The sequence below is a fragment of the Yoonia sp. 72 genome (genome assembly GCF_034652275.1).
Classification (GTDB): domain Bacteria; phylum Pseudomonadota; class Alphaproteobacteria; order Rhodobacterales; family Rhodobacteraceae; genus Yoonia.
Genome location: NZ_JAXIWG010000001.1, coordinates 504,357 through 560,701 on the forward strand (window position 1 = coordinate 504,357; position 56,345 = coordinate 560,701).

Sequence of the window (56,345 nt, forward strand, 5' to 3'; positions counted from 1 at the left end):
GCTGCGCGATCCGCCACAGCTCAAACATGCGCCCTGCTATCGCTACAAACGATTCCTGCGGCCGTTTTTCGTGCAGGCGGGCGGGCAGACCCCCGAATTGATGGCGATCGTGCGCCATCCGGTGTCGTGGCTTGGCAGCTGGTACCGGTACCGCACGCGCGACGATCTGGCGGGCCATGAAAACAGCACGCGCGGGATCAGTTTCGACGATTTCGTGGTGGAATACTGCAAGCCTGATCCCGCGCCATTTGCCGCAGTCGGGTCGCAGAACAAATTCCTGCGCATCAATGACGGCGAGATCGGCGTGCAACATCTCTTCCGTTATGAAGCCTGGGACAAGGTGACAGCCTTCCTCGAACACCGGCTCGCACTGACCCTTGCGCTGAAACAAAAGAACGTCTCGCCACAAATGCAGCTGACGCTGTCGGACGACGTGCTGGCGCATCTGCAAGAAAAGCGCACGGCAGAATTCGGCATCTGGGAAGCAGGACAGGCCTGACCGCACGCGGCCCCTACTTCTTTTTTCCAAAAATACTCAAAAAACCGGCGTCAGCCGGCGCTTTCACGGCCTTTGAACCCGGTCGCCACGACGAATTTCTCCGAGCTGTCCGACCGCGACGCAGGCGGTTTGACATTGGCGACCTTCTCGAACCGCGCCTTGAGCAGTTTTTGCAGATCACCCTCTGCGCCACCGGCCAGCACCTTGGCGACAAAGGTGCCGCCTTCGTTCAGCACGTCGAACGCGAAATGCGCCGCCGCTTCACACAGCGCGATGATGCGGTTGTGATCGGTCTGCTTATGCCCCGACGCAGAGGCCGCCATATCCGACATCACCACATCCGCATTGCCGCCCAGCCACTCGCGTACCTGTTGATCGGCATCATCGGCCATGAAATCCAGCTGGTAAATCTCGGCCCCGGGGATCGGGTCCACCTCCTGCAGGTCGATGCCCAGCACATAGCCCTGCGCCTTGGAGGTCCGCTCGCCAAGGGCATTGGCGCGCTTTACGGCCACCTGCAGCCAGCCACCGGGCGCACAGCCCAGATCGACGATCCGCGCCCCCGGCACCAGAAAGCGGTATTTGTCGTCAAGTTCGAGGATCTTGTACGCCGCCCTGCCCCGATACCCGTCCGCCTTTGCGCGTTTGACGTAAGGGTCGTTCAACTGCCGCTGCAGCCACTGGGTCGAGGACAGCTTGCGCCCGCGCGCCGTCTTGACCTTGACATGCAGGTCACGCTGTCCGCGTCCGGAGGTGTTCTTGGTGGTGGGTTTTTTGGCCATGACGCGCTTTACCCTTAAAACGGGGCGTCTTCCAAGACCCCATCGGCGGACATCTGGGCATAAAGCAACCCTTCACGCAAGCCACGGTCCGCCACCGACAGCCGGTCGGTCGGCCAAAGCCGCATCAATGTCTGCAAAATCGCGGCCCCTGACATGATCAGCGCCTGCCGGTCGCGCCCGATCCGCGGGTCGGCGCGGCGCCCGTCAGGCCCCAGCGTCAGGTAATCGCGGATCACGGCGTCGATCTGGTCGGATGTCATGCGCAGCCCATCCACCTTGGTCCGGTCATAGCGTTTCAGCCCCAGATAGCTGGCCGCAACGGTCGTGACCGTGCCGCTCGTCCCGATGATCTGGAACCCTTCGCGCGCTTGGGCGGCGGCCGATGGCGCAAAAGCCTCGAGGTTCTCCTCGAAAAACCAGCTCATCAGCGCGAACCGCGCGGCATCGTCCTCCACATCGCCGAACTGGTCGCGCAAGGTCGCCACGCCAAGCGGCACCGAAATCCAGTCCACCACCTTGGCGGCGGCAAAGGGACCGGGGTCGGATTTGAACCCCGCATGCAACCGCATGATCGCGCGGGGGCGTTCGCGTTTGGGCACATTGCTGAGGTCAATCCAGACAAGCTCAGTCGACCCGCCGCCGATGTCCACGACCAGCAGTTGTTCAGTGTTCACGCTGACCAATGGCGCGCAGGAGATCACGGCCAGACGCGCTTCTTCCTCGGGGCGGATGATCTCGAGGTTCAGGCCGGTCTCCCGCCGCACCTGGGCCACGAAATGTTGGCCGTTCAAGGCACGCCGGCAGGCCTCGGTCGCGACAAGCCGCATCCGAGTAACACCGTGGCGATGCAGTTTCTCGCGGCAGATGCGCATGGCCGAAATCGTGCGGTTCATCGAAGCACGCGACAAACGTCCTGTGCTTTCAAGGCCTTGGCCAAGCTGGACAGATTTTGAAAAACTGTCCACGACATGGAACTGGCTGCCCTTCGGCTGGGCAATCAGCATCCGGCAAGAATTTGTGCCAAGGTCCAGCGCCGCATAAAGCGTGGCCGGATCGGCTTGTTGTGGCGCGGGGCTATCGACCGCTTTCGGGAACGCGCCCGCACCTTTGGGACGCTTGGGCGTCATATTGTGCGCCCTCCATTTCGAGTTAACCCAAACGTATGCTGCCCATGGTCACAAGACAAGCCCAACTGCCCGCGCAGCGCGGCTTGTGCGAAAATATCGCAGGACGCCGTCGCCCGTCGCGGACCGCGTGCGTGATGTCGAAATCCGACCCCGCATGTCGCCGCGCGATGCTAGAAACGCTACAGAGGCTCTTGGGGGAATCACATGGCTGACGTCACCATCGTTTACTGGCGCGACATTCCCGCGCAGGTCATTGTCGGGCGCGGACGCCGCGGCACCAAGCTGCCCCTGCCCGAACGGTTCGAACAGGCCATCGACCGCGCGGCGATGAAATCGGGGGCCGCGCAATCGGACGAATATATGTCCGGCTTCCGCAAGGCCGAACCTTTTGTGGCTGACGGCACCGATGCCGAAGCCGCCGAAGCCGCCGTTGCAAGGATCGTCGCTGATTACGATCAGGACCGGATCAAAGCGTTGATTGCAAATGACGGCTGGGCCTGATCCCGCCCGCCGCCTGAAGGAGACCCTGATGTCGCTTTTGCCATTTTTCAAATCCAAGGAACCAGAGGCACCGAAGGGCAATGCCGCCATCGCGGATTTCCTGCGCGACTATTCGATCGAGGTGATGCCCCGCACCGCTGAGAAGGTCGAGAATTTTCGCGATCTGCTGCCCGAAGGCACGCGCGTCTATATCGCCCATATCGACGGCACGCCGATTGATGACATGGTCGCCACCGCCCGCAGACTGGCCAGTGACGGCTACAAGGTCATGCCACATTTCCCTGCGCGGATCATCAAGGACCGCGCCACGCTCGCCGACTGGATCGCGCGATATCAGGGCGAGGCGGGCGTCGATCAGGCGCTGTTGCTGGCGGGCGGCGTGGCACAGCCTGCGGGCGAATTTCATTCATCCATGCAATTGATGGAAAGCGGATTGTTTCGCGATTTCAAGCGTCTGCATGTTGCAGGTCACCCCGAGGGCAACCGCGATATCGACCCCGACGGCAGCGACCGCAACGTGATGGACGCCCTGCGCTGGAAACAGCGCTTCAATGAGACCACCGATGCGCAGATGGCGCTGGCCACGCAATTCGCCTTCGAGGCGGGGCCGATCATCGCATGGGCCGATGCCTTGCGCGATGCGGGCATCACCATCCCGATCCATATCGGTATCGCGGGGCCTGCGAAATTGCAGACGCTCATTAAATTCGCCATCGCCTGCGGGGTCGGCCCGTCGCTGCGGGTCTTGCAAAAGCGGGCGATGGATGTGACCAAGCTTCTGCTGCCCTACGAGCCGACGGAGGTGGTCGCAGCCCTTGCCGCGCACAAGGCCGCCAACCCCGATTTCAACATCACCCATGTGCATTTCTTCCCGCTGGGCGGGATCAAGACCAACGCACAATGGGCCATCGACAACGGCGGGGCCTCTGCCCTGCCCGCCTCGCAACGCTAAGGACCTTTCATGACCCGCACTATCGTCGAATCCAAGACCAAGACCGCCATCATCGGCTTTGACCAGCCGTTCTGCGTGATTGGCGAACGGATCAACCCCACGGGGCGTAAAATCCTCGCCGAGGAGTTGGAACGCGGCGATTTTTCGCGGGTCGAGGCTGATGCCATCGCGCAGGTCGCCGCCGGTGCGACGGTGCTGGACATCAATTCGGGCGCTGTCTTTTCCAACAAGATGGCCGAGGACCCACGCTACGCCGACAACAATTTCGTCGAACCGCCCTTGATGACAGAACTGATCCGCCGCGTGCAGGCGGTCGTCGATGTGCCGCTGTGCATTGATTCCTCTGTGCCGGGGGCCTTGGAAAACGGGCTGGCCGCCGCCGAAGGGCGCCCCCTGCTGAACTCCGTCACCGGCGAGGAAGAGCGGATGGAACTCGTCCTGCCGCTGGTCAAGAAATACAACGTGCCGGTGGTGGCGATTTCCAATGACGACAGCGGGATTTCCGAAGACCCCGATGTGCGGTTCGCTGTCGCCAAAAAGATCGTCGAACGCGCCGCCGATTACGGCATTCCCGCGCATGATATCGTGGTCGATCCTCTGGTCATGCCGATTGGCGCGATGGGGACCGCCGGTTTGCAGGTGTTCACGCTTGTGCGCCGCTTGCGCGAGGAACTGGGCGTCAACACGACCTGCGGTGCCTCCAACATCAGTTTCGGCCTGCCCAACCGGCACGGGATCAACAATGCCTTCCTGCCGATGGCGATGACCGCCGGCATGACATCGGCGATCATGAACCCTGTCGCACTCCCCATCGGGCCCTTGAAGATCGCCGAAAAACGCGCCGAGGTGCTGGCGGCGGGGATCATCCTGCCCGAGGATCTGGATGATGAAACCTTCGTCACCCTGTTTGGCATGGGGTCCACCCTGCCGCGCGCGGGCAAGGAGATGGAGGCAATCCGTGCCGCGAATTTCCTGATGGATCAGGACCCATCGGGCGCGGAATGGATCAGGTTCAACCGCGCGCCGGTGAAAGAAGGCGAAGGCCGGGCGCGGACCGGGCGGCGGCGCAAATAACTTTTAAGCCTCCGGCGGGGATGTTTTTACTCTAACGATGAGGGTTTGAGCCTTCCTGCCAGACCGCGCAGGGCAGTGTTCAACAGCGTGACATCGCTGCTGACGCCCATGAAGGTCACGCCTTTGGCCAGTTGCGCCGCCACGCGGGTTTCATCGAAGGTGATGATGCCCGCGATCTTGCCCGCGGCCAGCGTGCGCGCGATGATATGGTCGATGGCCGCGACGACCTCCGCGTGGTCAGGCTGGCCGGGATAGCCCATGTCGGCGGACAGATCGGCGGGGCCGACAAAGACACCGTCCACCCCGTCCGTGTTTGCGATGGCGTCGACGTTGTCGCGTGCAGCGCGGCTTTCGGCCTGCACCAGCAGGCAGACCTGCGCATTGGCAGTCTTTGCGTAATCCTTGATGCTGCCATAGCCCGAGGCGCGGGCAGATGACGCGCCCATGCCGCGGATGCCGTCAGGCGGATAGCGCATGGCGCGCGCCATCAGCGCGGCGGTTGCCGCATCATCTACCATCGGGACCAGCACGGTCTGGCAGCCCTGGTCGAGCACCTGCTTGACCATCCAGACCTCGGCGCTGGCGATGCGCACGACCGGACTCGTGTCCGTGGCGGCCAGTGCCTGCAACTGCGGGATCAGGCCGGTCGACGCATTCGGCCCGTGTTCGGCGTCGATCAGGCACCAGTCAAAACCGGCCAGCCCCGCCATTTCCGCAAGCTGCGCCGATCCGGTCGAGAGCCATATGCCATATTGCACCTGTCCCGCGACAAGGGCTGTTTTCAGACGGTTTTCAGGGGTTTGCATCGCAGGCTCCGGCCAGTTTCCGCGCCGATGCGATCACATCGGCGCGACACTGGCAAGCCGTCAGCGATAGTAAAGCGACTGGCCGTTCAGAAACACCTGTACCTTGTCGGGGCTGGCGGCCATGCGCACCGATTTTCCGCGCAGATCGGCGTGGATGCCGGGCAGTTTGCCGATCACGGCGGCATTATCGCCGACCTTATCGAAGTAGAGAAGTGTCACCTCGCCCAGGGCTTCGGTGATGTTGACCTTGCCTTCAAAGGCATAATCCTCGCCCGCGGTTTCGATCATATCCTCGGGGCGGATGCCGACGTTGACCTGCAAACCCATGTCGCTGTCACGTGTGGGTGCGGCGGAAGTGACCGTACCACCGCCGTGCAGCTTGATCTTGGTGACGGCCCCCGTGCCCACAATCTCGCCTGCAAGCAGGTTCATGGCAGGACTGCCGATGAACTGGGCCACAAATTCGTTCTCTGGCCGTTCATAAAGCTCCAACGGCGTGCCGACCTGCGCGATCCCCTTGTTGGCGAGCACAACGATACGGGTCGCGAGCGTCATCGCCTCGACCTGATCATGGGTGACGTAGATCATCGTGCTGTCGGGCATCGATTCCTTGAGCTGGGCGATCTCGATCCGCGTGGCCACCCGCAAGGCGGCGTCGAGGTTCGACAGAGGTTCGTCGAAAAGATAGACCTTGGGATCGCGCACGATAGACCGCCCAATGGCAACGCGCTGGCGCTGCCCGCCGGACAGGGCCTTGGGCAGACGATCAAGATATTCGTCCAGTTGCAGGATCTTGGCTGCGCGGTTCACGGCGGCGTCGATCTCGGCTTTGGATTTCTTGGCGAGTTTCAGGGCAAAGGACATGTTTTCGCGCACCGTCATATGCGGATAAAGCGCATAGGACTGGAACACCATCGCGATGCCACGCTGTGCGGGGGGCACGTCGTTGACGACCTGCCCGTCGATCTGCAATTCGCCGCCCGTGATCTTTTCCAGACCCGCGATCATGCGCAGCAGTGTCGATTTCCCGCACCCTGACGGCCCCACAAAGACGATCAACTCGCCTTTCTTGATATCGAGGTTGATGTTCTTGAGAACATCAACAGTCCCGCCATAGGTCTTGGCGACCTCCGTCAGTTTCAGTTCAGCCATGTCTCACTCCCCTTAACTTGCCTTATCTTTTGAGCGCGAAGCACACCTGCCACGGACCAAAATGCAATTTGCCGTCTGCCGAGATATGCGCGCTGCCCAGTTCGGCCCCGATCGGAGTCCAGTCGCCCGCGGGCGGCGTGAAATCGGACGGCGTGTCGCTGACGTTGAACGCGCAGAAAATCGTCTGGTCACCCGATGTGCGGGTAAAGTAGATCACGTCACCCTGCGCCTGCAACTTGTCATGCGACCCCACGCTAAGAGCGGGGTGGCTGTGCCGGAACGCGATGGCGCGGCGGTAATGGTGCAACAGCGCGCCGGGTTCATCCTCTTGTGCGGCGACCGACAGGCCCAGATGTTCGGACGGGACAGGCAACCACGGGCGCCCGACACTGAACCCGCCGTTATGGTTGTCGCGGTCCCAGACCATCGGTGTGCGGCACCCGTCACGGCCTTTGAACTCGGGCCAGAATTCGATGCCGTAAGGATCTTGCAGGTCCTCGAAGGCGACATCGGCCTCGTGCAGGCCCAGTTCCTCGCCCTGATAGATGCAGGCCGATCCGCGCAGCGACATCAGCAAGCTGACGAACATCCGCTGGCCACCGGGTGGCAGGTCCCAACGCGTGGCATGGCGCACGACGTCGTGGTTGGAAAAGGCCCAACAGGCCCAGCCGTCGCCAGCGACCTCGTCAACCTGACGCATGACATCGACGATGCGCGCGGCGGTCGGTTTGTCCTTGGCCAGAAATTCGAAGGCATAGCACATCTGCATCAGATCGGTGCCGGCGGTATACTGGCCCATAATCTCGAGCCCGCGCTGGGCATCGCCCACCTCGCCCACGGCGGCGGCGCCGTAAGGTTCCATCAAGGCCCGCAGACGCGCCAGAAACTTGACGTTGTCGGGGTGGTTCTTGTCGTAAAGGTGTTCCTGATGGTTATAGGGGTTCACCGAAGGCGCGATATTGGCGTTGCGCTTTTCCTTGGGCAGGGGCGGATTGTCGCGCAATTCCGCGTCATGCATGTAGAAGTTGATCGTATCCAGCCGGAAGCCATCACATCCGCGGTTCAGCCAGAATAGCGCCACATCCAGCAGCGCGTCCTGCACCGCCATGTTGTGAAAGTTCAGGTCGGGCTGTGACACCAGAAAGTTGTGCAGGTAGTACTGTTCGCGCCGCGCATCCCACTGCCACGCCGATCCGCCGAAGATCGACAGCCAGTTGTTGGGCGCGGTGCCATCGGGTTTGGGATCGGCCCAGACATACCAGTCGGATTTGTCATTCGTACGGTTGGCGCGGCTTTCGGCGAACCACGGATGCTGGTCGCTGGTGTGCGACAGCACAAGGTCGATCATCACACGGATGCCAAGGCGGTGCGCGGTTTCCACCACGGCGTCAAAATCGGCAAGGCTGCCGAACATCGGATCAACGTCGCAGTAATCGCTGACGTCATAGCCGAAATCCTTCATCGGCGAGGTGAAGAAAGGCGAAATCCAGATCGCGTCCACGCCCAGAGAGGCGATGTAAGGCAGGCGCTGCACGATCCCCAGAAGGTCGCCGATGCCGTCGCCGTTGCTGTCCTGATAACTGCGCGGATAGATCTGATAGATCACCGCACCGCGCCACCAATCCTTGTTCACCGCCATTTCGGTGTTTGTGGCCAATGCCGTCATAGTGTCTTGTCCTGTTTAGAGACGGCCCGGTAACGCCGGACCGCCATACCTCGATTGATTGTTACTTCACCGATCCGGCGAGCAGTCCGCGCACCAGATAGCGTTGCATTGCGAAAAAGACTGCCAGCGGCACAGCTATCGACACGAAAGCCGCCGTGGCAAGGATTTCCCAGTTGCCGCCCCGTGTGCCGAGCAATTCGACGATCTGGTTGGTCATCACGGTGGTTTCCCCCGTCGCGTCGATCAGGAACACTTTGGCGACCAGCAGATCGTTCCATGTCCACAGGAACTGGAAGATCGCGAAACTGGCCAGTGCGGGAAACGACAGCGGCAGGATGATCTTGGTGAAGATCTGGAAATCGGTCGCGCCATCGACTTTTGCATTCTCGATAATGTCGCGCGGCAGACCGACCATGTAGTTGCGTAAGAGATATATAGCGAGCGGCAGCCCGAACCCCGTATGCGCAAGCCATGTGCCCAGATACCCCTTGCCGATCCCGATTTCGAGATGCAGGCGCAACAGCGGGATCAGCGCCAGTTGCAGCGGCACGACGAGCAGGCCGACGACCGCCGCAATCAGCAATGCGCGGCCCGGAAAATCCATCCACGCCAGCGCATAGGCGGCGAAGGCTGCGATGACGATGGGGATGATCGTCGCGGGGATCGTCACGGTCAGCGTGTTGAAGAACGCCCGCGTCATCCCGTCGGTGCGATCACCGCTGAACAGAACGCGGTTGTAGTTCTGCAAGGTGAATTCGGGCGGTGTCGTGGCGGTGGCAAAAATACGCTGGCCGCGGCCCGATAGCTCCTCTGGGCTGGTCCAGACATAGGCGCCATCGGCCTGCACGGTCAGGGTCTCTCCGTCCGAGAGTTCCGCCGTGTCGCCGGGTGCGAATTCGCTGATCCGCAGCGACGATGTGCCCCAAGCGCTGATTTCCGCCTCGGAGCCGTCACCGAAAAGCTGGCCTTGCACGGTATAGACCCCGTTTACGAGCATCTGCGCGCCGTCATCGCCGGGGTTGGCCGTGCGCAGCGTCAGGTTCTGTTCGCTGGCCGTCAGTGCCCCCCACCAGCCGGACCCTGAAATCTGGTCCGCCGTGCGGAACGACGACACCAGCAGCCCCACGGTCGGGAACAGCCACAGCGCCACAAGTGCGACGACAGAAATCTGCACGATCCAGTTCAGCGCGGATGTGCGTCCTGCAATGTTATCCATCAGCGCATCTCCTTGCGGGCGTTATAGACGTTCCAGACAAGGATCGGGCTGACCAGCAGCATGATCACCATGGCAGAGGCCGACCCCACACCCCAGTCAGAGGCGCGGAACAGTTTGTCGAACATGTAATTGGCCAGCACCTGCGTTTCCCATTGCCCGTTGGTCATGGCAAACACGATGTCAAAGACCTTGAGCACGACCAGCGTGATCGTAGTCCAGACCACAACAATTGTACCCGCGATCTGCGGCATCTTGATCTTGAAGAACACCTGAAACGGGTTCGCACCGTCAACGATGGCCGCCTCGATCGTTTCTTCGGGGATGCCGCGCAGGGCGGCGGACAGGATCACCATGGCGAACCCCGTCTGGATCCAGATCAGCACGACCATCAGCAAAAACGAATTCCACCCCGGAATGGTCAGCCAAGTCTGCGGCACGCCGTAAGGATGGACATTGGTGAAGGCGCCGTAAGCAAGCCCAAGCGCCGAATAGGCCACATAGGCCAGCACCGCGATGAACACGGCGCGCAGCGCGGCATTGGCGCTGGCCCCTTTTTCGCGGATCGCCTGCACATTGGTATAGGCCAGAAACAGCGCCAGCGCCGCCGCCGAGATCATCAGCGCACCGGGCAACAGCCGTAGGATCAGGAACGACCCGATCCCGCCGTCGAATTGCAGCCACAGCGCGTTGAGCGCGCCGATCTGGTTTTGATCCACGGGCCGCGTGTCATAGATCAGCTTGAAGATCACCGAGGCACCCACAAAGGAAATCGCCATCGGCATGAAGATCAGCGATTTGGCGATAGCGCCCCATTTGATACGGTCGGTCAGCTGGGCTGCCAGCAGACCAAAGGCGGTCGATGCGGCGGGCACGATGATCAGCCAGAGCATGTTATTGCGCAGGGCTTCCCAGAATTTGGGTTCGGCCATCATGCGCTGGTAATTGGCAAGGCCGACGAAAGCGCCGCCCTGATTGCGGTCGGTCAGCGAATACCACAGGGTCGCGACGACCGGATAGGCCAGATACAGGCCAAGCGCAAAAATTGCGGGAAACAGGAACAACCACGGCCGGATCAGGTTGGCACGGTTGATATTGCGGCCTGCGTTGGCTCCCTTCGCGGGCAGCAGCACCTTGTCCAGAAACTGGTTGGAAAAGTAAAAATAAGCGACGCAGCCACCGACACCGATGATGATCGTCACAAGACCCTGTAATGCAGGATTCATGGTCCCCTCCCCTTGGGCTGCCTGATCGTGCAGGTGACCCGGCCCACAGGCCGGATCACCCGGAATTCAAGACAGGATCAGCTTACTGGATCGCGTCCCATGATGCCTGAATGCCAGCAGCGACTGTAGCCGCATCGGCACCACCGGCATAATCGACCATGCCGGTCCAGAACGAGCCCGCACCCACAGCGCCCGGCATCAGGTCGGATGCGTCAAAGCGGAAGGTGGTCGCGCCCAACAGGATGTCGTTCATGTTGGCCAGCGTCGGGTCACCAAAAGCGGCATTGTCCACGCCGGTATGCGGTGTCAGGAAGCCACCCAGACCCATCCAGATCTCGTGTGCCTCGGGAGTCTTGAGGAACTCGATCAGGTCGTTGGCTGCATCGCTTGGGTTGGTGATGGCCCAGAGTGTGCCGGCACCCAGAACAGGCGAGCCAAGGTCTTCGGATTCATACGCGGGGAAGTAGAAGAAATCGGCATCCGCGCCCACTTCGGTCCCTTCAGGGAAGAAGGCAGGAATGAACGACGCCTGACGGTGCATGTAGCACTGGGGCGGGCTGTCGAACAGGCCGCGCGGGCTGTCGCGGAAATCGGTCGTAGCGACAGCACCGGACCCACCGGCGACCCAGGCGTCATTACGGGCAAACAAGCCGAATTGTTCGATCGCGTTGACAACTTCTGGTGCATCGAACGGCAGTTCGTTGCTGACCCATGCGTCATAGACTTCGGGCGGCTGTGTGCGCAGCATCATATCCTCGACCCAGTCGGTCGCCGGCCAGCCGGTAGCACCCCCCGACCCCAGACCGATGCACCACGGCGTGCCGCCGTCTGCGACGATCTGTTCGGACAGCGCGATCAGCTCTTCCATGGTCTGCGGCACTTCATAGCCCGCATCCTCGAAGTTCTCGGGGTTGTACCAGACCAGCGACTTCACATCGACCTTGTAGAAAAAGCCGTAAAGCTCGGGGTTGCCTTCGGGGCTGGTGTAGGTGCCCAGATCGACCCAGGACTGACCAGCAGCGTAGTTTTCCAGCAACCAGTCGCCGGTGCCTGCGGGCAGCGGTGTCAGGAAGCCGCGGCGCGCCATGTCGGCGGCCAGACCGGGCTGCGGGAACACTGCGACATTGGGGGCAGAGCCTGCCTCGGCGTCGATAACGATCTGCTGCTCGAAGCTGTCAGACCCGGTGTAGCGCACGTCATGGCCAGTCGCCTCGGCGAAGGCAGCCAGCACCTGCTCGACATTGGCCTGGTCCGGGCCAAGCCATGGACCGAAAACGGTGATTTGCTCGGCTTGCGCAGCGCTGCCCAAAGCAACCGCTGCCACGCTGGCATACAGTTTGAATTTCATAGATTCTCCTCCCAATCACGCCAACGTGGCGTGTACGTTTGTTGGCACCCGCTGTGCCGGCCTTGTCTTTCGCTCTTCCACGCCCGAGGAATCGCAATTCCCAAAGCGCTTTGGATGGTGCTACAGTCAATCAAGGTTTCGTTCTTGTCAATAACGCTGTCATTTTGGAAAAAATGACTTGGATTTAGGCAAACGCAGCGTTACTGAAACGATTACGGGTGGTGCGGCAAAAGAATGTCTTGCATAAGTCGTATCGCCGATTTGATAGCGCTTTGGAGGGCGTCAGGCCCATGAACCTCAAACAACTCTCGCAGAAACTGGGCCTGAGCCAAACCACCGTCAGCCGCGCGCTAAACGGCTACCCCGAGGTGAACGAGGCCACGCGCCTGCGTGTCGAACGCGCAGCGGCGCAATATCACTACCGCCCCAGCACCCGCGCCAAGGGGCTGGCGACCGGCAAGGCGCTGGCTATCGGCCATGTGATTCCGATTTCCAGCAAGCACGAGATGGTCAATCCGGTCTTTGGCGACTTTATTGCCGGTGCAGGCGACACCTATGCGCGGCACGGCTATGAAATGATTCTGTGCACCGCCGATGATGCGCAGGAAGAGCAGGTTTACCGCGGGCTCAAGGCGCGGCGTGCGGTGGACGGTGTCGTCGTTCATGGTCCTCGGCTGAACGACAGCCGCATCAAGCTCTTGCACGAAATCGGCCTGCCCTTTGCGGTGCATGGCCGGTCGTCGGGGGCCACCCTGCCCTATACTTGGCTTGACGTGAACAACCGGCATGCGTTCCAGCGGGCGACCGATTTCCTGCTGGATCTGGGGCATACACGGATCGGGCTGATCAACGGAATGGAATTTATGGATTTCGCCCACAGGCGGCGCGACGGTTATACCATTGCACTGCTGGAAAAAGGCATCCCCGTCGACCCCGCGATCATGCGCTCCAGCGAAATGACCGAAGTCTTCGGCTATCAGTCCACCCGCGACATGCTGGCCCTCGCCAATCCGCCAACGGCCCTGCTTTGTGCGTCGCTGATTTCTGCGCTGGGCGCGCGGCGCGCCGTGGAAGAGGCGGGGCTGGTCATGGGGCGCGATGTGTCGATCATCACCCATGACGATGATCTGTCCTATCTCAAGAATGGCGACGAAATCCCGATTTTTACAGCGACACGGTCCTCGGTCCGGGCGGCAGGCGCGCGGCTTGCGGAAATCCTGCTCGGCGCGATCACGGACCCCGACCTGCCGCACCAGAACGTGCTTCTCGAAGCTGAATTGATGGTAGGCCGCTCGACCGGACCTGCCCCCAGAAAGGACTGACATGGATTTCAAACGCAGCGATTTTCCCGACGGATTCCTGTTCGGGGCCGCCACGGCCGCCTACCAGATCGAAGGACACCAGTTCGGCGGCGCAGGCCCGACCCATTGGGATACGTTCGCCGCCACGCCGGGCAACGTGGTGCGCGCTGAAAACGGGGCATTGGCCTGCGACCATTACCACCGCTTTGCCGAAGACCTTGACCTGTTGCGCGATGCGGGCATGGATGCCTACCGCTTTTCGACATCCTGGGCGCGGGTCATGCCTGACGGGCGGACGGTGAACCCCGCAGGCCTCGATTTCTACGACAGGTTGGTCGATGCGATGCTGGAGCGGGGGCTAAAGCCGTTCCAGACGCTCTATCATTGGGAACTGCCGTCCGCGCTGGCCGATCAGGGCGGCTGGACCAACCGCGACACATGTGCCGCCTTTGCCGATTTCACCGATGTCATCACCGACCGCATCGGCGACCGCGTCCATGCCATCGCCACGATCAACGAGCCATGGTGCGTCGCCTATCTGTCGCATTTCCTTGGCCATCATGCGCCCGGCCTGCGCGACATCCGCGCCACGGCCCGCGCGATGCATCACATCAATCTGGCCCACGGCATGGCGATGACGCGGCTGCGCGCCAAGGGCATGCAGAACTGCGGCGTGGTGCTGAATTTCGATCATACCGAACCGCTCGATAACAGTGCGGATGCGGCAAAGGCCGTCGCCACATGGGACGCGATCATGAACCGCTGGTTCATCGAGGCGATCGCCAAAGGCACCTACCCTGCCGAGGCTCTGGACGGTTTCGCCGCCCATATGCCCGCAGGCTGGCAGGACGACATGGCCGAGATCAGCCAAAAAATCGACTTTCTCGGCGTCAATTACTACACCCGTCATCAGGTCACGACAGATACAGCACAGCCTTGGCCACATCTGGCCTCTTACGAAGGTCCGGGCGCCAAGACCCAGATGGGCTGGGAGATTTACCCCGACGGGCTGCAATCCTTCCTGACGCGGCTGGCGCGGGATTATGTGGGCGATCTGCCGCTGTTCGTCACCGAAAACGGGATGGCATGGGACGATCATGTCGAAAACGGCGCGGTTTACGACCCCGAACGCACGCAATTCGTGTCCGACCACATCACCGCCACGCAGCGCGCCATCGCGGCGGGGGCCAATGTCCAGGGCTTCTTTTACTGGTCACTTCTGGACAATTACGAATGGGCCTTTGGCTATGAAAAACGGTTCGGGATGGTCCATGTCGACTTCGACACCTTGAAGCGGACGCCGAAAGCGTCCTATCACGCGCTCAAATCCGCCATCGCGCGCTAGGAAGTTTTATGCCCCATCCCGCCAACAGCTATGCCCTTGTCGCCGATATTGGTGGCACCAACACGCGTGTCGCCTTGGCCGACGGGCGCAGGATCATCGAAACGACGATCAGGCGCTATGCCAATGCCGATTTTCCGGGGCTCGAATCGGTACTGCGCCGTTACATCGCGGATGAAGGCGGGGTTGATCCCATCGCTGCATGCGTCGCGGTGGCGGGTCCGGTGCGCGACGGGCGCGCGACGATGACCAACCTCGACTGGACCATCGACAAGACAACGCTTGCGCGCGCGACCAAGGCCGAAACGGTCGCCATCCTGAATGACCTGCAGGCGCAGGGCCATGCGCTGGGCCATCTGGACGCGGCCAATATCCGCACCATCCTGCCAGCGGCGGACGCAGCCCCGCAGGCGGCCAAGCTGGTGATCGGCATCGGCACAGGGTTCAACGCCGCCCCCGTCTTTGATCTGCCGGGGAGCCGGATCGTCACGCCGTCCGAAAGCGGCCATGCGAACCTGCCGATCCGCAACGAGATGGAACTCCGCCTGTGCCAGTTCGTATCGACCGCCCACGGCTTTCCTGCGGTCGAAGACGTGCTGTCGGGCCGCGGGCTGGAACGGGTCTATGCCTTTCTGGGCACCGAGGCGGGCGACCCGCGCGAGGCCGCAGCGCAAGACATCATGGCCGCCTGTGCCGATGGCAGCGATGCGCGCGCAGTAGATGCAGCACGCCTGTTCACCCGCATCCTTGGCACGGTGTGTGGCAACCTTTCGCTGATCCAGTTGCCTTTTGGCGGGGTCTATCTGGTGGGCGGTGTGGCGCGGGCCTTTGCGCCGCATCTGACACGCTTTGGCTTTGCCGAGGCGTTCCGCGACAAGGGTCGCTTTGCAGGCTTCATGAGCAATTTCGCGGTGCATGTGATCGAGGATGACTATGCCGCCCTGACCGGGTCGGCCGCACATCTGGTCGCACTGGGTCAGGCGCCGGTGGCTGCGGGCCACTAGGCGCGGATGGTCTCGTCCAGCTGGGACTGGACCGTCTGCGTCAAGTCATTGAGCGAAAACGGCTTTGGCAGGAACACTGCGTTCGGTATTTGGGACTGACCGTCACTGAACGCATCTTCGGCATAGCCTGATATGAACACGACCTTGGTGTCCGGGCGCTGCTGAAGCGCCTGGCGCACCCAGGTCGGCCCATCAAGCCCGGGCATGATGACATCGGTCACGAACAGGTCCACAAGCAAGGCAGGATCGTCGAGCATCCCTAGCGCTGCCTCCGCACAATCAGCCTCCAGAACGCTATAGCCGCGCAGGCGCAAAGCGCGCGATGCAAAGGCGCGCACAGGGGCTTCATCCTCGACCAGCAGCACGACGCCGGTCGCAGGGCTGGCCAGCGGTTCGCGGCGCGCGGGTTCCACGGGTGCAGGCGGGGCGACAGGCCGGTCATGGCCGGGAAACAGCAGCGTGAATTCCGTACCCGTGCCCAGTTCGCTGTCGGCAAAAATATAGCCACCGGTCTGTTTGACGATCCCGTAAGCGGTTGACAGGCCAAGACCCGTCCCCTCACCAGGGCGCTTGGTCGTGTAGAAGGGTTCGAAAATCTTGGGCAGTTTGTCGGGGCTGATGCCATGGCCGTGGTCAATTACCTTGACCAGCACATAATCCCCCACCGGCACAACAGCACGATCCTTGACCATCGGGTCGGTCAGCCGCAGGTTCTGCGTCACCACGCGGATTTCGCCGGCCCCCTGCATCGCATCGCGTGCGTTGACGATCAGGTTCATCAACACCTGTTCCAACTGCCGCTTGTCCGCCCGGATAGGCAACAGCGCAGGGTCATGGTCCAGCGTCAATGATACCTTTTCCCCGACCAGCCGGTTCAGCAGATGCGTCAGATCCGACAAGGTGTCGCGCAGGTCGATCACCTCCGGCTGGAGCGTCTGCTTGCGTGAAAAGGCCAGCAACTGCCTGACAAGGCTGGCGGCGCGATTGGCGTTCTGGTGAATCTGGATCAGGTCATTATAGTTCTGGTCACCTTCGTCATGGCGCAGCAACAAAAGGTCGCAATGCCCTGAAATCGCTGTCAAAAGATTGTTAAAATCATGCGCGACGCCGCCGGCAAGCTGCCCGATCGCCTGCATTTTCTGGCTTTGGACAAATTGCGCCTCGAGCGTTTTGAGTTCGGTGACGTCATCAAGCACCGCGATCAGATGCGGATCGGACGTGCCGCCCGCCGCGTTCAAGGTGACCTGGACGAATGTGTCCTGGCTTTGGCCCCGCCCCTGCAAAAACTGCGGGCTGCGGCCACTGCGCCCTTCAAAGGCCTCGCGCAGCCAGTCGTTGATCGGCCTGCCCAAGCCTTCCAGAAGATCCGTCAGCTTGAGCTTGTCGATATCGGTGATCCGTAGCAACTGCCGCGATTCGCGGTTGGTGCCCAATATCTCGCCCGAAGGCGCGATTTTCAGCAGCGGAATCGGCAGATCCTCGATCGCATGCCAACCGGCGGTAAAGAAACGCGGCCCGTCACCGCGCTGATCCGCCAGAAGATAGACGTCGCGGGCGCCCGCCCAGCCATCCGCCAGCGCCACGATCACAGGTTGCGCGCCCTTCGCCGTTTTGAGCATGTGGCGCTGGCCCGGCGCCAAGGGCAGATCGTTGAACAGATCGTCAAGCGTCCCGACTTTTTGGCCCAACAATGCGCGCAAGGCGGCATTGACATACAGCACCGCATTGTCCGGCCCCAGCGTGAGCATCGGCAAAGGCAGGTTGTCATGCTGGCGGGCCGCGCCCACAGCATGATCACCCAGATCATCCATCCGCCACAGGCGCAGCCCGGGGCCGATCACGACCACGCTTAGCCTGAAATGGCCCCGCCGGGTTACGACGTCTTCCTTGCTTGACCCCGTCAGATGCGCCGCTTGAGACAGCCGTTGCAGAAAGGGATGCGGATTGGCCAAGACACTGCCGAACAGATCCGAAAGCCTGCGCCCCGAACAATCGCCAAAGCGATGCACAGCCGCCTTGTTGGCATAGCGCACCAGCCCGACGTTATCGGTGAGAAAGGCGCTGTCGGGATCGTCCTGTACCAGCTTGAAGGCCGTGGTGTCCAGCCGCCACGATCGCCACCGTGCAAGGCCAGCCTGCCCTGCCAGTCCCATTGCCAGCAACACCAAAAGACCGCCTGCCGTGATCATCCCGATCCGTGCGGGCATTGCGGCAGTCATCTGCGCCGCAACCAGGCTCAGCACTCCCGCAACCAATACCCACGGCACCAACGCCATGCCGACAGCCGCGGAGGCAGTCGCCCTTGCGATCGTCGGATTGGATGGCACTGGTTACCTCGCTACTCGGTTACCGCAACAGATCGCCCAAAAGTCCTAAATCTTCGTAAAGATTCGTAGCACAAACCGCAGAACAACTAAAGGTTGATCAGCGCTGCAAACTGCAAAGGAAAAACCCGTCGCCGTCCGGCCCTGGCAGTGCCTGATCGCGCAAGGCGACGGACCATTCCGGATGCGCGTTCAAAAAGCGGGCGATGACGTTGTCGTTCTCGTCCCGAAGCACCGAACAGGTCGCATAAACCAGCCTGCCTTGCGGTCCGACAAGCGCCGCAGCGCGCGCAATCACATCATCCTGGATATCGGTCAGCGCGGCCAGCCTGTCACGCGTCAGCCGCCATTTCGCGTCCGGGCTGCGCCGCCAGGTGCCGCTGCCGCTACAGGGCGCGTCGCAAAACACAGTATCAAATGGTTCGATATCAGATAGTTCCGCGGTGGAAAGGATGTTGATTTTTACTCCTGCCCGCCCCGCGCGTGCTGGCAGGTCGGCCATCCGTGCAGGTGCGATGTCATGCGCGCAAACAGTCGCATCATAGCGGTCGGCGAAGGCCAGCGCCTTGCCGCCACCGCCTGCGCAATAATCCAGCACCCGCGCGCCCTGCGGGACAGGCACCAGCTGCACCGCCCGTTGCGAGGCTGCGTCCTGCAGCTCGACCAGCCCTGTTTCATAGGCCTTGGCCGTCCTGATCCGGCGGGCGTTGTCCAGCACGCGCAGGCAGCCGTCGACCGCCGGATGCGGCTTTGCCGTTATCCCGTCCTGCGCGAGTGCGGCCATGGCGGCGTCTGGCGTCGCACGTCGCTGGTTCACGCGGAGGAACACATCTGCGCGCGCCTGCTGCGCTTGCGCGGCCTGCACGGCATCTGCGCCGAGACTGGCCTGCCACACAGGCCAGAGCCAGTCCGGCAGGTCGCAGACGGCCGCGTCGGACAGTGTCAGAGGCGTGGTAAGTGCTGCGGCTTCTTCTTCCGACAGTGGCTCAGGAGCATGCCCCAAGCCATTGAAAACGGATGAAAGATCAGTTCCGTCACGCTGCAAAAGCCGCAGCATCAACGCACGCCCGTCACCATCCCCCAGCGACCGCCGGCAGCGCAGCACATCAAAGACATGGTCGCGCACGGCGGCGCGGTCTTTGGCCCCCGCAAAGCGGCTCGCGCGCGCCCATGCGGTCAGCGCCTGTTCGGCAAAGGCCCCGCCACCGATCTGGTCCAGCACGGTGATAGCGGCCGCAACGCGCGCCCCGGGGGTCATCAGCCGACCCGGTAGTTCGGGCTTTCGCGGGTAATCTGCACGTCATGGACATGGCTTTCCTTCAGCCCTGCCCCCGTGATCCGCACGAAAGTGCAGTTCTTGCGCATTTCCTCGACAGTGGCGCAGCCGGTATAACCCATCGCGGCACGCAAGCCGCCCACCAGCTGATGCACGACGGCATGGGCCGAGCCTTTGTAGGGCACCTGACCCTCGATGCCTTCGGGAACCAGCTTGTCGCTGGCGGCCTCTTTCTGGAAATAGCGGTCAGCCGATCCGCTGGCCATCGCGCCAAGGCTACCCATCCCGCGATAGGCCTTGAACGACCGCCCTTGGTACAAGATCACTTCGCCCGGGCTTTCGTCGGTGCCTGCGATCATCGAGCCGACCATGGCGCAGGATGCGCCTGCCGCAATCGCCTTAGCGAAATCGCCCGAAAACTTGATGCCGCCATCGGCGATCACCGGCACGTCGCCTGCGGCCTGCGCGCAATCCATGATCGCGGTCAGTTGCGGCACGCCGACACCTGCGACCATGCGCGTGGTGCAGATGGACCCCGGCCCAATACCGACCTTGACCGCATCGGCCCCCACGCCGATCAGCGCGCGTGCCGCCTCGCCTGTGGCGATGTTGCCCGCGACGATCTGGACCTCGTTCGACAGGGCCTTGACCCGTTCGACCGCCCGCGCCACCCCTTCGGAATGGCCATGCGCGGTATCGATCACGATCATATCGACGCCTGCATCGATCAGCGCCTGCGAACGCTCGAACCCCGCATCGCCCACGCCGGACGCAGCGGCAACCCGCAAGCGCCCCAGCGCGTCCTTGCAGGCCATCGGGTTCAGCACGGCCTGTTCGCTGTCTTTCAGCGTCAGAAGGCCGGTCAGCTTGCCTTCGCCATCGGTGATCAGCAGCTTTTCGATACGACGGGCCTGCATCAGGGACCGCGCCTCGTCGAGATCAGCGGGTTCCCGCAGGATCGCCAGATTGTCGGCGGTCATCATCACGCTGACGGGGGTCTTGTCGTCCTGCGCGAAACGCATGTCGCGGTTTGTCACGATGCCCACGACACGTCCATCGGGCCCGACGACGGGAAATCCGGTGATCCGGTAGCGGTCCATCAGGTCCTTGGCATCGGCCAGCGTCTGGTCGGGGCGCAGGGTAATCGGGTTATAGACGGTGCCCGAGACAAAGCGTTTCACGCGCCGGATTTCATCGGCCTGCTGCGCGATGTTGAGGTTCTTGTGCACGACCCCGATGCCGCCCGCCTGTGCCATGGCGATCGCCATGCGCGCCTCGGTCACGGTGTCCATGGCGCTCGATAACAGGGGGATGTTCATGGCGATGGATTTGGTGACGCGGGTGCGTGTATCCGCCGTTGATGGCAGCACGCTCGAGGCCGCAGGGACCAACAACACGTCATCAAATGTCAGGGCTTCACGAATCTCCATCAACCTGTCTCCGTTCGAGGGCTGTTGGCGCGTCCCTATCGCATGGATAGGCCACAGCCGAAAGGTCAAATCACCGCTTGAAGCGGCAAAGACGCCCGCGCATGGTGCGGCATGGCGAAGAACGACCCCTCCGACAGCATCAGCCCGCGCAACCGCCTTGTCTGGTTCGGGATCAGGTTCGCGCTGGTGCTGGTCTGCGTGGCGTTGGCCGCATTGGGGTTCGACTGGCTGAAGGCGCAGATCGCGCTTTTGGAAAGCGACGCCTCTGCACGGGCGATGACGGGGTTGATCGTGGCGGTGCTGGTTGTTTACGCCGTGCTTCTCGCGATCCCTTTTGTGCCGGGGGTGGAAATCGGCGTGGCGCTGTTGATTGTTCAAGGGGCAGCGGCCGCCCCTTTTGTCTATGGCGCAACGGTCGGCGGGCTGACGCTTGCGTTCATCGTGGGGCAAACGGTGTCGCTGCTCTGGCTGATCCGCCAGTTGCAGGACCTGCGTCTGCGCCGGATCGCGGGCTGGCTGGAACGGATAGACGCTGTGCCGCGCAACGACAGATTGACCGCGATGCAGGCCAAACTGCCGCGCTGGCTGGTGCCGTTGGTGGTGAAATACCGCTATGCGACCCTTGCCATCGCGATCAACACGCCGGGCAATATCGCGGTGGGCGGTGGCGGGGGGATCATGCTGGTCGCGGGGCTGAGCCGGCTCTTCAGCACGCCCGCCACACTCTTGGTCATTGCCCTTGCGACGGCGCCGGTACCTTTGGCAGTCTGGCTGTGGGGGACGGATATGCTGCGGTAGTGTCGGGGATCACCCCGCCACCATGACATGCCGCTCTTATCATACGGATTGACGGATACCGCCCTTCCCTGTGCTGCGGCGCGCGATATGTAGGGGCGAGGCAATAAAGGCACCCCCGATGACCACCGACCCTCTTGTGATTTTCACTCCCTCCGGCAAACGGGGGCATTTCCCTGTCGGCACGCCCGTGCTGACGGCGGCACGGCAGTTGGGGGTGGACCTTGATTCCGTCTGCGGCGGGCGCGGCATCTGTTCGAAATGCCAGATCACGCCGTCCTATGGCGAATTTTCCAAGCACGGCGTCACCGTCGCCCCCGACGCTTTGTCCGACTGGAACAGCGTCGAGGAACGCTATGACAGCATCCGTGGCCTGAAACAGGGCCGACGCCTTGGGTGTCAGGCGACGATCCAGCGCGATGTCGTCATCGACGTACCTGCCGAAAGTCAGGTGCATAAACAGGTCGTGCGCAAACGGGCCGAAGTGCGCGAGATCACGATGAACCCGTCCACGCGGCTTTATTATGTCGAGGTCGAAGAACCCGACATGCACGACCCCTCGGGCGATCTGGAACGGCTGGTGATTGCACTGCGCCGCGACTGGGACCTGCCCGCGCTCGAGGCTGACTTGGGCGTGCTGCGGACCATGCAAAAGGCGCTGCGCAAAGGCGAATGGAAAGTCACCGTCGCGGTGCATCTGGGCGATGCGGTGTTTTCGCCGCGCATCATCGCGATCTGGCCGGGGTTCTATGAAGGCACGATCTATGGCCTTGCCGTCGATCTGGGGTCCACCACCATTGCCGCACATCTGTGCGATCTGCGCTCGGGCGAGGTTGTGGCCTCATCCGGCATTATGAACCCCCAGATCCGCTTTGGCGAGGATCTGATGAGCCGTGTCAGTTACGGCATGATGAACCCAACGGGGTCGGAGGAAATGACCCGCGCCGTGCGCGAAGGCATGAACGCGCTGTTCGTGCAGATCGCGTCAGAGGCGCAGATTGACCGCGATCTGATCGTCGATGCGGTCTTTGTCTGCAATCCGGTCATGCACCACCTGTTTCTGGGCATCGACGCCTATGAACTGGGGCAAGCGCCTTTTGCGCTGGCCACGTCGGATGCTTTGTCGCTGCGCGCGCTGGAGCTGGATTTGAACCTGCATCCGGCGGCGCGGGTCTATATCCTGCCCTGCATCGCGGGCCATGTCGGCGCGGATGCGGCAGCGGTCGCCCTATCCGAAGCCCCCGACAAATCCGAGGACCTTGTGCTGATCGTCGATGTCGGGACCAATGCGGAAATCCTGCTCGGCAACCGCGAAAAGGTGCTGGCCTGTTCATCCCCCACAGGCCCCGCGTTTGAAGGCGCGCAGATCAGTTCGGGCCAGCGTGCCGCCCCCGGTGCCATCGAGCATGTGGAAATCGACCTTGTCACCAAACTGCCCCGCTTCAAGGTGATCGGCAGCGATATCTGGTCGGACGAGGACGGTTTCGCCGAGGCCATCGCCCAGACCGGCGTGACCGGCATCTGCGGGTCCGGCATCATCGAGGTGATCGCCGAAATGCGCATGACTGGCATCGTCGACGGGCCGGGGCTGATCGGGTCAGCCGACCAGACCGGATCACCCAATTGCTTTGCCGACGGGCGCACGAATTCCTATCTGCTCTATGACGGCACGGCGGCAGGTGGCCCGCTGATCACGGTGACCAACACCGACGTGCGGCAAATCCAGATGGCCAAGGCCGCCCTCTATTCCGGCGCACGGCTGCTGATGGACAAATTCGGCGTGGACAAGGTGGACCGCGTGGTGCTGGCGGGGGCTTTCGGCGCGCATATCAGCCCCAAACATGCGATGGTGCTGGGGATGATCCCGGATGCGCCTTTGGACAAGGTCACCAGCGCGGGCAATGCCGCGGGCACGGGCGCGCGGATCGCGCTCTTGAACACCGACGCGCGACGCGAGATCGAAAGCATCGTGCGCCAGATCCATAAGATCGAGACCGCGATCGAGCCGCGCTTTCAGGAACATTTCGTCAATGCCTCGGCCATCCCGAACGCGGTCGAACCTTTCCCGATCCTCAATTCCATCGTCACGATCCCGCAGATCAACCACAACCAAAGCGGCGACCGCGGCCCGCGCAGACGCGGCCGACGGTGATTGGCGCTTGACGGCGGCGGGCGGCGCAATTACCTGATTGCAGCGCGCGGGTGTAGCTCAATGGTAGAGCAGCAGCTTCCCAAGCTGAATACGAGGGTTCGATTCCCTTCACCCGCTCCATTCCCCCTTCACTTACGAAAGAGGCCACCATGCCCGAGATCACCCGTCACCATACAAACGCCCGCATGAGCCAGCTCGTCATCCATAACGGGATCGCCTATCTTGCGGGGCAGGTCGGCACGCCGGGGGCGACTGTGTCCGAGCAGACGGCCGCTATTCTGGCGCAGATCGACAGCTTGCTGGCCGAGGCAGGCACGGACAAGACCAAGATCCTGACCGCGCAAATCTGGCTTTCGGACATCAGCACACAATTCGCCGCGATGAACGCCGTCTGGGATGCCTGGGTTGCCGAAGGCCATGCGCCCGCCCGCTGGACCGGCGAGGCGAAACTGGCCACGCAGGATTACGACGTGGAAATCATCGTCACTGCCGCGATCTGACGCCTAGATCAGCCAGAAGGCACAAAGCCCCGCGATGCCGATGGGCAAGCTCATCGGCAGCACGCGCTTGTTCAGGATCACCCATTTGCTGCCCTCGGACGCAAAGCGTTTATGGACTTGCAGAATGATGAAGGTTCCCACGAACATCGTCACGATAAAAATCGCAAAAGTCGCCAGCGCCTTATCCGCCGGAATGAACAGCGCAAGGCCGGTCAACAGCTTGACCGCGCCCGCGCCAAAGCCGGCAAACGCGAAAAGCACCAGCCCGATCACGAAGACGATGGCCGCGCCGATCAGCCGACCGGCAAAGGCGGCAGGGTCAGGCGAGGTGACGATCAGCGCGATGAACAGCACAAATGGCACCATCGTCAGCCAGTTGGGCAAGCGCCCGTCGCGCATTTCGATCGCCATGGCGGCGATCAGGATCAGTGACATCAAAAACGGTGCATAGGCCGCCATCTACAAAATTCCCAAAACAATCAGGCCCTCAGACCCCGTTACGCTGCAAGAACCCGACAAGTGCCGCGGTCGAGGCATCCTTGCCGTCCAGACCCGCGCGCCTTTCGACGACAGGTTGCAGCGCGGTCGCCAGTTCCTTGCCCAGTTCCACGCCCCATTGGTCGTAGGAATTGAGGCCCAAGACAACCCCTTCCACAAACACACGGTGTTCATAAAGCGCAATAATCTGCCCCAGCACAAAGGGCGTGAGCTGCGGATAGGCGATGGTGACCGAAGGCCGGTTGCCCGTGAACACACGGTGGCGCGCCTGCCGTTCCAATTCGTCGCCCGTGAACTTGTCCGCGATCTTGGCGCGCGCCTCGTCAAGACTGCGCCCGCGCATCAGCGCCTCGGACTGCGCAAGGCAGTTGGCGACCAGCAACTGGTGCTGGTGGTGCAGGTCGTCCTCGTGCCCGCGCGCGGCGACAAGGAATTCGCAAGGCACGGTGCCGGTGCCCTGATGGATCAATTGATAGAAGGCGTGCTGCCCGTTCGTGCCGGGTTCACCCCAGACGACAGGGCCGCTCGCGACCGGCAGATCGGTGCCGTCCATCGCCACACCCTTGCCGTTGCTTTCCATCTCCAGCTGTTGAAGATAGGCGGGCAAGCGGCTGAGATTGTTGTCATAAGGCAGCACAGCGCGTGTGGGATAGCCGCAGATCTGGTTGTGCCAGATGCCGACGACGGCCAGCAGCGCGGGCAGGTTTTCCTGCCAGTCCGCCGCGCGGAAATGCACGTCCATCGCCTGCGCGCCACGCAGGAAGGCGCGGAAGGCGTCCGGCCCGATGGCGATCATCAAGGACAGGCCAATCGGCCCCCAAAGCGAATAGCGCCCGCCGACCCAATCGGCGAAACCGAACACGCGGGATGGGTCGATCCCGAAGGCGGCGGTTTTGTCGGCAGCAGTCGACAGGGCGGCGAATTGCGCGCCGGTGTCGCGGACCGAACCGGACATCCACGCCTGTGCGGTGCGCGCGTTGGTCATCGTCTCGATCGTGGTGAAAGTCTTGGAGGCCACGATCACCAGCGTTGTCGCAGGATCGCAGCGGCGCAGCACACCCGCGATATCGGCGGGGTCGACGTTGCTGACAAAATGGCAGCGCGGGCCGTCGTGGTAAGGCGACAGCGCCTTGACCGCCATCGCAGGCCCAAGGTCCGACCCGCCGATGCCGATATTGACGACATCGGTGATCTTGCCACCCTGCCCCCGGTAGCTGCCGTCACGCACGGCGCGGGCGAAATCCTCCATCCGTGCGAGCGTCGCCAGCACATCGGGCATGACATCGGCCCCGTCGACCATGACCGGCCCGCCGTCAAGGTTGCGCAAAGCGGTATGCAGCACGGCGCGGCCTTCGGTTTCATTGATCGCGGTGCCTGTGAACATCGCGTCGCGCTTGGCGGCGACACCCGTCTGGTCGAGCAGGGCGAACAGCATGCCGCGTGCGGTCGCGTCGATATTGGTCTTGGCATAGTCCAGCACCATATCGCCCGCCGTGGCGCTGAAATCCGCGGCACGGGCGGTATCAAGCAGCGTCTCGAAACGCCGTTCAGCGGTGGCCGCGTGATGCGCGCGCAGGTTGTCCCAGACCATCTATGCCTCCGCCCAATGCACGGTCGTATCCTTCAGCACGGCAGCGACAGGCGCTTCATGCGGGTCAAGCCCCTGCGCCTTGTCAAGCGCGGCGCGCTTTTCCGCGCCCACGATCACGATATGGCGGCGCATGGCGGCATTCAGCACCTTGGCCGACAGGGTGATGCGCGGCTCTGGCGCGCCGGGTGCGCGCATGGCGACAAGAGGGGCGTCGCCCGTCAGCGCCAGTTCCAGCTGGTCGGCACCCGGAAACAGCGATGCGGTATGCATATCCGCGCCCATGCCCAAAAGGACGACCGACAGCGGCAGGGCGGCGGCCAGACCAGCGGTCAGCTCGGCCAGCTTGTCCTCTGGCGCGGGGGCATCGGCGTAAAGCGGGATCAGCTGCGCCGGCGCGGCACGGCTGATCAGCAGGCGACGGCGGAGCAGCGCGGTATTGGACCGGTCCGAGCTTTCGGAGACCCAGCGTTCGTCGGTCAGCATCACATCGACGCGCGCCCAATCCAGATCGACAGCGCACAACGTGTCAAAGATCGGACCCGGCGTGGTCCCCCCCGGCACGGCCAAGGACGCGCGGTCCTGCGTCAACAGCGCCTGTTTCAGCTCGCTGGCGATGATGTCGGCCAGCCGCATCATCATCATCTCGGCATCGGGATATTCGATCAGTCCCATCAGTCTAGCCTTTGACTTCGCGCCATTTCCGCCCGTCGCGGTGCAACAGCATCATCGCATCCTCGGGCCCTGTGGACCCCGCGTCATAGAGTTTCGGCACGTCGTTGCGTGCCTCCCAGCCCTGGATGATCGGGTCAGTCCAGGCCCATGCCGCCTCGACCTCGTCGCCACGCATGAAAAGCGTCTGGTTGCCACGGATCACATCCATGATCAGCCGTTCATAAGCATCCGTCACCTCGCCCGCGTCAGCGCCCAAGGCATCGGCAAAGGTCATGTCCAAGGGCACGTCAATCAAACGCATGCCCCCCGGTCCGGGTTCCTTGATTGTCACCTGCAAATCCATGCCTTCGTTGGGTTGCAGGCGGATCGACAGGATGTTGCGGTGGCGCGCGGTATCGCCTTCGAAGATCGTGTGGCCAAGGTCCTTGAACACGACGGTAATTTCCGACGACCGCGCCTTCATCCGTTTGCCGGTGCGCAGGTAGAACGGCACGCCCGCCCAGCGCCAGTTGGCGATATGGCATTTCAGCGCGACAAAGCTTTCGGTAAAGCTGCGCGGATTTTCGGCATCCTCGCGATAGCTGGGGCCATCGGGGCCGGCGTCATACTGGCCACGCACGATGTGATGCGGCGCAACGGGTTGCAAGGCACGGATGACCTTGAGCTTTTCGTCGCGCACCTCGTCCGCGCCAAACCGGCTGGGCGGTTCCATCGCGATCAGGCACAACAGCTGCATCAGGTGGTTCTGCACCATATCGCGCATCGCACCCGATTTGTCGTAATAAGACCCCCGCCCCGCGACACTGACGGTTTCGGCCACGGTGATCTGGATGTGGTCGACGTAGTGGTTGTTCCAGAGCGGCTCGAACAGCACATTGCCAAACCGCACGGCCATCAGGTTCTGGACGGTTTCCTTGCCCAGATAATGGTCAATCCGGTAAATCTGCTGTTCGTTGAAATGGGTGGACAGAACCGCATTCAACGCGCGCGCCGTGTCCAGATCACGGCCAAAGGGTTTTTCCACGACGATCCGGCTGTCGGAGGACGCGATCTTGTGGTGGTGCAGGCGTTCGGCCAGATCGCCAAACAGCGAGGGTGCAACCGAAAAATAGAAGGCCTGCACCACGTCCGAGCGGACCTTTTGCGCCAGTTCCGGCCAGCCGCCCTCGCCCTTGGCGTCGATGGCGACATAGTCGAGCGTCGCAAGAAAGGCATTCAGGCTATCGCTGTCCTTGGCCTCTTCGCCGCCGAATTCGGCAATCGCCTCGGCGATCATCGCGCGGTAGCCGCCTGCGTCCATCTCGGACCGCGCCGCCCCGATGATGCGCGATCCGTCAGGCGTCTGGCCGGACCGGAACCGGCGGAACAGCCCCGGCAGGATCTTGCGACGGGCCAAATCACCCGTCCCGCCGAAGATCACCAGATCGAAGGTTTCAACAGGAATGACGCGAGAAACCATGACGTGCTCCGCTGTGCTGCAATTTCGTTAGCGCTAACGCCCGCTGGCTAAAGCATCTTGGCTTGCCTGTCTACAGGCTTTGCCATCCGAAAGAGCGGCAGCACGCACACTGGCCGGGCGGCGGCTTTTTTTGACCGAGCGCTCACGCCTCGAGTTCGGCATCCCAGTAAAGATAATCAAGCCAGCTGTCGTGCAGGTGGTTGGGCGGAAACTTGCGTCCCACGTTGTGCAATTGCGACGGCGCGGGGCGGCGCGGCGGACGGCGCAGAGACATCCCGCTCTGGCGCAGGGATTTCGACCCTTTTTTCAGGTTGCAAGAACTGCAGGCCGCAACCACATTTTCCCAGCTTGTCACACCACCCGCCGCACGCGGCACGACATGGTCAAAAGTCAGATCACCCTTGGCACCGCAATACTGGCAGGAAAACTCGTCCCGCAAGAACAGGTTGAACCGCGTGAACGCGACCTGCCGTTGCGGGGTGACATAATCCTTGAGAACAACGACCGACGGGATACGGATTTCGGTCGAGGGGCTGCGCACATATTCGTCATATTCGCTGACAATCACCACACGGTCGAGCCATGCGGCCTTGATCGCCTCCTGCCACGGCCAGAGCGACAGCGGAAAGTAGGACAAGGGCCGGTAATCCGCGTTCAGCACCAAAGCGGGAAAGTGTTTCAACGACCCCGGGGCGCGCACGAAATCGGTCCGAAATTCTGTCTGCGTCATCGTCATCAATCCCACACCTTGCGTGCGGAGGCCATGCGTACTGGCGTTTCCGCAGCGCTGTCAGATTGACTATATCTCGCGTCAGATTTGTGACAAGCCCCACAATATGTGCCAAAGAAACGCAGGGGCGATGGTCCTACCGTCGGATGGGTGATTTCACCCATCCTTAACCAACACCCCGCCATACCGGCCGCATGACCCACTGCCGCAGATACCGCTGGGACGGCGGCACCTATTTCTTCACCGTGAACCTTGCCGACCGTAGCGCATCGCACCTGACCGATCATATCGACGCCTAGCGACAGGCCCTTGCCATGACCCGAGCAGAGCGGTTGATGCAGATCGATGCGATGGTAGTCCTACCCGATCACTTGCACGCCATCTGGACGCTCGCCGTGGATGATGCCGACTTTTCGACGCGGTGGCGCCTGATCAAATCGCGATTCTCGCGGGCTGTCGGGTTGAAACAGCCGCGCACTGCGTCACAGGTGGCCAAGAACGAACATGGCCTCTGGCAACGCTGTTTCTGGGAACATTGTATCTGGGATGACGCGGATTTTGCCGCCCATCTTGCCTATTGTTGAGGAAATCCGGTGAAACATGGTCTGGTGACGCGGGCCGTGGATTGGCCCTATTCATCGTTGCATCGCGATATCAAAAGAGGGTTGGCTGGGGATGAGTGGACGGGTTAGGCAAGGGTGCAAGCACCCATCCTACGCTTGCTATAAATGCGACGTGTTATGGTGGTGGTGATGCTGGTCACCAAGAAGCAGTTGCGATTGCTCTTGGTGCGATGGAAAGATGTCGGCACATTATACGTTATAATACCGCAACCCCAAAGTATCCGAGATAGCAATGGAAGCAATTTATGAGCTACGGCAAAATATTTCGGAAACCAAAATCAAGGATGGTGCCTTTGATTTACAGAGTTTGGATTGGAATCTTATAGGCTCAGAAGTTTTTCGTAATGCGGCGTTTTCTCTGGAGACTCTATCAGTGTCAGATTATCGGACGCTGATGCCCTTCATTCTGGGGGCAGCTTTTGACAGGGGCGAATTTGTTGCTGATAGCAGTTTTTTATGTGAATATCTTCTAAAACCATTCTACCAGTTTGCATATAGGCATGGCGGTAAAGTATCGGTATTAGGCGAGAATAATGCAAAACATGAATTTGTTCCTGGTTGGGTTTCACCTGCATTAGCAGCTTTTTCAAATCTGGAGCTAAAACTTATTTTTAAGGCTATTTTAGAATGGGAAATGTCAAAAAGTTTTAGTGATACATGGTCAGATGAATTATTAAGCTTGAAGAGAATGGCACACATGGCCGTGTCTGGAAGTGAAGCCTCAGTTTAAGTAGAAAAGCATGTTGCAAACGTGAAACGTAAGCCACCGCCCCTAGGGCACGGTCTACAGCTTTGGCTATGACGGCGAAGCGCGGCGGACCTCGCTGACCTCGACCGCGGGGCGCAACACGACCTATGGCTATACCAACGGCCTGCTGGCGGCGCTCAGCCATGTGCAGTCCGGTGTGGCGCTGACCGCTATGGCTTATGGTTACGCCATTGACGGCCAACTGACCGCGATCACCGATAATCTCGATCCGGCGCGGTCGCTGGCGATCAGCTATGACGATCTGAACCGTCTGATCTGGAATAAACGATGACGTCCCATCGTCAGGTGACGTCACCTGAATGCTCCTCCTCTGCTTCCTCCCGGATGGGGAACACCCCGACCATGATCCGGCTACTGATAAGTTGCATCAGCACGCTGTCGTACTGATCCGCACAGGTCAGGTAGCGGGCAAGGCCATCATCGCCGTCGCGATCTTACCGAAGGGTTCGCGCACCTGCGATCACTCCATCCCCAATCTGTCACGCATGAACGCAAGCGCCACTTGCAGCCCGTCAGGGGCGATGCCATGGGCGGTGCCTTTCATCACATGGGCATAGACTTCGCTCCAGCCGGCCTGTTGCAGCGCCTCTGCCGCCATCGGCAGGGATTGTGGCGGCACGACATCATCCTGATCGCCGTGGATCAAAAGGACGGGCGGACGGCACAGCGCCTCGTCGGCCAGCAGTTCCGGCAGCAAGAGCCGCCCCGAAAAAGCGACGATCCCCGCCACCGCATCCTCGCGACGGGGGGCGACGTGCAGCGCCATCATCGTGCCCTGGCTGAAGCCCAGCACGATCACCTGTTCGGGCAAAAGGTCCTCGTCCACCATCACCCCGTCAAGGAAGGCATCCAGATCGTCGGCGGCGCGTTGCAATCCGGCCTGGCTTTCCTCCTCGCTCGACCCGTCGATCCAGGGGATCGGGAACCACTGGTAGCCCATCGGCGCACCGGCACAGCCTTCGGGCGCGTCGGGGGCCAGAAACAGCGTGTCGGGCATGTGGTCAGCCAAAGGATCGGCCAGCCCGATCAGGTCCGCGCCATTCGCGCCATAGCCATGCAGGAAGATGACGCAGGATTGCGTCTCGCCCGATTGCGGTTCGCGCCGCTGCGCCTGAAGTGCCCGTGTCATCTGATCCCTTCCCGTTCCTTGATGGTCGCGTAATAGGCCCACATGATCCGCGCCGCAACCGACCGCCACGGTGCCCAGGGTTCCGCCATGGCGCGCAGCGCCTTGTCGCGCGGGCGGTCGGGCAGATCGAAGATCACGCGCGCCGCCTCTTGCAGCGCCAGATCGCCGGGGGCGAAGACATCCGCGCGCCCGAGCGAGAACATCGCATAGATTTCCGCCGTCCAGATACCGATGCCTGTCACCTGCGTCAGTTGCGCGATCACCGCGTCGGTGGGCAGATGGTGCAGCCCCGGACAATCCAGATCGGCCAGCGCCAATGCCTTGGCATAGCGCGCTTTCTGCCCGCTCAGGCCAAGCGCGCGCAGATCGTCGGGGCTGGCGGTCGCAATGGCGGTTTGGTCATCCATGCCTGCCGCCAAAAGCCGCCCCATGATCGCATTGGCCGAGGCCACGCTGACCTGCTGGCTGACGATGGCCCCCAAAAGGGCGGCGAAACCGTCAGGTTTCAGGCGCAGCGGCAAGGGGTGAAGTTCAGGAATGATCGCGCCAAAACGCGGCTCGATCCGCGCCAGATGGTCTGCGCCTTCAAGGATGCAGGCGTCCGACGTGATGACCCGCATGGTCATAGCCCCGCCACCCATGCCAAGGCATCCGCAACACTGGGGACCTGCCGCCAGTCTCCGACAGCGGGTCGCGCGACCATCAGCACTGGAATGCCCAGTTCGCGCGCGGCGACCAGTTTGGTCGCACTCGCGTGCCCGCCTGCGTTTTTGACGACCAGCCAGTCGACACGCATACGCTGGAACAGCGCGATTTCATCCAGCACTGAAAACGGTGGACGACCGACCAGAAATTCGCCCCCTGCAAAGGGAAACGGCCCCTCGGGCGGATCGATCTGGCGGCAGATCACGCGCCGCCGCGTCAGGTTGGCGAAGCCGTCCAGCGTCTGGCGTCCGGTGCCAAGGAAAACCGTCGCCCCTTGCGGGATATGGGCGGCGGCCTCCTCCTCCCCGGCGATCTCTGTCCACAAATCCCCCGGCCCTGCCACCCAAGGCGGGCGCAAGAGCTGGCAGAACGGCAGACCCAGATCGGCGCAAACCGTGGCAGAGCGCCGTGTGATCCGTGCCGCAAAAGGATGGGTCGCATCCAGCACGGCATGGATGTGGCGTTGCGCCAGAAAATCGCGAAACCCCTGCTCGCCACCGAAACCGCCGATATGTGTCGCGACCGGCAAAGGCGCCGGATCACGCGTGGCCCCCGCAAGCGAGGCAATGATATCCTGCCCCTGCAAGGCGGTGGCAATCGCACGCGCCTCTGCCGTGCCTGCCAGTAGCAAAAGTGTCATGCCCCCGCCCTCGCGAGCACCGCCCCCGCGCGGTCGATCACGACGATATCGAAGGTCATGCCAGCAAACCGTGTGCTGACCTGCGCCAACGCCGCATCGGCCACCGCCTGCGCAAGCGGCGCACCTGCGATCTGATAAGCTTCAAGCGCGGTGTTGGCGGTGGCCAGTCGCGGATGATCCATCATCCGCGCAAGCCCCGCAAAATCGACCTGAGAGCGCGCCGAATGCAGGTCCATCGCGCCTTGGGCCAACTTGGTGATCTTGCCGATCCCGCCCCCGATCGTGACGCGCGGCACCGGATGTTTCGCCAGATATTTCAGCATCCCGCCCGCAAAATCGCCCATATCCAGCATGGCGTGATCGGGCAGGCCATAAATTGCCTGCACCACGCGTTCGGACGTTGCCCCCGTGCAACCTGCGACATGAGTCAGCCCGCCCGCGCGCGCGACATCAATGCCGCGATGGATCGACGCAATCCAGGCCGCGCAGGAAAACGGCCGCACGATCCCCGTAGTGCCAAGGATCGACAGCCCCCCCGCGATCCCCAGACGGGGGTTCCATGTCTTGAGCGCGATCTCCGCCCCGCCCGGCACAGAGATTTCGATCACGATATCGGTGCTTTGCCCATAAAGCGCCGCCATCTCGCCCACGACATCCGTCATCATCTGGCGCGGCACGGGGTTGATCGCAGGCTCGCCCACGGCAATCGGCAGACCGGCCCGCGTGACCATGCCCACCCCGTCCCCCGCACGGAAAACAACCCCGCCATCTGACGCACTGACCCGCACGACGATGAGCGCGCCATGGGTTACGTCGGGATCATCGCCTGCATCCTTGGTGATCCCGACACTGGCCCAGCCTTCGCCCGCCTCGGCCAAAGCCAGCGGAAATGTCGGCGTCTCGCCCTTGGGCAAGGTGATCGTCACATCGCGCGCAAACGCCCCACCCCACAGCCGGACCAGCGCCGCCTTGGTCGCCGCCGTCGCACAGGCACCTGTGGTCCAGCCACGGCGCAATTCGGTCTGGGGTTTGCGTGTCATCGCCGTGACGATAGGCAGGGCTGCGGATGACGGCAATCGGCAATCGCAGGTCGCAACACCGCTTTCCCTACCGCAAAAAGCGCGGCATAAGCGGGGGATGGACAGCACGATCCCCCTTCCCGGCCATGACTGGCCCGTGATGCAGCCCGGCTGGGTCTGGCTCTGCGGGGCCGGTCCGGGCGATCCTGGGTTGCTTACCTTGCACGCGCTCAACGCGCTGCGGCAGGCCGATGTGGTCATCTATGACGCGCTGGTGCAGGAAGCCATCCTCGACTGGGCACCCCAGGCCGAACTGGTCTATGCCGGCAAGCGCGGCGGCAAACCTTCGGCCAAACAGCGCGACATCTCGCTGCGGCTCGTCGATCTGGCGCGCGCGGGCAAACGGGTGTTGCGGCTGAAAGGCGGCGATCCTTTCGTCTTCGGGCGCGGCGGTGAAGAGGCGCAGACACTGGTGCAACACGGCGTGCCGATCCGGATCATTCCGGGCATCAGTGCGGGCATCGGCGGGCTCGCCTATGCGGGCATCCCCGTCACGCACCGCGACGTGAACCAGTCGGTGACCTTTGTGACCGGCCACGACCAGTCCGGGAACACGCCCGGAAACCTCGATTGGACAAGCATATCAAAAGGGTCTCAGGTGATCGTGATCTATATGGGGATGAAACACATCGCCCAGATCGCAGGCCATCTGATCGCCGCAGGCCGCAGCCTGCACGAACCCGTGGCCGTCGTCACCACGGCGACCACGCAGGACCAGCGCGTGCTCGAAACCACGCTTGGCACCATTGTCGATGACATCGCCGCCGCCAATCTGGAACCGCCCGCCATCATCTGCGTCGGACAGTCAGTGCTGATGCGGCAGGTCCTCGACTGGCAGGGCATGGCGGCGGGCGAGCCACCGCGCAACCTCGACCCTCTGGGCCGGGGATGTGCCGCCGAATCGGCCTGATGCCCCCCTTCTTTTTTCCAAAAATACTCCCGCCGGAGGCGTCCCGGAGGGACTTATGCGCTTTCTGATCAGCGCCCCCGCCTCGGGCAGCGGCAAAACCACGGTGACTTTGGGCCTGTTGCGCGCGTTCAGCCGGACGCAGAGCATCCGCAGCGCCAAATCAGGACCAGATTACATCGACCCCGCCTTTCACGCCGCCGCCTCGGGTGCGGCTTGCGTAAACCTCGATGCCTGGGCCATGACGCCCGACCGGATCAGGACACTCGCCGCAGGCACCGGCCCGCTGATCGTCGAAGGTGCGATGGGCCTGTTCGACGGCGCGCCGCCTGCAGGCAAAGGCTCCAGCGCCGATCTGGCCAAGATCCTGACCCTGCCCGTGGTGCTGGTCATCGACGCAGGGCGCATGGCAGGATCGGTGGGCGCGCTGGCACAAGGTTTCATGCGCTATGACCCTGATCTGCAGGTCGCGGGCGTGATCCTGAACAATCTGGGCTCGCCCCGGCATGAGGCCATGCTGCGAAACGCCTTGCAGGGTGTGACGATCTTCGGCGCGCTCCCGCGCGACCCTGCCCTGCATCTGGGATCACGGCATCTGGGGCTGGTGCAGGCACAGGAACGCCCCGATCTGGAGGTTTTCCTCGACCGCGCCGCCGATCTGATGACGCAGCATCTGGACCTGACCGCGCTGCAAAAGCTCCACACGCCCCGGCCTCGCGCCGGGGCCTCACCCCGCATAGCCCCCCCTGCCCAACGCATCGCCATCGCCCGCGACGCGGCGTTTGCCTTCGCCTATCCGCATCTGCTCGACGACTGGCGCGCAGGCGGGGCAGAGCTGCACTTCTTCTCGCCTCTCGCCGATGATCCGGCGCCGGAGGCTGATTTTATCTACCTGCCCGGCGGCTATCCCGAGCTGCACGCGGGCCGAATTGCGGCGAACGCACGGTTCATGGACAGCCTGCGCCAGTCGCAGGCCACGATCTATGGCGAATGCGGCGGCTATATGGTGCTGGGTGACGGGCTGGTCGATGCGGATGGCACGCGGCACGCGATGGCGGGGCTGTTGCGGCTCGAGACCTCTTTTGCGCAGCGCAAGCTGCATCTGGGCTACCGGCATCTGCATGCGGTGCAAGGCCCCTTTGCGGGACACTGGACAGGCCATGAGTTCCATTATGCGACCACTCTACGCGCCGAAGGGACACCGCTGTTCACCGCCGGTGACGCCACAGGTGCCGCCTTGCCCCCCATGGGGCTGATCGCTGGTCGCGTGTCGGGATCTTTTGCGCATCTGATCGACGCATCGGCCATTGCCTCTGCCGAAACCGAGGCGTAGCAATTCGTCCATGGATCTGATCGACGACAGCCGCGCCAAGCGCAACGTGACCGTGCTGGTGCTGGCGCAGGCCATCCTCGGCGCGCAATTGCCGATGATGTTCGTGATCGGCGGGCTGGCGGGCGGGCAACTGGCCAGCAACCCGTGCTTTGCGACCTTGCCGATTTCGATGATCGTGTTCGGGTCGATGACGACCGCGCCATGGATCAGCCCGCTGATGCAGCGCAACGGGCGGCGGTTCGGCTTCATGATCGGCGCGTTCGGAGGCGCGATGGGCGCTGCGGTCTCAGCCTACGGGCTTTATACCGGATCATTCTTCATGCTGCTGGCGGGGTCGTATTTGAGCGGGATCTACATGTCCGCGCAAGGGTTCTACCGTTTCGCCGCGACTGACACGGCGTCCGAGGCCTTCCGGCCCAAGGCGATTTCCTTTGTCATGGCGGGGGGGCTTTTGTCAGCGGTGATCGGGCCGCAGCTTAACAAGCTGGCACAAGACGCCTTTGTCATCCCGTTTCTGGGCTCTTACCTTGCGATCATCCTGCTCAACCTTGTGGGCGTCGGCCTGTTCTACTGGCTGGATTTGCCCAAGGGGAGCCGGTCGGAACCCAAGGTGCTGAACGCGCTCAAGGGCCGCAGCCGCCGAGAACTGCTGCGCGATCCGCGCATCATCGTGGCGATCATCTGCGGGATGGTGTCCTATGCGCTGATGAACCTTGTGATGACCTCCACGCCTTTGGCCGTTGTAGGCTGCGGCTTCACCACCAACAACGCCAATGACATCGTGTCGCTGCATGTGATCGCGATGTTCGCGCCATCCTTCGTGACTGGCCATCTGATCGCGCGCTTTGGTGTTGAAAAGATCATCGCGACAGGGCTGGTCATCCTTGCCTTGGCGGGGGGTGTGGCCATCGCGGGAGTGGAATTGGCGAATTTCTTCATCGCATTGGCGCTGTTGGGCGTGGGCTGGAATTTCGGCTTCATCGGGGCGACAACCATGCTGGCCGGCGCACACAGGCCCGAAGAACGCGGGCAGGTGCAGGGGTTGAACGACATGCTGGTGTTCGGGATGGTGACGGTTGCGTCGCTGGCAGGCGGTGGATTGCTGAATTGCGCAGGCGGTACCACGGTCGAGGGCTGGAATGCCGTCAATCTGGCGATGATTCCGTTTTTGGTGCTGGCGGGGGCGTCGCTGATCTGGTTGTCGCGGCAGCGCAGGGTTGTGGTGTCGTAAGGGGCGCTGCCCCTCGGCTTCGCCTCACCCCGGAGTATTTTTGGAAAAAAGAAGTTGGTAGGGCTCAGACCCACCAGCCGCGCAAGGCGACATGCGAAAGGCGCAGGCTTTGGCGGAGCGGCGTGAGTTCGAGGCGGCCTTGCAGCGCGGCGTCGGGGTCGTTGGTAGCTTTGGTCAGAACCGGCCGCGTGGCGTGACCAAGCAGCAAAGGGGCGCTGGCCTCTCTAGCAAGTTTGCGGCGCGCCGTGCGGGCGATGTCGAGACGCGCCAAGGCACGTTGCGCGAGTCCGGCGATGCCATCACCACTTGCGTCCAGCAGCGGCTGACGCTGGCGGTCCAGCAGCACGGGCAGCGCGCGCAAGAGGTTTGCGACACCTGTCGCATAGGCGAAATCGGCCACGACGATGTCGTTTGCATTCCCCAGCAGCCGTGCGGCGGTGATCATCGGCCCGCCGCTGGTGGCGTGGATATAGGCGTCGAAATCGTCCCAGTCCGCGAATGGGTCACTGTAGATATCCCAGCGCCGCGCGGCGATGGTCGCATCCAGCGCCTCGGCCCCTGCGGGATCCAGCACAGCCCCAAGAGCATCGACGACCTCGTGACGGCGCACATTGCCGCCTGCCTTGATCTCTTCCAGCGCGTCGCGCCACCATTGCAGGCGCATTTCCGCAATCATCGGTTCCTTGGTCAGCCAGGGCGCGCGGATGATCTCGACGTTGAAGGCATAGACCGGAAACAGCACCCGCCGTGCGGCGACGGGGGCCGCCATGATCGCGCGAAAGCGTTCGGGATCGGCCTTTTCGACCAGAGCGGCGCAGGCGTCAAAGCTCATGCCACGGCGCCGTCCCGCACCAGTTTCCAGTTGATCGCGTCGATCAGCGCATCAAAGGACGCATCCACGATATTCGCGCTGACGCCGACGGTGGACCAGCGGTTACCTTGCCCGTCTTCGCTGTCGATGATGACGCGAGTCACGGCCTCGGTCCCGCCGCCGGTGATGCGGACCTTGAAATCGACCAGTTCGATATCCTCGATCATCGCCTGATAGGGGCCAAGGTCCTTGGCCAAGGCCCGCGCCAGCGCGTTGACAGGCCCACGGTCGCTGCCATCAGGGCCAAGGCTTTCGCTGACGTTGAGAAATTTCTGGCCACGGACCTTGGTCACAACCACAGCCTCGGACAGCGACACCATCTGGTTGCGCTTGTTGCGGCGGCGTTCGACGGTGACGCGGTAGCGTTTGACCTCGAAGAAATTGGGCAAAAGGCCGAGTTCCGCGCGGGCCAAGAGCTCGAAGCTCGCCTGTGCGGTGTCATAGGCATAGCCCAGGGCCTCTTTTTCCTTGATCCGTTCGACGATGCGGGCAAGGGCGGGGTTATCCGCCGCGACCTCGATCCCCGCCTCGGCCAATCGGGCGCGCAGGTTCGACTGGCCCGCCTGATTGGACATCGGCACGATGCGCGTGTTGCCGACGGCCGCAGGGTCGATATGTTCGTAGGTGCTGGGGTCCTTGGCAATGGCGCTGGCGTGCAGGCCGGATTTATGCGCAAAGGCCGAGGCCCCGACATAGGGCGCCTGTTTGACCGGCATGCGGTTGAGGATATCGTCCAGCAGGCGCGAGGCACGGCGCAGCCCGCGCAGCGCGTCAGGGGTGACGCCGGTCTCGAACAGGCTGGCGTAGGGTTCCTTGAGCAGCAGCGTCGGGATCAGGGTCGTCAGATTGGCATTGCCACAGCGTTCGCCCAGACCGTTCAGCGTGCCTTGCACCTGCCGGACGCCCGCCATCACGGCGGCGAGCGACCCCGCTACGGCGGTCTCGGTGTCATTGTGGGTATGAATGCCCAGATGGTCGCCGGGGATGCCGCTCGCGATCACCGCTGTCACGATGCGGGCGATGTCGTCGGGCAAGGTGCCGCCGTTGGTATCGCACAGCACGATCCAGCGTGCGCCAGCGGCAAAGGCTGCGTGGACAACCTCCAGCGCATAGGCGGGGTTGGCCTTGTAGCCGTCAAAGAAATGTTCCGCGTCGAATAGGGCCTCGCGCCCCTGTTCGGCAAGATGGGCGAAACTCGCGCGGATGTTTTCGACGTTCTCGTCGAGGGTGATGCCAAGGGCTGTCGTGACATGGAAATCATGCGCCTTGCCGACAAGGCAGACCGACCCTGTGCCCGCATTGAGCACGGCGGCCAGCACGTCGTCGTTGTCGGCCGAACGCCCTTGGCGTTTCGTCATGCCAAAAGCGGTGAGGCGGGCGCGGGTCGCGGGGGGGCTCGCGAAAAACTCCGTATCGGTCGGGTTTGCCCCCGGCCAGCCGCCTTCGATGTAATCAAGCCCCAGCCCGTCCAGCACGGCGGCGATCTGGTGCTTTTCCTTGGCCGAGAATTGCACACCTTGGGTCTGCGCGCCGTCGCGCAGGGTGGTGTCGTAAAGGTAAATGCGGTCTTTATGCATCTGGCGCTGTCCAAAATTTTCGCCGAAAATTTTGAGCGGGGATGAAGAATTTTTGACAAAAATTCTTCATCCGAGCCCACCGAGTTTCGACGCATCAAAATCGGGGCCCGGCGTCCATGTCGCCTGCCCGCCCACATCGGTCACCTGCACGCCTGCGGCGGTCAGGATATCGCGCACCTCGTCGGCCTGCGCCCAGTCCTTGGCGGCGCGGGCGGCAGCGCGGGCGGTCAGCAGGGCATCGACACGCGCGGCGACGGCGGGTGTGACACCCGGCCCCGCCTCTGCCCCGTCGAACAGCGGGATCGCGGACCAGTCGCGCACCAACCCGAGCATCTCCATCCCGTGGGCAAAGCCTGCAAGGGCTGTCGGTGTCTTGCCTTTGGCAAGCACATGCAGCCGCGCGATGGCGCCCGATGTGTTCAGGTCATTGGCCAGCACGCCGAGGAATTCGGCATCCGCCTGCCATTTGCCGTCCGCCTTCAGCGCGCGGATCAGGTCGGGGCCGAAGCCATGGCCGTGCAGGATGCCGTACCAGCGGCGGAGCGTCAGGTCAGCCTCGGCGCGGCGGGCCTCGGTCCAGTCCATCGTCTTGCTGTAATGGGTGCCGAGCATGACAAGGCGGATCACCTCGCCCGGAATACCCTGATCGAGCAGGTCGCGGATGGTAAAGAAATTGCCCAGGGATTTGGACATTTTCTTGCCCTCGACCTGCAGCATTTCATTATGGACCCAATAGCGCGCGAATTCGCCATGCGGATGGGCGCAAGAAGACTGCGCGATCTCGTTTTCGTGATGCGGGAATTGCAGGTCATTTCCGCCGCCATGAATGTCGAAACTTTCCCCCAGCAATTCATGCGCCATCGCGGAGCATTCGATATGCCAACCCGGACGGCCATAACCCCAGGGGCTGTCCCAGCCCGGCACGCCGTCGCCTGACGGTTTCCACAGCACGAAATCCATCGGGTTGCGTTTGTAGGGCGCGACCTCGACCCGCGCACCGGCAATCATGTCGTCGATGGACCGGCCCGACAGCGCGCCGTATTCGGCATAGCTTTCGACGGCGAACAACACATGGCCTTCGGCCTCGTAGGCGTGATCCTTGGCGACAAGATCCGCGATCATTGCGATCATCTGGCCGATGTATTGCGTGGCGCGGGGTTCATGCGTGGGACGCAGCGCGCCAAGGGCGTCCATATCGGCATGATACCAGCCGATGGTTTCGGCTGTGATATCACCGATGGCGCGCCCGCTTTCGGCCGCGCGCGCGTTGATCTTGTCGTCCACATCGGTGAAATTGCGCACATAGGTCACGTGTTTCGCGCCATAGACATGGCGCAGCAGCCGGAACAGCACATCAAACACCAGAGACGGGCGCGCGTTGCCCAGATGGGCGCGGTCATAGACCGTGGGTCCGCACAGATACATCCGCACATTACGCGCGTCGATCGGAACGAAGTCTTCGCGTTTGCGGGTTTTGGTGTTGTGCAGCCGGATGGTGGTCATGATGCCTCGCGCGCAGGGTTATGCTGCGGGCTTAGCTGCTTGCGATCTGGTGTGAAACGACAAAAAGCGGCCCGCGACGGATGTCAGCAGGGAATAATGCAGCAGATAATGGTGCAAATGCTCTTCATGAGGATTGCCTAGCGCCAAATGCCGCCCAAGGCAACGAAAAAGGGCCTGCGCGTGCTGCGCAGGCCCTTCGTCCGATCAGGTGATCAGATTAGAACTGGAACGACACGCGGGCCGTTGCAGTTGTGGCGCGGACGCCCAGACCTGGAGTCGCTTCCAGATCGCCTTCATAGAACTTGTGCTGCAGAACTTCGCCGCCGATCAGGATGCTGTCGGAGAACTTGTATGCAACGCCGGCACCGTAAAAGTCGCCGTCAAACTCTGCATCAGACTCGCCGCCGCTCTGGTTTGCGCGAACAACGCCACCTGTGACGTATGGCAGGAACGCGCCTGCGTCATAGCCAACGCGGGCTTTCAGACGCAGGATGCTGTCCAGGTCTTGGCCATTTGCGCTAATGTCGGTCAGGTCGTAATCGGCTTCTGCGCCAAGAACGATCGAACCGAGGTCATACATGTAACCGGCATGCACACCACCGATCAGGCCGTCCAGATCAGGCTGTTCGGGCTGCGCAGAGATCGTCAGATCGCCGTAACCCAGCTGGCCACCGACGTAGAAGCCGGTCCAGTCAGAGCCGCGCATCACTGGTGCGGGTGCGGGTGCGACCGGGGTTGGTGCCACTGTCTCGACGGGCTGGGCCAAACCGCCAGCGGTGGCCATGCCTGCGGCCAGTGCGAGCGGTGCTGCCAGCATCGCGGTGCGTGCGAATTTGAATGTGGTGGTCATTTTTTATTCTCCGTGTTTTCGGGTTGTCGTGTGATGCGTATTTGACAGCTAAACCGGAGCGTTCAACCGGCCTCACAGCGCTGTGATGGAAATGGGCGGGTTTGACCCCAATTACCGTGCCGCTCGGCCAGTATCCGCCCAACATCGCGACAAAAACGCAACAGTCAGCACAAAAATAACAGGGGCTTTGCAAGGGTTTAGAAAGTATCCGGTGACATGGACGTGTGAATCATTAGCGTTTCGTTCCCGATGTTCACACGAGCGTAATGAGCGGGTAGGTCTTCCACCGCGCTATTCCCCTCGGATGGCGTGGAAGTTGCACCGGCAAGCGCTCAGACGATCGCCCGCGCCGGTGGCAGCGCAACCCGACCGCCGCACACCGGCTGCGGCACGCCCGTCGTGCCCGGCGCCGACAGCGGGAGCCCTCGCAGGACCCGCACAGCCAGATAGGCAAAAGCCTGCGCCTCGAGCATGTCACCGTCCAGCCCCACCGCCTCGACCGGATCGACGGGCAGGCCGCAGGCCGCAGCCAGCCCCGCCATCAGCGTCGCATTGTGCCGCCCGCCGCCTGTGACCAGCAACCGCTCGGGCGGGCGCGGGCAGAGCGACAGACCCGACGTAACCGACCAGACGACTGCCTGCGTCAAGGTGGCGATGGCATCGGCATCAGTTAGATGGGCTGTGGCTGGGCCAAGTTTGCGGAAATGATCCCGGTCGAGCGACTTGGGTGCTGGTTTTGCGAAATAGGGATCGGCGCGGAAATCGGCCAGCGCCGCCATATCCGCCGTGCCAGCAGCGGCGACCTTCCCGCCGTCGTCCTGCACACGACCAAAGCGCGCGCGCATCGCATCATTGATCGGCGCATTCGCAGGCCCGGTGTCGAACGCAAGCAAAGCCCCCGGATCAGCCGGATCGGCACAGGCCGGATCGACCCATGTCAGATTGCCTACCCCGCCAAGGTTCAGGAATGCGACGGGCGCGCGCGCACCCATCCATTTGGCCAGCGCGAAGTGATAAAACGGCGCCAGTGGCGCACCCTGCCCGCCTGCCGCCACATCAGCGCTGCGGAAATCCCAGACAACCGGACAACCCAAAGCCGCGGCCAGCCTGTCCCCGTTGCCGCATTGATGCGTGCCGCGCCCGCCGGGGTCATGCGCAAGCGTCTGCCCGTGGAACCCCGCAACGGCGACGTCGGGAAACCCCGCCATAACCGCGATATGCACGTCCTCCACGATACGGGCCGCGGCGGTGACATCCTGATCCGGCCAAAGCCCGAGATGCGCGCGCAGCACCTCCTGTTCGGCAGGGCTATAGGCGCGATAGGCGACAGGGCCGAACCCGAAGATCTTTACACCATCGGTTTCGACCACGGCGGCGTCGACTCCGTCCAGTGACGTCCCCGACATCGTGCCCAGGGCTGTGACCGCGATCCCCTCCAACATCTGCTTTCCCTCATGCCCTGCGCTGACTATAGAGTGCTGATGCGACATTAGGAACAAAGCGATGACTTACCACCCCAAATCCGATTTCATGTCCGTGATGATGGAACGCGGCTTTCTGGCCGACTGCACCGATTATCAGGGGCTGGACGATGCGTTGAGCAAGGGCGTGGTCACCACTTATATCGGCTATGACGCCACCGCGAAATCGCTGCATGTGGGGCATCTGCTGAATATCATGATGCTGCGCTGGCTGCAAAAGACCGGCCACCAGCCGATCACCCTGATGGGTGGCGGGACGACCAAGGTCGGCGATCCCAGCTTTCGCGCCGATGAACGCCCGCTGCTGACACCCGACCAGATCGACGCCAATATCGCAGGCATGCAGCAGGTGTTCGCCAAATACCTGACCTATGGTGACGGCCCGACCGATGCCCTGATGCTGAACAACGCCGAATGGCTTGACGGGTTGAACTACCTCGATTTCCTGCGCGACATCGGGCGGCATTTCAGCGTCAACCGGATGCTGGCGTTCGAGAGCGTTAAATCGCGGCTGGACCGCGAACAGTCCCTGTCATTCCTCGAATTCAACTACATGATCCTGCAAGCCTATGATTTCCTTGAACTGAACCGCCGCTATGGCTGCCTGTTGCAGATGGGCGGGTCGGATCAATGGGGCAATATCATCAACGGGATCGACCTGACGCGCCGCGTGCTCGACCATGAAATCTACGGCCTGACCTCGCCTTTGCTGACCACCAGCGACGGGCGCAAGATGGGCAAATCGGCGGGCGGGGCTGTCTGGCTGAACGCCGATATGCTGTCGCCTTACGAATTCTGGCAGTTCTGGCGCAACACGACCGATGCGGATACGGGGCGGTTCCTGAAGCTCTACACCGAACTGCCGTTGGATGAATGCAACCGTCTGGGTGCCTTGCAAGGGTCCGAGATCAACGCCGCCAAGATCATCCTCGCCAACGAAGTGACAGCCCTGCTGCACGGGGCCGAGGCTGCAGCGACAGCAGAGGCCACCGCGCGCGAGGTCTTTGAAAAAGGCGGCGTGGGCGACGATTTGCCGACGCTGACGCTGGGGGTCGCGGAACTGGGCGATGGCATGTCGATTGCGCAGATCATCGTGCGCGCGGGTCTGGCCGCCACCGGCAAGGAGGCCAAGCGCCTGATCGCGGAAAACGGCGCGCGGCTGAACGACGAACCGCTGACCGATGCGGGCCTGATGGTCGATGCGGCGATGCTGGCACAGCCGATCAAACTGAGCGCCGGAAAAAAACGCCACGCGCTGGTGCAGCTGAGCTAAGGGGCCGCGCCCGACGCGCCCCCTTTCCCATCTTCCGAGCGCGTCAATCGCGCAAGCGCGATTTGATGTAATCCCCGCCGGAGGCAACCGTGCATGGCCCTGCCATGCACGGTGCTTACAGCAGCAACAAACTGACCAGTTGGATCGTAACCCCGATGGGAAAAGTGATCGCTCCGGCGACAAGTGCCGCACCCAGCACTGTGGGGCGCACAGATTGGGCTGTGACGCCCTCTACGGCACGGGTTTCGTGATTCGTCTTTTTCATGCGCCCATTAGCGCAGCCTGAGATGTCTGATGTCTTAACAGGGGCAAGGAAAACCATTCATCGCCGCAACAACAGCATCCGCGTTTCAAGATTGGTACGAGAGCCACGTTCCGCCGGTCAGGCGGCACATGGATCAAGACGGACGCGCTTTGAGCGGCAATCACGTCTGGCCAGCAGGTGGATCGGGGGTTAAGACAGAAAAAGACGAATATCCGGACTGCGCATGACCGACACCATCCTTTCCCGCTGCGAGGCTCAGGGCCTGCGTCTGACCGATCAGCGCCGCGTGATCGCGGGCGTGCTCGAAGCTGCCGACGACCACCCCGATGTCGAGGAACTCTATCACCGCGCCTCGGCCGTTGATCCGAAAATCTCGCTCGCCACGGTCTACCGCACCGTCAAACTGTTCGAGGAATCGGGTATTCTGGAAAAGCACGAATTCGGCGACGGGCGCGCCCGTTACGAGGCCGCCGACCGCGACCACCACGACCATCTGATCGACATGCACACGGGCGAGGTGATCGAATTCGTCGATGCCGAGATCGAGGCATTGCAGGAACGCATCGCCGCCAAGCTGGGCTATCGGTTGATGGGGCACCGGCTGGAACTTTACGGGCTGCCGCTCCAGAAAAAGGATCATTGATCGTTGGAAAACCTGCGCGGTGCGGCCTTCATGGTCCTGGCGATGTTCTGCTTTGCGCTGCTCGACACCACGATCAAGCTGTTGTCGCAATCCATGTCCGTGGGGCAGGCGCTGGCGCTGATCAGTATCGGCATTCTGGTGCTGCTTCTGGGCTGGTCGGTGGTGCAACGCATCCCGCTCTGGCAGGCCGAATACCGCAACGGCCGCGTGATCCTGCGTAGCCTGAGCGAAGTGGTCGGCACCTGCCTGATCTCGCTGGCGCTGTCATTGGTGCCGCTGACGACCGCTTCTGCGGTGATTCAGGCGACCCCGCTGGTTGTGGCGATGGGTGCGGGGCTGTTTCTGGGGCAAAGCATCGGCTGGCGGCGCTGGATCGCGATCATCGTGGGGTTTGGCGGCGTGCTGCTGATCATCCGGCCCGGGCTTGAAGGCTTCAACCCCGCGACCCTGCTGGCCGTCGCAGGCATGCTGGCGCTGGCGTCACGCGACCTACTGACGCGCGCGCTGCATGTCACGCTGTCGGGCGTGCAACTGGGCATCCACGCCTTTGCCTTCGTGCTGCCGGCCTCGCTGGTGTTGATGGTCGTGCAAGGCCAGTCGCTGGTGGCGCTCGACGCGCGCACCTGGGCGCTGGTGCTGGCGGGGGCGTTCATCGGGGTTCTGTCCTATCTGTCGATCATCGCGGCCACACGCGGCGGCAATGCGGGCGTGATTTCATCATTCCGTTACAGCCGGATGATCTTTGCGCTGGTGATCGGATTTGTCGTCTTTGGCGAACGCCCCGATGCCGCGACACTGATCGGGGCGGCGATCATCATCACTTCGGGCATTTTCACGCTCTGGCGCGAAGCCCGGATGCGCCGCGCTTCCCTTGCGGAACAAGCCGCGTTATAGACGCGGTGATACCGCTAACACCGCTTCCAAAGGAGCCTTTCATGACCACGATCATCGATATTCACGCCCGCGAAATCCTCGACAGCCGGGGCAACCCCACGGTCGAAGTCGATGTGGTTCTGGAAGACGGCACCATGGGCCGCGCCGCCGTGCCATCGGGGGCATCCACCGGCGCGCATGAGGCGGTTGAGCGCCGCGACGGCGACAAATCGCGTTACATGGGCAAAGGCGTGCTGGAAGCCGTCGCCGCGGTGAACGGCGAAATCGCCGAAGCCATCCTTGGCTTTGACGCCACCGAACAGGTCGGCATCGATATGACGATGATCGAGCTGGACGGCACGGCCAATAAATCCCGCCTTGGCGCGAATGCGATCTTGGGCGTGTCGATGGCCGTGGCCAAGGCGGCAGCGGATTTCACCAGCCAGCCGCTTTATCGCTATATCGGCGGCACATCGGCCCGCACCCTGCCCGTGCCGATGATGAACATCATCAACGGCGGCGAACATGCCGACAACCCGATCGACATTCAGGAATTCATGATCATGCCCGTTGCTGCCGCGAATATCCGCGAAGCCGTGCGCATGGGGTCCGAAGTGTTCCACACGCTGAAGAAAGAACTCTCTGCCGCGGGTTTCAGCACCAGCATCGGGGATGAGGGCGGTTTCGCCCCCGCCATCGGATCGACCCGCGAGGCGCTGGATTTCATCATGAAAGCGATCGAAAAGGCAGGCTACACCCCGGGTGCGGATATCTATCTGGCGCTCGATTGCGCCGCGACCGAATATTACAAGGGCGGCAAGTATGAAATGGCGGGCGAAGGCGCCTCGCTGACCAGCCAGCAGAACGCCGAATATCTGGCGAAACTGGCCGCCGACTATCCGATCATCAGCATCGAGGACGGCATGTCCGAGGATGACTGGGACGGCTGGAAAATGCTGACCGAGATGATCGGCGACAAGGTGCAGCTGGTGGGCGACGATCTCTTCGTGACCAACCCTGCGCGTCTGGCCGAAGGCATCAAGCGCGGCTGCGCCAATTCCATGCTGGTCAAGGTCAACCAGATTGGCACCCTGACCGAGACCCTGCAAGCCGTCGATATGGCGCATCGCGCGCGCTATACCAACGTGATGTCGCACCGCTCGGGCGAAACCGAGGATGTGACCATCGCCGACCTCGCCGTCGCCACGAATTGCGGGCAGATCAAGACAGGCTCGCTGTCGCGGTCGGACCGGCTGGCGAAATACAACCAGCTGATCCGGATCGAGGAAATGCTGGGCGAGACGGCGACCTATGCCGGTCGGTCGATTTTGCGATAAGGTGCGTTGAAACGCACCCTTCGAGGTCCGGTTATGACCGCTGACGAGATCATCGCACATCTGAACCTGGCCCCCCATCCAGAAGGGGGCCATTACCGCCAGACATGGGTCGCCGAAAATGCGGGCCGTCCGGTTGGGACCTGCATCTATTTCCTGCTCAAGGACGGTGGTGCGAGCCACTGGCACCGTGTCGATGCGGTGGAGATATGGCACTATTATGCAGGCGCGCCGCTGGTCCTGTCGCTGGCGGCGGATGATGCGGGGCCTGCGGTGGATCATGTGCTGGGGCCGGATCTGACCGATGGACAGCTGCCGCAAGTGATCGTGCCGGAACAGCACTGGCAGGCGGCCCGCACCACGGGCGACTGGACGCTGGTGGGCTGCACCGTGTCGCCGGGGTTTCTGTTCTCTGGCTTTACGCTGGCGGAGCCGGGGTTCGATATTCCGAAAGGTTAAGGGCGCTGCTCCCGCCCCGGACTTGATCCGGGGCCTCGACCGGACGTTGTCCGGTCTCACCAACGAGTATTTTGGGAAAAAAGAAGCGCTGCAAACCCGAAGGTTGCGGCGCTTTTCGTTTTGTCGGCCTCTTTCGCAGGCTCAGCTACAGCCGCTCGTCCCGCCGCAGGTATTGCACTTCATACAGGTCCCATTCCGCACCAGCGTGTAGTTGCCGCATTCGCCGCAGGCCTCGCCTTCGTAGCCTTGCATCTTGGCCTTGTCGCGGGCGGAGAGCGTGCTGGTTTCCGTGACCACGGCGGTCATCGTCGCCGTGCCGCTGACCAGTGCTGCAGAGCTGACGCCTGTTTGCAGCGCCATCAGGTCCTGCGGCATCCGCTTGCGCAGATAGCCGGTGGACGAGATCTGCTTGAGCACCTCCAGCGACCGCGACGCCGCGTTTTCGCTGGGTGTGCGGACGTTGGAGACGCCTTCCGCCTCGCCCCGGCCGATGTCGTCGAAGGCCGCGCCTTCGGGTTTGACATGAGCGAGGTCAGTGCGGTCGAGGTAGCTGACCGCGAGTTCGCGGAAGATGTAATCAAGGATCGAGGTCGCGTTCTTGATGCTGTCGTTGCCCTGCACCATGCCCGCGGGTTCGAACTTGGTGAAGGTGAACGCGTCGACGAACTCCTCCAGCGGCACGCCGTATTGCAGGCCGACCGACACGGCGATGGCGAAGTTGTTCATCATCGCGCGGAAGCCCGCGCCTTCCTTGTGCATGTCGATGAAAATCTCGCCAAGCTGGCCGTTTTCATATTCGCCGGTGCGCAGATAGACCTTATGGCCGCCAACGATGGCCTTTTGGGTGTAACCCTTGCGCCGCTGTGGCATCTTTTCGCGTTCGCGGTTGCGGATTTCCTGCACGATAATCCGTTCCACGATCTTTTCGGCTAGCACGGCCGCCTTTTCATGGTGGTTACCGCTTTCGAGCACTTCGCGCGCGTCATCGTCATCCTCGACTAAGGCAGAAGCCAAGGGCTGCGACAATTTCGAGCCGTCACGGTAAAGCGCGTTAGCTTTCACACCCAGCGACCAGGACAGTTCATAGGCTTTCTGGCAATCCTCGATCGTTGCGTCATTGGGCATGTTGATCGTCTTGGAGATCGCCCCCGAGATGAAGGACTGCGCTGCCGCCATCATATAGATATGGCTGTCAACGCTCAGATAACGCTTGCCTTTCTTGCCGCAGGGGTTGGCGCAGTCGAAGACGGAATAGTGTTCTTTCTTCAGGAACGGCGCGCCTTCGAGCGTCATGGTGCCGCAGACATGGTCGTTGGCCGCTTCGATATCCTGCTTGGAATAGCCCAGATGGCGCAGCAGATCGAAGGTCGGATCGTTCAGCTTTGCCTCGGGGATACCGAGCGTCTTGGTGCAGAAATCCGTCCCCAGCGTCCACTGGTTGAACACAAAGCGGATATCGAAGGCCGAGCGCAAGGCGCCTTCAACCTTGTCGAGTTCCGCCTGCCCGAAACCATGCCCGATCAGCGAGGTGTGGTTGATCGCGGGCGCCTGCCCCATAGAGCCGTGGCCGACCGCATAGGCGATGATTTCCTCGATCTGGGCGGAACCATAGCCGAGCTTTTCCAGCGCTGCCGGCACCGATTGGTTGATGATCTTGAAATAGCCGCCACCGGCCAGTTTTTTGAACTTCACCAGTGCGAAATCAGGCTCGATCCCGGTTGTGTCGCAATCCATGACCAGACCGATGGTGCCGGTTGGTGCGATGACGCTGACTTGGGCGTTGCGATAGCCGTGCTTTTCACCAAGGCGCAGGGCCTCGTCCCAGCTTGCGGTGGCCAGTTTGACCAGACGGTCATCGGGGCAGTTGGCATGGTCGAGCGGCACGGGCTTGACGTCCAGCGCTTCATAGCCGTCTGCCTTGCCATAGGCAGCGTTGCGGTGGTTGCGGATCACGCGCAACATGTGCTTGGCGTTCTTGGCATAGCCCGGAAACGCGCCCAATTCGCCCGCCATTTCGGCGGATGTCGCATAGGACACGCCGGTCATGATCGCGGTCAGGGCGGCGCCCATAGCGCGGCCTTCGTCGCTGTCATAGCCAAGGCCCATGTTCATCAAGAGACCGCCGATATTGGCATAGCCAAGGCCCAAGGTGCGGAAGTCGTAAGAGCGTTGGGCAATTTCCTTGGACGGGAACTGCGCCATCATCACAGAGATTTCCAGTGTCACGGTCCACAGACGCGTGGCGTGCATGTAATCTTCGACCTGAAACTGCCCGTCCTTGTAGAAGGTCAGCAGGTTCATCGACGCAAGGTTGCAGGCCGTGTCGTCAAGGAACATGTATTCCGAGCAAGGGTTCGATCCGCGGATCGCGCCATCTTCGGGGCAGGTGTGCCATGCGTTGACGGTGTCATGGTACTGGATGCCCGGATCGGCACAGGCCCAAGCGGCATGGCCCACCTGTTCCCAAAGATCGCGTGCTTTGATGATTTTCGCGACTTCGCCGTTCTTGCGGTTGATCAGCTTCCACATCTCGTCATTCTCGACGGCCTTGAGGAAGGCGTCGGTCACACGGATCGAGTTGTTGGAGTTCTGGCCCGAGACGGACGAATAGGCTTCCGAATCCCAGTCGGTGTCATAGGTCGGGAATTCGATGCTGGTGTGGCCCTGCTTGGCGTAGTCCAGCACGCGCTTGATATAGGTCTCGGGGATGGCGGACCGCTTGGCATCCTTGACTGCGGCGGCCAGCGTTTCGTTGGTCTTGGGGTCATAGGCGGCAACGGCGTCACCGTCCCACGATTTGATCGCCGCGAAGATCGCGTTCAGATAGCGTTCATGCATCTTGGACCCGGCGACGATGCTGGCCACCTTCTGTTCCTCGATCACCTTCCAGTTGATGAATTCCTCGATATCGGGGTGATCGGCATCGACGATGACCATCTTGGCCGCACGGCGTGTGGTACCGCCCGATTTGATCGCACCAGCGGCACGGTCACCGATTTTCAGGAACCCCATCAGGCCCGACGATTTGCCGCCGCCGGACAGCTTTTCGCCCTCGCCGCGCAGTGACGAGAAGTTGGTGCCGGTGCCGGAGCCGTATTTGAACAGGCGCGCTTCGCGCACCCAGAGATCCATGATCCCGCCTTCGTTGACCAGATCGTCCGCGACGGACTGGATGAAGCAGGCATGTGGCTGGGGATGTTCGTAGGACGAGGTGGATTTGGTCAGTTCGCCGGTCTGGTAATCGACATAATAATGCCCCTGTGCGGGGCCATCGATACCGTAAGCCCAATGCAGGCCGGTGTTGAACCACTGCGGGCTGTTGGGGGCGGCGCGCTGGCTGGCCAGCATATAGCGCATCTCGTCGAAATAGGCGCGGGCGTCTTCTTCGGTGGTGAAATAGCCGCCTTTCCAGCCCCAATAGGTCCAGGCACCCGCCAGACGGTCGAACACCTGCTTGGCGCTGGTTTCACCGCCGAAGGTTGCGTCTTTGGCTGGCACGGATTTCCACAGGAACTCCGGCACACCCTTTTCTTTGACCCGCTTGGTTGCGGAGGGCACACCTGCCTTGCGGAAGTATTTCTGCGCGATCACGTCGGATGCGACCTGGCTCCAACCGGCGGGAATTTCACAATCATCCAGCTTGAACACGATCGTGCCGTCCGGATTGCGGATCTCGGAGGTCGTCGTCTTGAACGCGAGTGCTGCATAGGCATCCGCGCCTTCGGTCGTGAAATTCCGTTCGATTTTCATGTCTCTGCCCCTTTTGGTGGCCGTCGTTGCGGCCCGCATCTGTTAGGCACCGCAGGCGCGGCGCAGGATCATCTGACGATTGCAGCAAGGTGGCCTGCGACCGGACAACACAGTTGTCCCGTCAAAGACCGTCTATCGGCTGAACGCCTGCCTGTTGAATCGTACCCCGTGCCGACGCTACATCTGGTGTGTGCTGCGGCGGCTCGCACAAGGTGACGTATCTAGCCCTAGTGGGTCAACGGATTTTTCATACTAAATACGGATTAAATCGGTTGACGTTCTGCGCTTGGGATTCGGGCGCACGGGCGGCATGATTCATCCACCAAACTGTCCACAGACCGCGCACGCGAAGACGCGCAAAGAAAGTCTTTGCATCGGCTGGCTTAGGCGGGAAAACGTGATGATGACATGAATTTGCCCACAACGGGCTGCCTGTAAAACGGGCAGGATTACAACGCGCAACGGTTGCAGCACTGCAACAAGCGCGCAGTCACCAAGATCGCAAAACTGGGATTTAATGGTCGGGGCGGAGAGATTCGAACTCCCGACCCTCTGTTCCCAAAACAGATGCGCTACCAGACTGCGCTACGCCCCGAACCGAGACTGTCTTTAGCCCCCCTCGACCGATTTGAAAAGCCCTAACTGTCGGTCTTTTCACCACAAGGCAAAATTGCGTCGGGTCCGAAACTGGGATGCTGCATCACATCGCCTGCCGCGATTCCCAGACGCGCGCTCATCCCGCCATTGATCTCGAGCACCATCTGAACCCCATCCCCACCGGGAATTGGCGTCAGGTCGCCGGGGATTGCATTTTCATGCACCCGCAGGATTTCGCCGTCGGGGCTGGCAAAGATCATATCAAGCGGGATCAGCGTGTTCTTCATCCAGAAACTGACCGCTTGGGGCTGTTCGTAGATGAACAGCATACCCGCCATGCGGGGCATATCTTCGACAAACATCAGGCCCTGCGCGCGAGTCGCAGGCGTATCGGCGATTTCGACGTTGAAGGTCGCCTGCCCCCACCCGCCCGATATCGTCACACGGTCATCGGCACAGGCAGCAGCTGCCCCCTGCGCGGCCAAGGCCAGACCGACGGCAAGAATCACCGTTTTCATTTCACTGCACTTTCCCAGCCGACAACCTCGATCGCCATGCGCCCGCGTTCGCCATCCACAAGCCGCAGGCCGATCGCCTCGCCCGATTGCAGGTCCGACAGGCCGGAGCGGCGCAAAACCTCGATATGGATGAACACGTCATCCGATTTGCCGAACACATTGGCAAAGCCGAATCCCTTGGCCTTGTCGAACCATTTTACCCGGGCGGGTTCCACGGGGCGGCTGGCAATGTCCTCGGGGGTGAAATCCACCATGTCGCGCAGCGGCACAGCCGAATCGGTTTGCGGTGGCGTGATCGAGATGACCTCGACCGCCTGCAGGCCACGTTGCGTATCCTGCACCATCATGTCGATTCGCGACCCGTCCACGACCGAGCCCTGACCGAAGTTGCGCAGCACATTGGCGTGCAACAGGATATCAGGCCCACCCAGTTCCGCGATTACAAATCCGAAACCCTTTGTAGGATCAAACCACTTAACCTGACCTTGCACCCGCCGGAGGTAGGCGGTGTCTTGCGTTTCCATTTCATCTTCCTTTTGACGCAATGTCTGTCCTGCATTGCGTCGATCAACTGTTCTGTTTCACCGCATCGTTGCGTAGCCAAGCCACAGGATGACGGAGTCTTCAGGCCTCATACCCTCACGGGTTCAGGCGGGTAACCGTCCAACCTTCCTGATCGGACCCGCGCGTCCACCGAAACCGGTCATGCAGGCGAAACGCGCCGTCCGACCAGAACTCGATTTCAAGCGGATTGATCCGAAACCCACCCCAGTAATGCGGTCGATCCGGATCGGTTCCAAGCTGAAGCGTTTTTTTTGCAACGTCCGCCATCAAGGCGCTGCGCGACTCCAGCGGTTGCGATTGCCGCGACGCCCAGGCGCCAATCCGGCTTTTGAGCGATCTGGACTTGTAATAGGCGTCCGCGATCGGCCCGTCCTCGCGCGTAACAAGTCCCCGGACACGAATTTGGCGCGCCAGAGACTTCCAATGCATGACGAATGCCGCCTTGCCTGCCGCGTCAATTTCGACGGCTTTGCGGCTTTCGTAATTGGTATAAAAAACAAATGCTGCCGGTTCGATCTCCTTTAACAACACCATCCTGACATTGGGCAAACCCGACGCATCGACCGTGGCCAAAGCAATCGCATTGGGGTCCGAAGGTTCAGCTTGCTCAGCTGCCCGAAGCCACTGCTGCGCAATGACAAACGGGTCTTCACCCGCAAAAATGCCCGTCCGATCAGACATTGCCGATCCTCACATAGGCCCCCACAGTCAGGCTTAGGACCAAACAGAGACAGTATCAACCTTTTTGAAGGATTGTTCTCGACCTGCTGGCATCTAGGCAACGCACCTGCGCCCGTGCTAGGCACCACCAAACAAATCGTGAAGGGTGCAGCGATGACATCGCAATTGATGCAAGGCAAACGCGGGCTGATCATGGGATTGGCGAACGACAAATCGATCGCCTGGGGCATTGCCAAGGCCTGTGCAGATGCAGGCGCGGAACTTGCCTTTTCCTATCAGGGCGAGGCGCTGAAAAAACGCGTGGACCCGCTGGCGGAATCGGTCGGCTCCACCACGGTCCTGCCCTGTGATGTGGGTGACGAGGCGTCGATCGACGCGCTTTTCGCTGCCCTCGAGGCGAAATGGGGCAAGCTCGATTTCGTGGTCCATGCGATCGGCTTTTCGGACAAGAACGAATTGCGCGGCCGCTATGTCGATACCAGCCGGTCCAATTTTCTGATGTCGATGGATATCTCGGTCTATTCCTTCACCGCCGTGGTGCAGCGCGCCGAAAAGATGATGACCGATGGCGGGTCCTGCCTGACGCTCACCTATTATGGCGCCGAAAAGGTGATGCCGCATTACAACGTGATGGGTGTCGCCAAGGCCGCACTGGAAGCTTCCGTGCGCTATCTGGCCGAGGATCTGGGCAAGAAAAACATCCGCGTCAACGCGATCAGCGCGGGCACGATCAAGACGCTGGCCGCATCCGGCATCGGCGATTTCCGCTACATCATGAAATGGAACGAATATAATTCGCCCTTGCGGCGCACCGTGACGCAGGACGAGGTGGGCAAATCCTCGCTCTACCTGCTGTCGGATCTGGCAAGCGCGGTCACCGGCGAGGTACTGCATGTCGATGCAGGCTATCATGTCGTGGGCATGAAAGCCGTCGACGCCCCCGATATCACGAAAGACTGACGCCATGACGCTGGCAGCGTTCGCTGCGATCTGGTTTCTGCACCTTCTGGCCGCGATCAGTCCCGGCCCCGCGGTTGTCATGTCCGCTCGCACCGGTGTCATCGAAGGGATGCGCACCGGCGCAATGCTGGCCGTGGGGATCGGCCTTGGCGGGGTGATCTGGGCGGCACTTGCGTTGGCGGGCCTTGCGATCATATTCGAGGCAGCACCTGCGCTTTTGTGGGCGCTCAAGATCACTGGCGGTGGCTATCTGGTCTATCTGGCTTGGAAAATGTGGAAAGCCGCCGATCAGCCCTTGGATATGGGCGAT

52 protein-coding genes, 2 tRNA genes and 1 pseudogene (2 of these 55 cut by a window edge) are annotated in these 56,345 nt (G+C 62.0%); 24 read left to right on the top strand and 31 right to left on the bottom strand.

Annotated features, from left to right (window positions below; genetic code table 11):
• Nucleotides 1–499: the 3' portion of a gamma-glutamyl kinase gene (locus VCK47_RS02655; RefSeq protein WP_322889174.1), read on the top strand. 98 nt of this gene lie to the left of the window's left edge; 499 of the gene's 597 nt are visible here — the last part of the coding sequence; its start codon lies beyond the left edge, outside the window; it ends in the stop codon at nucleotides 497–499.
• Between the two features lie 50 nt (nucleotides 500–549).
• Here the strand turns inward: VCK47_RS02655 and VCK47_RS02660 are convergent, their stop codons facing one another.
• Both VCK47_RS02660 and VCK47_RS02665 read right to left on the bottom strand, forming a co-directional pair.
• On the bottom strand, nucleotides 550–1,281 hold the full coding sequence (locus VCK47_RS02660; RefSeq protein ID WP_322889175.1) for an RlmE family RNA methyltransferase: 732 nt from the start codon (nucleotides 1,279–1,281) through the stop codon (nucleotides 550–552).
• Nucleotides 1,282–1,295: 14 nt separating this feature from the next.
• Nucleotides 1,296–2,408: a Ppx/GppA phosphatase family protein gene (locus tag VCK47_RS02665; protein WP_322889176.1), complete on the bottom strand. Its 1,113-nt coding sequence runs from the start codon at nucleotides 2,406–2,408 to the stop codon at nucleotides 1,296–1,298.
• A gap of 204 nt (nucleotides 2,409–2,612) precedes the next feature.
• Between VCK47_RS02665 and VCK47_RS02670 the strand changes: the two genes are divergently transcribed.
• From VCK47_RS02670 to VCK47_RS02680, 3 genes are read left to right on the top strand one after another with little or no spacing between them, the layout of a single operon-like run.
• Entirely contained in the window at nucleotides 2,613–2,909 is a 297-nt protein-coding gene (locus VCK47_RS02670; RefSeq protein WP_322889177.1) for a virulence factor, read from the top strand.
• A gap of 28 nt (nucleotides 2,910–2,937) precedes the next feature.
• On the top strand, nucleotides 2,938–3,861 hold the full coding sequence (locus VCK47_RS02675) for a methylenetetrahydrofolate reductase (RefSeq protein WP_322889178.1): 924 nt from the start codon (nucleotides 2,938–2,940) through the stop codon (nucleotides 3,859–3,861).
• 9 nt (nucleotides 3,862–3,870) lie between these two features.
• A complete protein-coding gene (locus tag VCK47_RS02680; RefSeq protein WP_322889179.1) occupies nucleotides 3,871–4,935 on the top strand; it encodes a methyltetrahydrofolate cobalamin methyltransferase in 1,065 nt (354 codons plus the stop codon).
• 26 nt (nucleotides 4,936–4,961) lie between these two features.
• Here VCK47_RS02680 and VCK47_RS02685 read toward each other — a convergent pair whose 3' ends face one another.
• The 6 genes from VCK47_RS02685 to VCK47_RS02710 form a co-directional block, all read right to left on the bottom strand.
• Complete coding sequence (locus VCK47_RS02685; protein ID WP_322889180.1) at nucleotides 4,962–5,741, bottom strand: HpcH/HpaI aldolase/citrate lyase family protein; 780 nt, start codon at nucleotides 5,739–5,741, stop codon at nucleotides 4,962–4,964.
• Nucleotides 5,742–5,801: 60 nt separating this feature from the next.
• Nucleotides 5,802–6,893: a sn-glycerol-3-phosphate ABC transporter ATP-binding protein UgpC gene (locus tag VCK47_RS02690; protein WP_322889181.1), complete on the bottom strand. Its 1,092-nt coding sequence runs from the start codon at nucleotides 6,891–6,893 to the stop codon at nucleotides 5,802–5,804.
• A 22-nt stretch (nucleotides 6,894–6,915) separates the two neighbouring features.
• Nucleotides 6,916–8,532 (bottom strand): alpha-amylase family glycosyl hydrolase, encoded by a 1,617-nt coding sequence (locus VCK47_RS02695; protein ID WP_322890012.1) that lies wholly within the window; start codon nucleotides 8,530–8,532, stop codon nucleotides 6,916–6,918.
• An 88-nt stretch (nucleotides 8,533–8,620) separates the two neighbouring features.
• Nucleotides 8,621–9,775, bottom strand: coding sequence for a carbohydrate ABC transporter permease (locus VCK47_RS02700; RefSeq protein WP_322889182.1), 1,155 nt, complete (start codon nucleotides 9,773–9,775; stop codon nucleotides 8,621–8,623).
• On the bottom strand, nucleotides 9,775–10,998 hold the full coding sequence (locus tag VCK47_RS02705; RefSeq protein WP_322889183.1) for a sugar ABC transporter permease: 1,224 nt from the start codon (nucleotides 10,996–10,998) through the stop codon (nucleotides 9,775–9,777). Before VCK47_RS02705 ends, VCK47_RS02700 begins: the two co-directional genes overlap by 1 nt.
• Before the next feature lie 82 nt (nucleotides 10,999–11,080).
• The gene (locus VCK47_RS02710) at nucleotides 11,081–12,346 is read right to left on the bottom strand and encodes an ABC transporter substrate-binding protein (protein ID WP_322889184.1); all 1,266 of its coding nucleotides are present in this window, start codon (nucleotides 12,344–12,346) and stop codon (nucleotides 11,081–11,083) included.
• 290 nt (nucleotides 12,347–12,636) lie between these two features.
• Between VCK47_RS02710 and VCK47_RS02715 the strand changes: the two genes are divergently transcribed.
• From VCK47_RS02715 to VCK47_RS02725, 3 genes are read left to right on the top strand one after another with little or no spacing between them, the layout of a single operon-like run.
• On the top strand, nucleotides 12,637–13,668 hold the full coding sequence (locus VCK47_RS02715; RefSeq protein WP_322889185.1) for a substrate-binding domain-containing protein: 1,032 nt from the start codon (nucleotides 12,637–12,639) through the stop codon (nucleotides 13,666–13,668).
• 1 nt (nucleotide 13,669) lies between these two features.
• A complete protein-coding gene (locus VCK47_RS02720; protein ID WP_322889186.1) occupies nucleotides 13,670–14,992 on the top strand; it encodes a GH1 family beta-glucosidase in 1,323 nt (440 codons plus the stop codon).
• Between the two features lie 8 nt (nucleotides 14,993–15,000).
• Nucleotides 15,001–15,993, top strand: a complete 993-nt coding sequence (locus tag VCK47_RS02725; RefSeq protein ID WP_322889187.1) for a glucokinase — start codon at nucleotides 15,001–15,003, stop codon at nucleotides 15,991–15,993.
• On the opposite strand, the gene VCK47_RS02730 is transcribed toward VCK47_RS02725, so the two are convergent.
• From VCK47_RS02730 to guaB, 3 genes are all read right to left on the bottom strand, one after another.
• On the bottom strand, nucleotides 15,990–18,200 hold the full coding sequence (locus VCK47_RS02730) for an ATP-binding protein (protein WP_322889188.1): 2,211 nt from the start codon (nucleotides 18,198–18,200) through the stop codon (nucleotides 15,990–15,992). The two genes, VCK47_RS02725 and VCK47_RS02730, sit on opposite strands and share 4 nt — an antisense overlap.
• Nucleotides 18,201–18,417: 217 nt before the next feature.
• Nucleotides 18,418–19,575, bottom strand: a complete 1,158-nt coding sequence (locus VCK47_RS02735; RefSeq protein WP_322889189.1) for an RsmB/NOP family class I SAM-dependent RNA methyltransferase — start codon at nucleotides 19,573–19,575, stop codon at nucleotides 18,418–18,420.
• On the bottom strand, nucleotides 19,575–21,023 hold the full coding sequence (gene guaB / locus VCK47_RS02740) for an IMP dehydrogenase (RefSeq protein WP_322889190.1): 1,449 nt from the start codon (nucleotides 21,021–21,023) through the stop codon (nucleotides 19,575–19,577). The genes VCK47_RS02735 and guaB overlap by 1 nt, the downstream gene beginning before the upstream one ends.
• A 111-nt stretch (nucleotides 21,024–21,134) precedes the next feature.
• Here guaB and VCK47_RS02745 point away from each other — a divergent pair, with 111 nt between their 5' ends.
• The 4 genes from VCK47_RS02745 (at nucleotide 21,135) to VCK47_RS02760 (ending at nucleotide 24,470) form a co-directional block, all read left to right on the top strand.
• Complete coding sequence (locus tag VCK47_RS02745; RefSeq protein WP_322889191.1) at nucleotides 21,135–21,821, top strand: hypothetical protein; 687 nt, start codon at nucleotides 21,135–21,137, stop codon at nucleotides 21,819–21,821.
• 118 nt (nucleotides 21,822–21,939) lie between these two features.
• A complete protein-coding gene (locus VCK47_RS02750; RefSeq protein ID WP_322889192.1) occupies nucleotides 21,940–23,970 on the top strand; it encodes an ASKHA domain-containing protein in 2,031 nt (676 codons plus the stop codon).
• Between the two features lie 46 nt (nucleotides 23,971–24,016).
• Nucleotides 24,017–24,090, top strand: a tRNA-Gly gene (locus VCK47_RS02755).
• Between the two features lie 29 nt (nucleotides 24,091–24,119).
• A complete protein-coding gene (locus tag VCK47_RS02760) occupies nucleotides 24,120–24,470 on the top strand; it encodes a RidA family protein (RefSeq protein WP_322889193.1) in 351 nt (116 codons plus the stop codon).
• A 3-nt stretch (nucleotides 24,471–24,473) separates the two neighbouring features.
• On the opposite strand, the gene VCK47_RS02765 is transcribed toward VCK47_RS02760, so the two are convergent.
• From VCK47_RS02765 to VCK47_RS02785, 5 genes are all read right to left on the bottom strand, one after another.
• Nucleotides 24,474–24,929 carry a prepilin peptidase gene (locus VCK47_RS02765; protein ID WP_322889194.1) on the bottom strand — a complete coding sequence of 152 codons (456 nt, stop codon included), beginning with the start codon at nucleotides 24,927–24,929 and terminating at the stop codon, nucleotides 24,474–24,476.
• Between the two features lie 28 nt (nucleotides 24,930–24,957).
• Nucleotides 24,958–26,559 carry a glucose-6-phosphate isomerase gene (gene pgi, locus VCK47_RS02770; RefSeq protein WP_322889195.1) on the bottom strand — a complete coding sequence of 534 codons (1,602 nt, stop codon included), beginning with the start codon at nucleotides 26,557–26,559 and terminating at the stop codon, nucleotides 24,958–24,960.
• Nucleotides 26,560–27,231, bottom strand: a complete 672-nt coding sequence (gene pgl, locus VCK47_RS02775; protein ID WP_322889196.1) for a 6-phosphogluconolactonase — start codon at nucleotides 27,229–27,231, stop codon at nucleotides 26,560–26,562. It lies immediately after the preceding gene.
• A gap of 4 nt (nucleotides 27,232–27,235) precedes the next feature.
• Nucleotides 27,236–28,690 (bottom strand): glucose-6-phosphate dehydrogenase, encoded by a 1,455-nt coding sequence (zwf, locus tag VCK47_RS02780; protein WP_322889197.1) that lies wholly within the window; start codon nucleotides 28,688–28,690, stop codon nucleotides 27,236–27,238.
• Between the two features lie 142 nt (nucleotides 28,691–28,832).
• Nucleotides 28,833–29,426 carry an HNH endonuclease gene (locus VCK47_RS02785; protein ID WP_322889198.1) on the bottom strand — a complete coding sequence of 198 codons (594 nt, stop codon included), beginning with the start codon at nucleotides 29,424–29,426 and terminating at the stop codon, nucleotides 28,833–28,835.
• Between the two features lie 305 nt (nucleotides 29,427–29,731).
• Here VCK47_RS02785 and VCK47_RS02790 point away from each other — a divergent pair.
• The 3 genes and pseudogenes from VCK47_RS02790 to VCK47_RS02795 form a co-directional block, all read left to right on the top strand.
• Nucleotides 29,732–30,004, top strand: a pseudogene (locus VCK47_RS02790) (REP-associated tyrosine transposase); the annotation flags it as partial.
• 95 nt (nucleotides 30,005–30,099) lie between these two features.
• Entirely contained in the window at nucleotides 30,100–30,273 is a 174-nt protein-coding gene (locus VCK47_RS17970; protein WP_416236639.1) for a hypothetical protein, read from the top strand.
• A gap of 2 nt (nucleotides 30,274–30,275) precedes the next feature.
• Nucleotides 30,276–30,773, top strand: a complete 498-nt coding sequence (locus VCK47_RS02795) for a hypothetical protein (protein WP_322889200.1) — start codon at nucleotides 30,276–30,278, stop codon at nucleotides 30,771–30,773.
• Between the two features lie 499 nt (nucleotides 30,774–31,272).
• Here the strand turns inward: VCK47_RS02795 and VCK47_RS02800 are convergent, their stop codons facing one another.
• From VCK47_RS02800 to VCK47_RS02815, 4 genes are read right to left on the bottom strand one after another with little or no spacing between them, the layout of a single operon-like run.
• Entirely contained in the window at nucleotides 31,273–31,941 is a 669-nt protein-coding gene (locus VCK47_RS02800; protein ID WP_322889201.1) for an alpha/beta hydrolase, read from the bottom strand.
• Nucleotides 31,938–32,567 (bottom strand): DNA-3-methyladenine glycosylase 2 family protein, encoded by a 630-nt coding sequence (locus VCK47_RS02805; RefSeq protein ID WP_322889202.1) that lies wholly within the window; start codon nucleotides 32,565–32,567, stop codon nucleotides 31,938–31,940. Before VCK47_RS02805 ends, VCK47_RS02800 begins: the two co-directional genes overlap by 4 nt.
• Complete coding sequence (locus VCK47_RS02810; RefSeq protein WP_322889203.1) at nucleotides 32,564–33,286, bottom strand: cobalt-precorrin-6A reductase; 723 nt, start codon at nucleotides 33,284–33,286, stop codon at nucleotides 32,564–32,566. Before VCK47_RS02810 ends, VCK47_RS02805 begins: the two co-directional genes overlap by 4 nt.
• Complete coding sequence (locus VCK47_RS02815) at nucleotides 33,283–34,326, bottom strand: cobalt-precorrin-5B (C(1))-methyltransferase (protein ID WP_322889204.1); 1,044 nt, start codon at nucleotides 34,324–34,326, stop codon at nucleotides 33,283–33,285. Before VCK47_RS02815 ends, VCK47_RS02810 begins: the two co-directional genes overlap by 4 nt.
• 97 nt (nucleotides 34,327–34,423) lie before the next feature.
• On the opposite strand from VCK47_RS02815, the gene cobA reads away from it, so the two are divergent.
• From cobA to VCK47_RS02830, 3 genes are read left to right on the top strand one after another with little or no spacing between them, the layout of a single operon-like run.
• Nucleotides 34,424–35,275 (top strand): uroporphyrinogen-III C-methyltransferase, encoded by an 852-nt coding sequence (gene cobA, locus VCK47_RS02820; protein WP_322889205.1) that lies wholly within the window; start codon nucleotides 34,424–34,426, stop codon nucleotides 35,273–35,275.
• 55 nt (nucleotides 35,276–35,330) lie between these two features.
• Nucleotides 35,331–36,605, top strand: a complete 1,275-nt coding sequence (locus VCK47_RS02825; protein ID WP_322889206.1) for a cobyrinate a,c-diamide synthase — start codon at nucleotides 35,331–35,333, stop codon at nucleotides 36,603–36,605.
• A gap of 10 nt (nucleotides 36,606–36,615) precedes the next feature.
• Nucleotides 36,616–37,836: an MFS transporter gene (locus VCK47_RS02830; protein WP_322889207.1), complete on the top strand. Its 1,221-nt coding sequence runs from the start codon at nucleotides 36,616–36,618 to the stop codon at nucleotides 37,834–37,836.
• A 64-nt stretch (nucleotides 37,837–37,900) separates the two neighbouring features.
• On the opposite strand, the gene VCK47_RS02835 is transcribed toward VCK47_RS02830, so the two are convergent.
• The 5 genes from VCK47_RS02835 to VCK47_RS02855 all read right to left on the bottom strand — a co-directional run bounded on the left by VCK47_RS02835 (nucleotide 37,901) and on the right by VCK47_RS02855 (nucleotide 44,079).
• Nucleotides 37,901–38,668 (bottom strand): squalene/phytoene synthase family protein, encoded by a 768-nt coding sequence (locus VCK47_RS02835; RefSeq protein ID WP_322889208.1) that lies wholly within the window; start codon nucleotides 38,666–38,668, stop codon nucleotides 37,901–37,903.
• The gene (cimA, locus tag VCK47_RS02840) at nucleotides 38,665–40,284 is read right to left on the bottom strand and encodes a citramalate synthase (RefSeq protein ID WP_322889209.1); all 1,620 of its coding nucleotides are present in this window, start codon (nucleotides 40,282–40,284) and stop codon (nucleotides 38,665–38,667) included. Before cimA ends, VCK47_RS02835 begins: the two co-directional genes overlap by 4 nt.
• Before the next feature lie 66 nt (nucleotides 40,285–40,350).
• Nucleotides 40,351–41,787, bottom strand: coding sequence for a cysteine--tRNA ligase (gene cysS, locus VCK47_RS02845; protein ID WP_322889210.1), 1,437 nt, complete (start codon nucleotides 41,785–41,787; stop codon nucleotides 40,351–40,353).
• A 217-nt stretch (nucleotides 41,788–42,004) separates the two neighbouring features.
• A complete protein-coding gene (locus tag VCK47_RS02850) occupies nucleotides 42,005–42,637 on the bottom strand; it encodes an outer membrane protein (protein WP_322889211.1) in 633 nt (210 codons plus the stop codon).
• A gap of 332 nt (nucleotides 42,638–42,969) precedes the next feature.
• The gene (locus VCK47_RS02855) at nucleotides 42,970–44,079 is read right to left on the bottom strand and encodes an anhydro-N-acetylmuramic acid kinase (protein ID WP_322889212.1); all 1,110 of its coding nucleotides are present in this window, start codon (nucleotides 44,077–44,079) and stop codon (nucleotides 42,970–42,972) included.
• Nucleotides 44,080–44,140: 61 nt separating this feature from the next.
• Between VCK47_RS02855 and tyrS the strand changes: the two genes are divergently transcribed.
• Nucleotides 44,141–45,391 (top strand): tyrosine--tRNA ligase, encoded by a 1,251-nt coding sequence (gene tyrS, locus VCK47_RS02860; protein ID WP_322889213.1) that lies wholly within the window; start codon nucleotides 44,141–44,143, stop codon nucleotides 45,389–45,391.
• Between the two features lie 115 nt (nucleotides 45,392–45,506).
• Here the strand turns inward: tyrS and VCK47_RS02865 are convergent, their stop codons facing one another.
• The gene (locus tag VCK47_RS02865) at nucleotides 45,507–45,656 is read right to left on the bottom strand and encodes a hypothetical protein (protein WP_322889214.1); all 150 of its coding nucleotides are present in this window, start codon (nucleotides 45,654–45,656) and stop codon (nucleotides 45,507–45,509) included.
• Between the two features lie 223 nt (nucleotides 45,657–45,879).
• Between VCK47_RS02865 and VCK47_RS02870 the strand changes: the two genes are divergently transcribed.
• Genes VCK47_RS02870 through VCK47_RS02885 form a run of 4 tightly spaced genes read left to right on the top strand, consistent with a single transcriptional unit; the run spans nucleotide 45,880 to nucleotide 48,965 of the window.
• On the top strand, nucleotides 45,880–46,299 hold the full coding sequence (locus VCK47_RS02870; RefSeq protein WP_322889215.1) for a Fur family transcriptional regulator: 420 nt from the start codon (nucleotides 45,880–45,882) through the stop codon (nucleotides 46,297–46,299).
• 3 nt (nucleotides 46,300–46,302) lie between these two features.
• Nucleotides 46,303–47,193: a DMT family transporter gene (locus VCK47_RS02875; RefSeq protein ID WP_322889216.1), complete on the top strand. Its 891-nt coding sequence runs from the start codon at nucleotides 46,303–46,305 to the stop codon at nucleotides 47,191–47,193.
• Between the two features lie 41 nt (nucleotides 47,194–47,234).
• Nucleotides 47,235–48,509, top strand: a complete 1,275-nt coding sequence (gene eno / locus VCK47_RS02880) for a phosphopyruvate hydratase (RefSeq protein ID WP_322889217.1) — start codon at nucleotides 47,235–47,237, stop codon at nucleotides 48,507–48,509.
• 33 nt (nucleotides 48,510–48,542) lie between these two features.
• Nucleotides 48,543–48,965 (top strand): cupin domain-containing protein, encoded by a 423-nt coding sequence (locus VCK47_RS02885; protein ID WP_322889218.1) that lies wholly within the window; start codon nucleotides 48,543–48,545, stop codon nucleotides 48,963–48,965.
• Between the two features lie 141 nt (nucleotides 48,966–49,106).
• On the opposite strand, the gene VCK47_RS02890 is transcribed toward VCK47_RS02885, so the two are convergent.
• The 5 genes from VCK47_RS02890 to pdxH all read right to left on the bottom strand — a co-directional run bounded on the left by VCK47_RS02890 (nucleotide 49,107) and on the right by pdxH (nucleotide 55,075).
• Nucleotides 49,107–52,715, bottom strand: coding sequence for a vitamin B12-dependent ribonucleotide reductase (locus VCK47_RS02890; protein ID WP_322889219.1), 3,609 nt, complete (start codon nucleotides 52,713–52,715; stop codon nucleotides 49,107–49,109).
• 518 nt (nucleotides 52,716–53,233) lie between these two features.
• Nucleotides 53,234–53,310, bottom strand: a tRNA-Pro gene (locus tag VCK47_RS02895).
• 43 nt (nucleotides 53,311–53,353) lie between these two features.
• Nucleotides 53,354–53,830 (bottom strand): DUF192 domain-containing protein, encoded by a 477-nt coding sequence (locus tag VCK47_RS02900; RefSeq protein WP_322889220.1) that lies wholly within the window; start codon nucleotides 53,828–53,830, stop codon nucleotides 53,354–53,356.
• Complete coding sequence (locus VCK47_RS02905; protein ID WP_322889221.1) at nucleotides 53,827–54,354, bottom strand: cold shock domain-containing protein; 528 nt, start codon at nucleotides 54,352–54,354, stop codon at nucleotides 53,827–53,829. The genes VCK47_RS02900 and VCK47_RS02905 overlap by 4 nt, the downstream gene beginning before the upstream one ends.
• Before the next feature lie 115 nt (nucleotides 54,355–54,469).
• Entirely contained in the window at nucleotides 54,470–55,075 is a 606-nt protein-coding gene (pdxH, locus tag VCK47_RS02910; RefSeq protein ID WP_322889222.1) for a pyridoxamine 5'-phosphate oxidase, read from the bottom strand.
• Between the two features lie 153 nt (nucleotides 55,076–55,228).
• Between pdxH and fabI the strand changes: the two genes are divergently transcribed.
• The gene (gene fabI, locus VCK47_RS02915; protein WP_322889223.1) at nucleotides 55,229–56,035 is read left to right on the top strand and encodes an enoyl-ACP reductase FabI; all 807 of its coding nucleotides are present in this window, start codon (nucleotides 55,229–55,231) and stop codon (nucleotides 56,033–56,035) included.
• Between the two features lie 4 nt (nucleotides 56,036–56,039).
• Nucleotides 56,040–56,345, top strand: the start of a protein-coding gene (locus VCK47_RS02920; protein ID WP_322889224.1) for a LysE family translocator. The gene runs 309 nt beyond the window's last position; 306 of the gene's 615 nt are visible here — the first part of the coding sequence; its start codon is at nucleotides 56,040–56,042; the stop codon falls past the right edge of the window.

Bases quoted from the DNA above. Each gene is read 5' to 3' on its own strand.
- VCK47_RS02700 (WP_322889182.1), bottom strand. From the start codon at position 9,775: ATGGATAACATTGCAGGACGCACATCCGCGCTGAACTGGATCGTGCAG.
- VCK47_RS02835 (WP_322889208.1), bottom strand. From the start codon at position 38,668: ATGAGCTTTGACGCCTGCGCCGCTCTGGTCGAAAAGGCCGATCCCGAA.
- VCK47_RS02865 (WP_322889214.1), bottom strand. From the start codon at position 45,656: ATGAAAAAGACGAATCACGAAACCCGTGCCGTAGAGGGCGTCACAGCC.
- VCK47_RS02765 (WP_322889194.1), bottom strand. From the start codon at position 24,929: ATGGCGGCCTATGCACCGTTTTTGATGTCACTGATCCTGATCGCCGCC.
- VCK47_RS02760 (WP_322889193.1), top strand. From the start codon at position 24,120: ATGCCCGAGATCACCCGTCACCATACAAACGCCCGCATGAGCCAGCTC.
- VCK47_RS02815 (WP_322889204.1), bottom strand. From the start codon at position 34,326: ATGACACGCAAACCCCAGACCGAATTGCGCCGTGGCTGGACCACAGGT.
- VCK47_RS02750 (WP_322889192.1), top strand. From the start codon at position 21,940: ATGACCACCGACCCTCTTGTGATTTTCACTCCCTCCGGCAAACGGGGG.
- VCK47_RS02660 (WP_322889175.1), bottom strand. From the start codon at position 1,281: ATGGCCAAAAAACCCACCACCAAGAACACCTCCGGACGCGGACAGCGT.
- VCK47_RS02800 (WP_322889201.1), bottom strand. From the start codon at position 31,941: ATGACACGGGCACTTCAGGCGCAGCGGCGCGAACCGCAATCGGGCGAG.
- cimA (WP_322889209.1), bottom strand. From the start codon at position 40,284: ATGCATAAAGACCGCATTTACCTTTACGACACCACCCTGCGCGACGGC.
- tyrS (WP_322889213.1), top strand. From the start codon at position 44,141: ATGACTTACCACCCCAAATCCGATTTCATGTCCGTGATGATGGAACGC.
- cobA (WP_322889205.1), top strand. From the start codon at position 34,424: ATGGACAGCACGATCCCCCTTCCCGGCCATGACTGGCCCGTGATGCAG.
- cysS (WP_322889210.1), bottom strand. From the start codon at position 41,787: ATGACCACCATCCGGCTGCACAACACCAAAACCCGCAAACGCGAAGAC.
- pgl (WP_322889196.1), bottom strand. From the start codon at position 27,231: ATGGGACTGATCGAATATCCCGATGCCGAGATGATGATGATGCGGCTG.
- VCK47_RS02720 (WP_322889186.1), top strand. From the start codon at position 13,670: ATGGATTTCAAACGCAGCGATTTTCCCGACGGATTCCTGTTCGGGGCC.
- VCK47_RS02690 (WP_322889181.1), bottom strand. From the start codon at position 6,893: ATGGCTGAACTGAAACTGACGGAGGTCGCCAAGACCTATGGCGGGACT.
- VCK47_RS02680 (WP_322889179.1), top strand. From the start codon at position 3,871: ATGACCCGCACTATCGTCGAATCCAAGACCAAGACCGCCATCATCGGC.
- VCK47_RS02795 (WP_322889200.1), top strand. From the start codon at position 30,276: ATGGAAGCAATTTATGAGCTACGGCAAAATATTTCGGAAACCAAAATC.
- VCK47_RS02900 (WP_322889220.1), bottom strand. From the start codon at position 53,830: ATGAAAACGGTGATTCTTGCCGTCGGTCTGGCCTTGGCCGCGCAGGGG.
- VCK47_RS02905 (WP_322889221.1), bottom strand. From the start codon at position 54,354: ATGGAAACGCAAGACACCGCCTACCTCCGGCGGGTGCAAGGTCAGGTT.
- VCK47_RS02885 (WP_322889218.1), top strand. From the start codon at position 48,543: ATGACCGCTGACGAGATCATCGCACATCTGAACCTGGCCCCCCATCCA.
- VCK47_RS02735 (WP_322889189.1), bottom strand. From the start codon at position 19,575: ATGACCCCCGGGGCGCGCGTTGCGGCCGCTATCACCGTGCTGGACCAG.
- VCK47_RS02850 (WP_322889211.1), bottom strand. From the start codon at position 42,637: ATGACCACCACATTCAAATTCGCACGCACCGCGATGCTGGCAGCACCG.
- VCK47_RS02805 (WP_322889202.1), bottom strand. From the start codon at position 32,567: ATGACCATGCGGGTCATCACGTCGGACGCCTGCATCCTTGAAGGCGCA.
- VCK47_RS02825 (WP_322889206.1), top strand. From the start codon at position 35,331: ATGCGCTTTCTGATCAGCGCCCCCGCCTCGGGCAGCGGCAAAACCACG.
- pgi (WP_322889195.1), bottom strand. From the start codon at position 26,559: ATGGTCTGGGACAACCTGCGCGCGCATCACGCGGCCACCGCTGAACGG.
- VCK47_RS02725 (WP_322889187.1), top strand. From the start codon at position 15,001: ATGCCCCATCCCGCCAACAGCTATGCCCTTGTCGCCGATATTGGTGGC.
- eno (WP_322889217.1), top strand. From the start codon at position 47,235: ATGACCACGATCATCGATATTCACGCCCGCGAAATCCTCGACAGCCGG.
- VCK47_RS02890 (WP_322889219.1), bottom strand. From the start codon at position 52,715: ATGAAAATCGAACGGAATTTCACGACCGAAGGCGCGGATGCCTATGCA.
- pdxH (WP_322889222.1), bottom strand. From the start codon at position 55,075: ATGTCTGATCGGACGGGCATTTTTGCGGGTGAAGACCCGTTTGTCATT.
- VCK47_RS02745 (WP_322889191.1), top strand. From the start codon at position 21,135: ATGGCGAAGAACGACCCCTCCGACAGCATCAGCCCGCGCAACCGCCTT.
- VCK47_RS02810 (WP_322889203.1), bottom strand. From the start codon at position 33,286: ATGACACTTTTGCTACTGGCAGGCACGGCAGAGGCGCGTGCGATTGCC.
- VCK47_RS02785 (WP_322889198.1), bottom strand. From the start codon at position 29,426: ATGACGATGACGCAGACAGAATTTCGGACCGATTTCGTGCGCGCCCCG.
- VCK47_RS02675 (WP_322889178.1), top strand. From the start codon at position 2,938: ATGTCGCTTTTGCCATTTTTCAAATCCAAGGAACCAGAGGCACCGAAG.
- VCK47_RS02665 (WP_322889176.1), bottom strand. From the start codon at position 2,408: ATGACGCCCAAGCGTCCCAAAGGTGCGGGCGCGTTCCCGAAAGCGGTC.
- fabI (WP_322889223.1), top strand. From the start codon at position 55,229: ATGACATCGCAATTGATGCAAGGCAAACGCGGGCTGATCATGGGATTG.
- VCK47_RS02705 (WP_322889183.1), bottom strand. From the start codon at position 10,998: ATGAATCCTGCATTACAGGGTCTTGTGACGATCATCATCGGTGTCGGT.
- VCK47_RS02695 (WP_322890012.1), bottom strand. From the start codon at position 8,532: ATGGCGGTGAACAAGGATTGGTGGCGCGGTGCGGTGATCTATCAGATC.
- guaB (WP_322889190.1), bottom strand. From the start codon at position 21,023: ATGGAGATTCGTGAAGCCCTGACATTTGATGACGTGTTGTTGGTCCCT.
- VCK47_RS02685 (WP_322889180.1), bottom strand. From the start codon at position 5,741: ATGCAAACCCCTGAAAACCGTCTGAAAACAGCCCTTGTCGCGGGACAG.
- VCK47_RS02730 (WP_322889188.1), bottom strand. From the start codon at position 18,200: ATGCCCGCACGGATCGGGATGATCACGGCAGGCGGTCTTTTGGTGTTG.
- VCK47_RS02830 (WP_322889207.1), top strand. From the start codon at position 36,616: ATGGATCTGATCGACGACAGCCGCGCCAAGCGCAACGTGACCGTGCTG.
- VCK47_RS02710 (WP_322889184.1), bottom strand. From the start codon at position 12,346: ATGAAATTCAAACTGTATGCCAGCGTGGCAGCGGTTGCTTTGGGCAGC.
- VCK47_RS02855 (WP_322889212.1), bottom strand. From the start codon at position 44,079: ATGTTGGAGGGGATCGCGGTCACAGCCCTGGGCACGATGTCGGGGACG.
- VCK47_RS02870 (WP_322889215.1), top strand. From the start codon at position 45,880: ATGACCGACACCATCCTTTCCCGCTGCGAGGCTCAGGGCCTGCGTCTG.
- VCK47_RS02670 (WP_322889177.1), top strand. From the start codon at position 2,613: ATGGCTGACGTCACCATCGTTTACTGGCGCGACATTCCCGCGCAGGTC.
- VCK47_RS02715 (WP_322889185.1), top strand. From the start codon at position 12,637: ATGAACCTCAAACAACTCTCGCAGAAACTGGGCCTGAGCCAAACCACC.
- zwf (WP_322889197.1), bottom strand. From the start codon at position 28,690: ATGGTTTCTCGCGTCATTCCTGTTGAAACCTTCGATCTGGTGATCTTC.